The organism is Amycolatopsis thermalba (assembly GCF_023376025.1).
GTDB lineage: Bacteria > Actinomycetota > Actinomycetes > Mycobacteriales > Pseudonocardiaceae > Amycolatopsis_E > Amycolatopsis_E thermalba.
Genome location: NZ_CP091196.1, coordinates 674955 through 731341 on the forward strand (window position 1 = coordinate 674955; position 56387 = coordinate 731341).

Genomic DNA, 56387 nt, shown 5'->3' on the forward strand with positions numbered 1-56387 from the left:
CCTCGACACCGAGACGCTGGCCGGGCTGCTCCACGACCAGGCCGAACGCGATCCGGAGCTGCGGCGGTCCCTCGAACTGCGAGCCGGGACGCCGGAGCCCGCGGCGGAGAACACGAAGATCGGCCCGGTGCTGGACACCGTGCAGCGGCTGCTCGACTCCGGCACGCGCGCCGACGTCGCCCCGCTGGCCCGGCGCACCGTCGAGCGCATCAGCCGCGACGAGGGCGACGGCGCCGAGCTGCGCCGCGCACTGGGCCTCTACGCGCGGGCCTGCGCGGCCCGGCCGCCGGACCCGGTCGAGCTGGCCGACTGGCTGGCCGGGGTCGCCTTCGACGGGCGGGCCGAGATCGACCTGGCCGAGTTCGCCGGCCCGCTCGGCGAGACCGGGCTGGCCCAGCTGCGGTCCCACGTGGACCGGGCCCGCCCCGACCGGGCCAAGCGGCCGGTCGCCGAGCGCCTGCACGAGCAGCTCGTGGAGATCTCCGGCGACGTCGACGGGCTGGTCGCGATCCTGTCGACGCAGCTGCCGCGGATGGAGGCGAGCCTGCGCATCGTCCGTGTCCTGCGCGCCGCCGGCCGCACGAGCGAGGCGATCACCTACGCGGCGCGGGCGCTCAAGCAGGACCCGGCGGCCGCCGAGCTGGCCGACGACGTGCTGAGCCTGCGCCGCGCGGAGTTCGACCGCGAGCCGACGCCGGAGCACGCGGAGGCGTTGATCGAGGCACTGGTGGCGGCCGGGCGTCAGGAGGAGGCGGCCGGGCTGCTGGCGGTCCACCGCGAGCACGTCGAGTCGCTGATCGGCGGCCGGACCGTCGAGCACTACCGCGAGGCCGCCCGTGCCCTGCGCCGCCTGCGCGCGCTCTACCGCACCGTCGGCCGCCCGGCGGACTTCGCGCCCTACCTCGCCGAGCTGGTCGGACGGCACAAGCGCAAGGTCCGGTTGATCACCGAAATCCGGAACGCCCGGATCGCGCTGCCCACGGACTGAGACGCCGGTCCCGCGCGTGAGCCGGGGTGCCGCTGGTGCGACTATGTGCGCCATGACCGAGGTGCCGCAGCCGGAGACCGCCTTCGACGAGGTTCTGAACGCCTTCGCCGAACTGGGGAACGACGCCGATCCGACCCGCGTCGAGCTGGTCACCTCGGAGATCCTCGGCGAGTGGTGGGAGGCCGACGACGACCTCGCGGCCGGCCTGATCGACCTCGCCGCCGACGCCGCCGAGCCGGAGCGCCTGGTGGCGCCGCTGGCCGCGCTGCGCGTCCTGGCCACCGACGAGGACCAGCGGGAGGCCGCGGGCCTGGCGCTGGAGAAGTTCGGGCTGCCCGAGCCGGCCTGGGCGGCACGGCTGAACCAGGTCACGCCCGGCCAGTGCTGGCGCGCCACCGACGTCTACGGCGACGAGAGCTCGGTGCTGGTGTCGTTCGGCGACCACGGCCTGGTCGTCTCGATCAACTACGGCAGCTTCGGCGGCTGGGTCACCGACGCCGCGATCGTCGAGTCGCCGCAGGACGTGCTGGCCGAGCTGCGCACGGTGGGCGAGTCCGCGGAAATCGGCCCCGAGCAGGCCCACGAGGTGATCGCGGACGCGTTCGCCGGCACCGAGTGGCAGGCCGAGCCCGAGGTGGGCGAGGACTTCGTCCGGTTCCGCGCGCTCGCGCTGGCCCGCCTGCGGACGCTGCCGGAGCCGGCCGAGGCCGGGGAGCCGGAGCCGCTGACGGTGGAGGAGCAGGCCGAGGTCATCGACTCGTTCTTCGCCGCGGCCGGGGACGAGGTCGGCGACACCGAGGACGCCCGGGTGGTCGCGCTGCGCCTGATCGAGTTCGGCTTGGAGCACGACTCGCGGCGCCCGCTGCGCGTCGGCCCGGCCAAGCTGGAGTCCTTTGTGGACTTCGTGGACGACGGGCAGATCGAGCTGACCGACGAGCAGGACGCGGCGATGGCCGCGCTGCTGCCGGTGTGGGCGCGGGTGTTCGGCGAGCGCCAGGGCCTGCCCGAGGACGCGCTGACCGCCCTGGTCGAGGCGGTCGAGGACCGGCTGGACGACCGCGACCCGGAGGAGGAGTCCGCATTGGACGCCTACCTGACCGGTTCCGAGGACCTGACCCCGGAGGACGTGCAGGACCTGCTGGAACGCCGTCAGTTCGCGCTGCCGTCGCTGACCGTGGAGACCGAGGACGACGAGGTCGAGCTGGACCCGTCCGACCCCGAGCAGCGCCGGATGCTGGTGCTGAGCGAGTTCGCCGCCGAGTTCGACGACGAGGAGTCGGAGCTGCGGGCGGTCGCGCTGACCACGGTCGTCGACCAGCTGTGGGACGGCGAGCCCGCCGAGACGTGGATCGCCGCCCAGCGCCTGACCGAGTCCGGCCTGGAACGCGACGAAGTGCTGGCCGAGCTGACCGCGGTCCTGGAGGAGCACCTCACCGCGGACGAGGACGGCGAACTGGAGTTCGACCTGGACGACTACGTCGCGGCGCTCGACGAGCTGGACGCCGGCTCGGCGGACTAGGGGATGGCGGCTGGGCTGTCTGCCGTCACCGACGCGCGCTCGCGCTGGGCCTCGCCGCCGAGGACCTCCGGCTCGACCTGAACGACCGCACCCCCGGCAAGCGCCAGCAGGTCGCCGCCGGTGCCGTCCCGCCGGTCACGGTGATCGCCGACCTGCCCGAACTCGCCCTGGTGGCCCGGCCGGCGGGGACGATCGCGGAAACCACCTGGGAACTTTCGTGCTCCCCGAGAACCTGATCCCGCTCCTGCGCGCTTCGACGGCCGCGGATCACGCCCCCGCGTCGCGACACCGCACCACCGCGAAGCGCAGTTCGTGGCCGTCCCGGCTGGTGCGCCGCTCACGTCCGTTGCGCTCGTCGGATCCACACCGACCTGCCGACCGAGATCGGCCTGTCCGAGATGGGCTTCAGCTCCGGGGCCGCCGATGCTGGACAGCGATACTGCACTGGCGCCCACCGGCGCAGTGTCCGCCGCTCCTTGTGCGGTGCGGTGCAGATCGTCCCCGGGCAGTACAACTAGGGCACCGCGGTCGGGCCCTCCGCTGCCACCGGGTCCAGGCGGCGCTTGCGGCGGCGGTCGGCGAGAGCGTCTTCGAAATCGAGGACGAACGCACCGAAGGCCATCACCAGCAGCACCGCGATACCGAGCACGGCACCGATCCACGTGAAGATGATCGCGAACATCGGCGTGCCTCCTCCCTGGTCAGGGCGCATTTCCTGCCCTCCAGGGTGAGCTTTGCCGGGTGCCCGCGGTATCGGCCAACCGGTTACCGCTCGGCGAGCGGGGTCAGCCATTCGGCCGAGGGCGTGCCTACAGCTTGCGCAGGCGGACCCGGTTGATGCTGTGGTCCGGGTCCTTCCGCAGCACCAGCGTCGCGCGGGGGCGGGTCGGCAGGATGTTCTCCACCAGGTTCGGCTCGTTGATCGTGCGCCACAGGTGCCGCGCCTCGGCGCGGGCCTCCACGTCGTCCAGCGTCGCGAAGTGGTGGAAGTGCGAGGCCGGGTCCGCGAACGCCGTGCTGCGCAGCTTGAGGAACCGCTCGACGTACCAGCGCTCGATGTCCTCGATGTGCGCGTCGACGTAGATGGAGAAGTCGAACAGGTCCGACACCGTCAGCCGCGAGCCGGGCTGCAGCACGTTGAGGCCCTCGATGATGAGGATGTCCGGCCGGTTCACCACCTGCTCCTCGCCGGGCAGGATGTCGTAGGCCAGGTGCGAGTACACCGGCGCGCTGACCGACTCGGCGCCGGACTTGACGTCGGAGACGAACCGCAGCAGCGCGCGGCGGTCGTAGCTCTCCGGGAAGCCCTTGCGGTGCATGATGCCGCGGCGCACCAGCTCGGCCTTCGGGTACAGGAAGCCGTCCGTGGTCACCAGGTCCACGCGCGGGTGGTCCGGCCAGCGGGCGAGCAGGGTGCGCAGGATGCGCGCGGTGGTCGACTTGCCGACCGCGACGCTGCCGGCGATGCCGATCACGAACGGCACCTTGGTGCCCCGGCAGTCCTCGCCGAGGAAGGTCGTGGTGGCCTCGTACAGGCGTTGACGCGCCGCGACCTGCAGGTTGATCAGGCGGGACAGCGGCAGGTAGACCTCGGCGACCTCGGTGAGATCGATTTGTTCGCCGAGCCCCCGCAGGCCGTGCAGCTCCTCGGCAGTCAGCGGCAACGGTGTGCTGCGACGCAGCTCCCGCCACTGCTCCCGGTGGAGCTCGACGTACGGGCTGAGCTCACGTACCCGTGGCATTCCCACACTCCTTGCCCGTCGGTGGGCTGGGCTGGCGTCGACATCTCCGTAACGCAGCTTCAACGGTAGGTCTTACGGCGAGTAAATGCGCTGTGACCTTCTACACGCGCGCCCGGAACCGCCCGTGACCAGGGCCGGAGTGCTAGTTCCGCCGGAAGACCTCGTCCCAGGCCGCCGCCACCTGGCGGGCGCACGTCTCCGGGCTCACGCCCCCGACGCCGGTGCCCAGACCGGGCATCGCGATGGTCTCGACGACCGCGCGCACCGCCACGCCCTGTTCGAGCACCCCGTCGCGCCACTGCAGGAACACCGCCCGCGCCGCGAGGTACGGGTGGACCGTGTCGGCGGGCAGCCGCTCGCCGGGTTCCCGCATCGTCGGCGCGCTGATCAGCCACGCCGGCGCGGGTTCGCCGGTCGGCACCACGACCGCGCTGCCCACCGGCAGTTCACCGCCGTGGTAGGCGAGGATCGTGCTGCGGACGTTCTGCTCGACGTTCGGGAACGCGCGCGCGTAGACCGCGTCGATCCCGCCGCGCATCCAGCCGAACGAGTTCGCCGGGCTGACCACGGCGTCGGCGACCACGTCCAGCACCGAACCCCGGTGCACGCGCACCGAGCCGGTCATGGTGTCCACAACGGATCGCCACGCGCTGGCGAGTGGTTCGTCGACGGCACACAGCACCAGGGCGGGAGTTGCGGGTGCGACCTGGTCCTCCGTTCGCTTGCCGGTGGGTTGGGTGCCCGATTCGGCAGTCACCCCTACACCATGCCAAAAAACGCGACCCCACGTAACCAGGCGGCGCACTCGAACGCCTGAACAGACCAGCAGCGGGCGCGGTGCGTAGCCTGTCGGCGTGTCACGGATCGCATATTTCGGGCCGGTCGGGACGTTCACCGAGCAGGCCGCCCGCACGTTCACCACGGCGGAGGACGAACTCGTCCCCGCCGACACGATCCCGCACGCGCTCGACGCGGTGCGCCGGGGCGAGGCGGACGCGGCGTGCGTGCCGGTGGAAAACTCCGTCGAGGGCGCGGTTCCCGCGACGCTGGACAGCCTCGCCGTCGGCGAGCCGCTGATCGGTGTCGCGGAAGCCTTGCTACCAGTGCACTTCAGCGTCCTCACGCGCGACGACGTCGGCGAAATCCGTACCGTGGCGAGCCATCCGCACGCGCTCGCGCAGGTTCGCCAGTGGCTGGCCGACAACCTGCCCGGCGCCCGCGCGGTGGCGGCCGGATCGACCGCGGCGGCCGCGGTCGCCGTGCAGGCCGGGGAGTTCGACGCCGCCGTGACCGCGCCGGTCGCCGTCGAGCACTACCCGCTCAAGGTGCTGGCGACCGAGGTGGCCGACGTCCGGGACGCCCGCACGCGGTTCCTGCTGATGCGCCGGCCCCCGGTGGTGCTGCCGGAGCCGACGGGCGCCGACCGCACGTCGCTGGTCGCCGCGGCCGCCAACCGCACCGGCGCGCTCGCCGAGCTGCTCACCGAACTCGCGACCCGCGGCATCAACCTGACCCGCCTGGACGCCCGGCCGAACAAGCAGAACTTCGGCGAGTACCGGTTCTTCATCGACTTCGAGGGCCACGTGGCCGAGCCGCGCATCGCCGACGCGCTCGCCGCGCTGCGCCGCCGCTGCCGCGACGTCCGGTTCCTCGGCTCGTTCGCCCGCGCCGACGGCGTGCGGGCCACCGTCGAACCGGCCGCCCGCAACGAGGATTTCACCGACGCCGCCGGCTGGGTCGCCGCGGTGCAGAGAGGGGAGCAGGCATGAAGCTGTACCTGGTGCGGCACGGGCAGACCGCGGCCAACGTCGCCAAGAAGCTGGACACCGCGCTGCCCGGCCCGCCGCTCACCGAGCTGGGCCACGAGCAGGCGCGGCAGCTGGCCGAGAAGCTCGCGACCGAGCCGGTGGAGGGCGTCTACGCCTCGCACGCCACCCGTGCGCAGCAGACGGCCGTCCCGCTCGCGCAGGCGCTGGGCATGGCGGTGGAGCGGGTCGAGGGCGTGCACGAGATCGTGGTCGGCGACCTGGAGGGCCGCAGCGACCGGGCGGCCATCGAGCAGTACCTGACCGTGGTGAGCCACTGGACCCGCGGCGAGCTGCACGTCCCGATGCCCGGTGGGGAGACCGGGGAGCAGGCCCGGGACCGGTTCGCCGGTGCGATCGCCGGTCTCGCGCAGCGTCACGACTTCACCCGATCGGACGGTGTCGTGGTGCTGGTCTCGCACGGCGGGCTGATCCGGCTCGGCGCCGAGTGGCTGGCCCCGAATGTGCGGCCCGAGCTGGCCGATCAGGGCCTGATCCCGAACACCGGCATCATCGAGCTGGAGGCCGCCGCCGACGGTGGCTGGCAGTGCCTGAACTGGGTCGGTTTGCCCATGTAGGGGACGTTTCGACCGGTCGTCGAGGGCGCCTTGTTGTAGTTTCACCGCATGTTGCGGCGGATGGTCGGAAAATCGCGTGACGCGGCGCAACCAGGCGTGTGGACCACACGTCTCCCGGGTAGTGCTCCGATCGGCACAGGGAGGGGAAAGATCGTGGTTCGAATCAGTTCACCGCGCATCGGACTGGGTGTGGCGACGGCGGCGCTGGCGGCCGCGCTGGCCGGCTGCGGGACCGCGGGAACGGAGAACGCGCAGCCCGAGCCGGCCGCGCCGACGACGTCCGAGACCACCACCTCGAGCAGCCCGTCCACGTCCGCCACGACGGCCGAACCGGACGCGGCGACCAGCACCAAGACCGGCGAGACGCTGTGCAAGTCCAGCGACCTCAAGCTGACCCTCGGGCACGGCGACGCCGGCGCCGGCACCGTCTACCGGCCGCTGATCTTCACCAATGTGAGTGACCACCCGTGCGTGATCCAGGGCTTCCCGGGCGTCTCGTACGTCGCCGGGGAGGACGGGCACCAGGTGGGCCCCGCGGCGGTCCGGCAGGGCGAGAAGGGCGGCGCGTTCACGCTGAACAAGGGCGACACCGCCTACGCCGAGATCGGGTTCGTCAACGTGCAGAACTACGACACGGTGACCTGCCAGCCGCAGCCGGTGCGCGGCCTGCGGATCTACCCGCCGCAGGAGACGGCGTCGATGTTCGTCGAGCTGCCCACCACGGGCTGCGCGAGCGACAAGATCCCCGGCGACCAGCTCACCGTCCGGACCATCCAGAAGGGCAGTGGCGGCGAGTAGCTAGATCGTGTCGCAGATTTCGCGGGCCTGCGCCAGGTGCCGCCGGCCGTTCGGGTCGGCGAAGTTGAGGCTCAGCGCCATCCGCCGGACGCCGTCGATGTGGTCGGCGAGGTCGTCGTAGGTCGAGCTGACCTCCGCGGCCGCGGACGCGAGCGCGTCGGCCGCCATGATGTGCTGCAGCACGCCCGGTTCGAGCGTGCCCCGGCCCACGCGGCCCTCCGGCAGCGGCTGGGCCCTGGACAGCGCGGCGCACGCGGCCTTCGCGTCCGCGGTCGGGCCGCTCACCGCCGTGGTGGACGCCCACAGCAAGCCGATCATGCCCGCACCGACCACGAACCCGGCGACACCCGCCAGCACCAGGCGGCGCCGGGCCGCCAGCGGCTCTTCGGCATCGCTGATCCGCATAGGACATTCCAGCACCGAACGGGCACCGGGCACCAGATGCGGAGCGATCCCCATCCGGGGGTGGCACGCGCCGGGCGCGGCGACGACCATCGGGACCATGACACCGACGTCCCCTTACGACCGCCCGGACGCCTGCGTGGCGCGGCTGCTGTGTGACGACCACCCGGCCGGCGACGTGGCCTGCACGGTCATCGAACCCGACCTGACCAGCCGCGACGTCACGTTCGGCGAGCTGCGGGACGCCTCCGCGCGCTTCGCCGCGGCGCTGGCCGGGCTGGGTGTCGGCCGCGGCGACCGGGTGGCGACGCTGATGGCGAAGTCGGCCGAGTTCGTCGTCGCCGTGCTCGGGATCTGGCGGCTCGGCGCGGTGCAGGTGCCGCTGTTCACCGCGTTCGCGCCGCCCGCGATCGAAACCCGCGTCGGCGGCGTGAAGGCGGTCGTCGCCGACCCGTCGCAGCGCGCCAAGCTCGACCAGGTCCCCGGTGAGCGGCGGGTGATCGTCACCGGTGAGGCGAGCGGCGACGACCTGGCCTTCGCCGACCTGCTGCGCGCTGAACCGCAGCCGGAGCCGGTGGCCGTGGGCGGCGACGGGACGATCGTCGAGCTGTACACGTCCGGCACGACCGGTGCGCCGAAGGGCGTGCCGATCCCGGCGCGGGCGATCGCCGCGTTCCGCATGTACCAGGAGTACGGCCTGGACCACCGGCCCGAGGACGTGTTCTGGAACGCCGCCGACCCGGGCTGGGCCTACGGGCTCTACTACGCCGTCATCGGCCCGCTCGCGCTCGGGCAGCGCAGCCTGTTGCTGCACGCCGGGTTCTCCCCGGAGCTGACCTATTCGGTGCTGGAGCGGTTCGGCGTCACGAACTTCACCGCGGGCCCGACGGTCTACCGGGCGCTGCGCAACGCGGACGTGCCGGTGCCGGACCGGTTGCGGCTGCGGCACTGCTCGTCGGCGGGCGAGCCGCTCAACCCGGACGTCAACGAATGGGCCGAAAAGGTGTTCGGGGTGCCGATCCTGGACCACTACGGCCAGACCGAGCTGGGCATGGTGATCGCGAACGGATGGCACCCGGACATCCGGGGCGAGCTGCGGCCCGGGTCGATGGGCCGCGCGCTGCCCGGCTGGCGGGCCGAGGTGCTGCGCCCCGACGCCGACGAGGTCGCGCCGCCCGGCGAGCAGGGGCGGGTGGCCGTCGACCTGGCGGGCAGCCCGCTGATGTGGTTCACCGGCTACCGCGACGCGCCGGACCGCACGGCGGAGCGGTTCTCCGCCGACGGCCGCTGGTACCTGACCGGCGACGTCGCCACGAAGTCCCCGGACGGCTACTTCACCTTCGCCTCGCGGGACGACGACGTCATCCTCATGGCCGGGTACCGGATCGGGCCGTTCGAGGTGGAGAGCGTGCTGCTGCAGCACGACGCCGTCGCCGAAGCGGCGGTGGTCGGCCTGCCGGACGAGCTGCGCGGCGAGGTGCTGGCGGCGTTCGTCGTGCTCCGGCCGGGTGCCGAGCCGGGCGAGGCGCTGGTGGCGGAGCTGCAGCAGCTGGTGAAGACGAAGTTCGCCGCGCACGCCTACCCGCGTCAGGTGCACTTCGTGGACGAGCTGCCGAAGACCCCGAGCGGCAAGGTGCAGCGGTTCCTGCTCAGGAAGAGCTGACCGGCTCGTGGTCCATCGAAAACCGCCACAGCATCAGCGCGGCGAGGGCGGCCAGCACGATCTGGGCGCCGCCGGACACCGCGAAGGTGGCGCTCGCGCTGCCCAGCAGGTGCGTCAGCGCGCCGCCGGCCAACGCGCCTAGCGGGATCGCGCCCCACACGACCGTCCGCCACACGCCGAGGACCCGGCCGAGCAGCTCGCTGGGCACCAGGGTGTGGCGGGCGGTCGCCAGCACCACGTTCACCGCCACGACGGCCGCCGCGAACAGGCCGAACAGGGCCGCGGAGGCGACCGGCTGGGAGACCAGGCCCATCGCGCCGAACCCGACGCCGGCGGTGAAGATGCCGGCCACCAGCACCGGCCGCCGCCCGGCGCGCCGCACCAGCCGTGGCGCGACCGCGGCACCGATCAGCCCGCCGATGCCGCCGACGAACGTGAACAGCCCGAACGCGGCCTCGCTCAGCCCGAGATCCTCCAGCGCGTACAGGACGAGCTGGGCCTGGGCCAGCTCGCTGGTGAAGCTGATCAGGCCGGCGATGATCACCAGCCGGCACAGCAGCGGGTGGTGGATCAGCCACTTGAACCCGTCGACCAGGTCGGTGCGCAGCCGGGTCGGTTCCGCCGGCGCCTTCGGCCGGTAACTGCCGGCCAGGCCGATGAGCAGCGCCGCGGCGATCGCGAACCCGGCGGAGTTCAGCAGGAACGGGAACGCGGCGAACACCGCGAAGGTGAGGCTGCCGACGGGGCCGCCCAGGAAGGTCTGGCCGAGGATCTCGGCGGCCTGGAACTTGCTGTTCGCGCTCTCCAGCTGGTCCGGCCGGGCCAGCGCCGGGATCATCGCGTTGCCGGCGCTCTCCGCCACGGTCTCGGCCGCGCCCAGCAGCAACGCGGCGACGTAGACGAGCCAGATCGACAGCGACCCGGTGTGCACGAGCAGAGCGGTCAGCCCGACGACCACCGCACGCGCGACGTTGGCGAGCAGCACGGCGCGCTTGCGGTCCACGCGGTCGGCGAGGGTGCCCGCGAACACGCCGAAGAGCAGCCACGGCAGGAACTGGGTCGCGGACAACGCGCCGATCTGCACGGGGTCGCGCGTGAGGGTCGCGGCCAGCAGCGGAAAGGCGACCTTGCCGATCCCGTCGGCGAGGTTGCCCACCGCGTTGGCCGCCAGGAGCCAGCTCAGCCGTCGGTCCGGCATCTGTCCTTCATGATCACCCTCGGTGGCGCTTCGATTGCCCTGTGCTTCCGAATGCTGCCACGGAGGGTGGCGATCAGTCGAGCTGATCTGGGGGGTGCTTACCGGAGGGTGAAAGAAAAAGAGCCTCGCCGGCGGGCAAGCTCTGGGGAGGAGGGGCCGGGTCGCCGGGGGTGTCGGCTTGGTTTTGCCTGTTGCGCTGGGTGCGGGTGGGCCTGGGCTCGCGTTCTCCCCGTGGCCCGGCCGCAGGGAAGCACCGAAAACAGGCCCTGTCCAGGGTGAAGTGAACGCTGCGCGCCCTGGACAGGGCCTGTTTTCGGCGCTCGGTGGCAGCCATGCGACGGGGAGAACGCGAGCGAGGCCCACCCTGTTGGGTCACCTCTGCCGAGGGGGCGTTAGCCCCAGCCGAGTTCGTGCAGGCGGCTGTCGTCGATGCCGAAGTGGTGTGCGATTTCGTGCACCACCGTGATCAGCACCTCCTCCACCACCTGTTCCTCCGAGTCGCACATGGCCAGGATCGGCGTCCGGTAGATCGAGATCCGGTCGGGCAGCACGCCGCCGTAGTCGCTGGTCCGCTCGGTCAGCGCCACGCCGTGGTAGAGGCCGAGGATGTCCGGCGCCTCGTCGTTGTGGTCCTCCACCAGCACGACCACGTTGTCCATCGCGCCGGCCAGTTCCTCCGGCACCTCGTCCAGCGCGTCGGCGACCAGTTCCTCGAACCGGGCCTTCGACATCTCCACCGGCACGCGGCTACCTGCCCGGGCTCGACGGGGGCGCGGCGGGCGGGGCCGCCTTGCGGATGCTGCCCGTGACCGGCGCGAGGCCGCTGTTGTCCGCCAGCTTGGCGCCGACCTTGCAGTTCACCAGGGTCGACCCGGCGTCCCAGCTCTCCTGCTCCCGGATGTCCCAGGTGAGGATCAGCTTCTGCGCGGCGAGGTCGACCTGGCCCGCGTAGTCCTGGACCGCCTTGTTGCACTCGGTGTCCAGCCAGATCTTCTGGTCGTTCTGCGACGGGTAGCCGTTCGGGAACTTCGTCTTCAGGTCCAGCGTGGCGACGATCTCGTAGGAGTGCGGCTGCGCGCAGTCGATCGGGTTGCCGACCGTCTTGTCCACCAGCGCGAGGCACGTGCCCGGTTCCCACACCGCCGACTGCGACTGGCCGGCCGCGTTGCCGACGATCGGCTCCAGCTTGCCGCCGGGCGCGGCCCACTGCAGCACGCAGCGCATCTCGCGGTCACCGTCCGCCCATTCGTCGTTGCCCGGCCGCAGCGCGCTGACCGTGAACCGGCCGAACGGGTCCAGCTCCTCGTTCAGGTAGGTCTCCACACCCGCGGTGCAGCGCTCCAGCGCGATGTCCCGCCACTGGTCGACCGTCGGCGCCGGCGCGTTCGGCGGGTACTTGTCGCCGATGTTCACCACGCCGGTCACCTCGTACAGGTGCGGCTGGGTGCACGGCACGATGTGGATGTCCGACACGTCCGGCATCGTCCAGGTGACGCAGCTGCCGGGCGGCGCGGCGAACGCGGCCTTCGCCTCGGGGGACTCCTCGACCTCGCCGCCGCCGCTGACGGCGCCTCCCCACGAGAACGCGACGCTCAGCGACAACGCCAGGATGGCGCCCAGAAACACACCCGCCATCACCAAGCGGGTGCGCAGCGTGGTCTTTTCCACTCCATCTCCGAGCATCGCGTCCCATAATGCCTGCGTCCGCAGGACGAGACACCCCTCGGGTGGTTAGGGTGAGCGCGATGACAGAAGACGGTGCGGGCGGCCAGCGGCCCCCGGAAGAACAGCCACCGCGTGGCTCGATGCGGTTCCAGGACCCGTCGTCGGCCAAACGGCGCGAGCCGACGCTGGCCGAGCAACGCGCCCGGCGGCAGGCGCTGGAGGAACAGGCCCGCCAGGAGGCCGCCGCCGAACAGGCGCGCGCCCAGGCGGAGCAGAAGGCCGCCACCCGCCGCAAGGTGCTGATCGGCAGCGGCGTCACCGTCGGCCTGGTCGCCGTCGTCGCGACCTGGTACATCGCGGGCACCAGTGACGAGGTGAGCGCGGTCTGCACCGACGGCAACGGCACGGTCCAGCCCGACGAGTACTGCGACGACAACTACGCCACCAGCCACGGCGGGTACTACAACTCGGCCACCGGGTTCTGGTTCATCCCGCTGCCCGGCGGTGGGTACAGCCAGTACCGCTACAACTACGGCGGCTCCGGCACGGTCGGCCAGCCCGTGCGCGGCGGCACCTACACGGCGCCGTCCGGCAACACCACGGTCAAGACCCAGTCGGGCAAGACCGTGCAGCGCGGCGGCTTCGGCATCAGCAGCAAGAGCAGCGGCGGCGACGGCAAGAGCGGGGGATCCTAGGGTGCGGAGGGGGACCGCCGAGCCGCGGCGGGACTGGCAGCGCATCGTCGAAGAACAGGGGCTGGTGTTCGGCACCCCGGCCCGCTACGGCTCCGGGCAGGACCGGCCGTACTGGGACGAGTCGGTGCACTACGTCCTGGAGATGGACGAGGTGCTCAGCCTGGAAGCCGACGTCGAGCTGCTGCACTCGATGTGCCTGGAAGCCGTCGACAACGTCGTGCTGACCGAGCGCTACCGCGAGTTCGGCATCCCGGAGTGGGTGTGGCCGCACATCGCGGAGTCGTGGAAGCGCCGCGACCCGCACGTCTACGGCCGCTTCGACCTGCGCTACGACGGCCGCGGCCCGGCGAAGCTGCTGGAGTACAACGCCGACACGCCGACGTCCCTGCTGGAGGCGTCGGTGCTGCAGTGGCACTGGAAGACCGAGGTCTTCCCGGACGACGACCAGTGGAACTCGGTGCACGAGCGGCTCGTCGAGCGCTGGCAGGAGATCCGCGGCCAGCTGCCCAGCAACGAGCTGTACTTCACCTGGTCCAGCGCCGACCCCACCGGCGAGGACCACATCACCACCTCCTACCTGCAGGAGACCGCGGCCGAGGCCGGCCTGGACACCGTCGGGCTGGCGATCGAGGAGATCGGCTGGGACCCGGTGCTCAAGCGGTTCGTCGACCTCGAAGAGGCGCCGATGAACACCGTGGTCAAGCTGTACCCGTGGGAGTGGGTGGTGGACGAGGAGTTCGGCCGCTTCGCCGCCGAGTCGCTGCCGCGGACCCTGTGGATCGAACCGCTGTGGAAGATGCTGCTCTCCAACAAGACGCTGCTGGCGATCCTGTGGGAGAACTACCCGGGCCACCCGAACCTGCTGCCCGCGTTCGTCGACCAGCCCGGCATCCTCACCGAGTACGTGCGCAAGCCCAAGCTGGGCCGCGAGGGCGCGAACGTGCAGATCGTGGCGCCCGGCTACGAGACCGAGACCGGCGGCGTCTACGGCGCCGAGGGCTACGTCTACCAGGCGTTCGACCCGCTGCCCGAGTTCGACGGGTTCCGCCCGGCGCTGGGCGCGTGGGTGGTCGGCGACACCTCGGCCGGCCTGGGCATCCGGGAGACGGCCGGCCTGGTCACCGACGACGGTGCCGCGTTCGTCCCACACCGCATCCCGCAATCGTGATAAACCACCCGAGCATCCACACCATCTGACTGCCACACCATCTGACTGGGAGACCCCGTGACCCACACCCTCGCGCTGGCCGAGACGTTCGGTTCCGATCTCGTGCGCGGGATCGGTGCGATCCTGCTGTACGGCGTCATCGGGCTGCTGCTGATGCTGGTCGGGTTCTACGCGATCGACTGGACGACCCCCGGCAAGCTGTCCGACCTGGTGCGCCGCGGCCTGCCGAACGCGGTGATCGTCACGGCGTCCGGGATGCTGTCGATGGCGTTCATCGTGGTGATCGCGATCTTCAACTCGGCCAGCGACCTCACCGAGGGCCTGATCACCTCGCTGGTCTACGGCCTGCTCGGGATCGTGGTGCAGGTCCTGGCGGTGCGGCTGCTGGAGTGGTCGACCCGGATCGACGTGAAGGGGACCATCCAGAGCGAGGTGTTCGCGCCGGCCAGCATCGTGGTCGCGGCCGCGCACCTGGCGCTGGGTCTCGTCGTCGCGGTCTCGATCAGCTGACGCGAAGCCCCTAGGGTGGGTGGTGTGTGCCTGCTGAGGACTCCCGAAGACCGGTTCACCGACCTCCCCGACTTCGACTACCCACCGCTGTACTGCGACCTGGAGAACGAGCAGGACGGCATCGTCCGGATCTCCTACGTGGAGGCCGGCCCGTTCGACGGTCCCGTCGTGCTGCTCCTGCACGGCGAGCCGAGCTGGTCGTTCCTCTACCGCAAGGTGCTGCCGATCCTGGCCGAGGCCGGGATCAGGGCGATCGCGCCCGACCTGATCGGCTTCGGCCGCTCCGACAAACCGGTCGACGTCGCCGACCACACCTACGCGCGGCACGTCGAGTGGATCCGCTCGTTCGCGTTCGACGCCCTCGACCTGCGGAACGTCACGCTGGTCGGCCAGGACTGGGGCGGCCTGATCGGGCTGCGGGTCGTCGCCGAGAACCCGGACCGGTTCGCACGCGTGGTCGCGGCCAACACGCTCCTGCCGACCGGCGACCAGGCGATGCCGGACGAGTGGCTCGCCTTCCGCAACGCCGTGCAGAAGGCGCCGGTGCTCGACATCGGCCGGTTCGTGCAGTCCGGCTGCCGCACCAAGCTGAGCGACGCGGAACGCGCCGCCTACGACGCGCCCTTCCCCAACGAGATGTACAAGGCCGGCCCGCGCGCGATGCCCGGACTGGTCCCGACCACACCGGACGACCCGGCGAGCGAGGCGAACCGCCGCGCCTGGTCCGTGCTGTCCGAACTGGACACCCCGGTCCTGTGCGCGTTCGGGGACAGCGACCCCATCACCGGCCCGGCGGCCGCGGTCCTGCAACGCGAGCTGAAGGGCGCGGCCGGTCAGGACCACCGGACGCTGGAGAACGCGGGCCACTTCCTGCAGGAGGACCAGGGCGAGGAGCTGGGCCGCATCATCGCCCGGTTCGTGCGGGGCTGACCGGCACGGGGTTCAGCGCCGCGAGGTCAACCCCGGTGAACAGCTCCGGCTCGCGCGCGTTCCCGTAGCGGAAGCCCCGGTGCCGCGCACGGGATGCGCGGCACCGGGGAACCCAGCCCGGGTCAGCGGTTCTTGCGCCGCTTGGTGTCGTCCTCCATCTCGATGCGCTCCTTGCGCACCTGGCCGGACACGGTCTCCTCGTCACGCACGGTTTCCTTGGCCAGCCGCACCTTCTCCACCGGCACGGTCTCCTTCTCGACCTTCGGCCGCTCCTCGTGCAGGGTGATCTCCTGCTCCTCGTCGGCGATGCGCGCGCCGGTGCGGTCGCCGCCGGTGATCGGCTCGCGTTCCAGCCGGACCTCCTCGTGCGTCACCGGCACCTTGACCTGCTGCTCCTCGGTGACGGTGTACTTGCGCAGCCGGACCCGGCCGGTCTCGACGCGCTCGGTGCCGACGTTGAGCCGCTCCTCCGAGCGGGTCATCGACTCACCCGCCGTGCCGCGCTTGCCCGGCTGCGGCCGGGTGCGGCCGCCGCGGTTCTCCTGGCTGCCGCGCGGCGCCGGCATGTCGTAGAAGCGGTACAGCTCGGCGGATTCCTGTTCGGACAGGTGCCGGTCACCGTCGGTCTGCGGCGCCTCGGACACCTTTTCCTTGGTGACGCGCACGTGCAGGCCGTCCCGGTCCATCGTGGCGCCCTGGAGCGGCACGAAGCTCTCCTTGTGCCCGAACATCCCGGTGCGGACCGTGACCCACTCCGGTTCCTGCGTGTCGTCGGCGACGTAGACCGTGCCGACCTTCCCGATCTTGCGGCCGTGCGAGTCCACCACCGCGTTTTCCATGAGCTCTTCCGGTCGCATGGTGCCAGTCATGGCTTGCTCCTTCCCCGTTGTCGAGCCGTCATGGATGTAGACGGCTCGGTGGGGGTGCGAAACTGACACCATCGGGGATCACTCACGTGAGGGTCCCCCGCGCGTCGGTGGCCGCCACTTCGACGACCCGCAGTAGAGCGTCCAGTGTGGACAGGTCATCCGGATCGAGGCGACCGAGGATCCTGGACAGGATTTCGTTCCCGGCGGCGGTTCCGGCCGCGAGGGCCCGATGCCCCGCCGGGGTGACCGATCGCGCGGCCAGGCCGAGTTCTCCCGCGAGCACGGCCTGCCGGACCGGGCCGAGCCGGCCGAGCACCTGAGATATCCGACGGGAGAAACCAGGGACGAGCGGCCCATCGCGGTCATCACCGGAGCGACGCACGGCTTGGGCCGGCTGGTCGCCCTCGACCTGGCCCGCCGCCTCCGCGACGAGACGGCGAGGCTCCTCTAGGCCGTGCTGCCGTCCGGGTTGATGACCGCGAACCCGGTGTAGGGCACCAGCGCCTCGGGGATCCGGATCGAGCCGTCGGCCTGCTGGTTGTTCTCCAGCACCGCCACCAGCGTCCGCCCGATCGGCAGCCCGGACGCGTTCAGCGTCGCGATCTGCGCCCGCTTGCCGTCCTTGCCCTTGCCGCGGATGTTCGCCCGCCGGGCCTGGAACGTGCCGGTGTCCGACGCGCTCGAAATCTCCCGGTAGGTGCCCTGGCTGGGCAGCCACACCTCGACGTCGAAGGTGATCTGCGCGGAGAACCCGGTGTCCCCGGCCGCGAGCTTGATCACCCGGTACGGCAGGCCGAGCTTCCGCAGCGGCGCCTCGGCGTGCGACAGGATCTCGTCCAGCGCCTCGCGCGAACGCTCCTCCTCGACGAACTGCACCAGCTCGACCTTCGAGAACTCGTGCTGCCGGATCAGCCCGCGGGTGTCCTTGCCGTACGAGCCGGCCTCCGAGCGGAAGCACGGGGTGTGCGCGGTGTAGCGCAGCGGCAGGTCCTCCAGCTGCAGGATCTCGCCCGCGTGCAGGTTGACCAGCGGCACCTCGGCGGTCGGGATGAGGAACAGCTCCCGGTCGGCCACGCCGGTGCGGAACAGGTCCTCCTCGAACTTCGGCAGCTGACCGGTGCCGGTCATCGTCTGCCGGGTGACCAGCGCGGGCAGGCTGAACTCGGTGTAGCCGTGCTCGCCGGTGTGCACGTCGAGGAAGAACTGCGCCAGCGCGCGCTGCAGACGCGATCCGGCGCCCTTGAACACCGCGAACCGCGGGCCGGACAGCTTGGTCGCGCGGCCCAGGTCGAGGATGCCGGCGCGCTCGCCGAGGTCCACGTGGTCCAGCGGCGCGAAGTCGAACTCCGGTGGCGTGCCGACGCGGCGCACCTCTTCGGCGAACTCCTCGGTCGCGCCGTCCGGGATCTCGTCGAGCGGGATGTTCGGGATGCCGAGCAGGAACTCGTGCAGCTCCGCCTCGACCTCCCGCTGCTCCTCCTCGAGCCGGGCGATCCGGTTCTTCAGCTCGCGGGCGCGCTCGCGCAGCTCGGTGACGTCCTCACCGCGCTTGGCGGCGGCGCCGACCTCGGCCGCGGCCTTCTTCGACTCGGCCCGCGCCTGGTCGCCCTCGCTGATGACGGAGGACCGCCTGCTCACCAGCTTGCCCAGGTGGTCGGTGTCGAGCACATACCCGCGGCGGCGCAGCTTGGCGGCCGCGTCCACCTCGGGGTCGAGCAGCTGGCGGGGGTCGTGCATCAGTACTCCAGGTACGAGCCGGTACGGATGCGCTCCAGCGTAACGAGCCCGACCAGCGGGTTTCGCCCTACCCGGTCGGCAGCCGGGCCGGCGCGCCCAGGTCCCACCCGACGGGCACGCCGGCGGCACGCAGAGCCGACCACATGGTCACCTGGTTCGCGGTCAGCACGGGGATGCCCAGGCGCTGCCGCAGCGGCTCGATCACGTCGTAGGTGGGCACGTTCGTGCAGCTCACGAACAACGCGTCGGCGCCGGTGGTGTCCAGTTCGGCGACCCCGGCGAGCACGTGGGCGTAGGTCGTCTTCCAGATCTCGCCGAGCATGCCGAGCCCGACGCTCGCGGTGGTGGTGATCCCGTACTCGGCGAGGAACGACACCAGCCGGTCCGTCACCGCGTCCACGTAGGGCGTGACGACGGCGACCCGGCGCGCGCCCAGCGTCTCCAGCGCGGCGACCATCGCGCCGGAGGTGGTGATTGCGCGCGGCGCGCCGGCGTCGAGCATCGCCGCGACCAGCGCGGCCTCACCCGCGGCGCCGCCGACGAAGCTGCCGGACGTGCACGAGTAGGCGACGACCTCGGGTTCCGGGACGAGCAGGTCGGTGGTGGCGCGGCGGACGCCGTGCGGGTTGGCCAGCGCCTCGGCGAGCTGCACGGTCACCGGCTCGGGCAGGTAGGGCAGGCGCGTGGTGTGCAGGCACGCGTGGTCGGGCACCCAGCGCCACAGCTCGCGGTCGAGGGCGAAGTCGAACGGCGCGACCACACCGATCCCGGTCTGGACCGGCAGGGTGATCTCGAACGGATCGGCTGTCATCGCGGCGTTCCCCTCTCCCGGCAGCGGTGGCCAGGCTAGGTTCGGCGTGGGAAAACCGATGACGCCGCGAGTTACCGAGCGGTTAAACCTGCGCAGGGGAGGCTTTCAGTGAGGTGGCGGATCGCCGCGGTGGTGGCCGCGGCCGGCCTGGCCGGTGCGTGCACGACCACGGTCAGCGGGACACCGCAGCCGGCTCCCGGGCGGATCACGGTGGCGCCGGCCAGCTCGACCGACCCGTGCACGCTGCTGACCACCGACGAGGCCGCCGAGCTGGGGCTCGGTCCGGGCACCCCGATCCCCGCGCAGCCCAGGCAACGGGTGCCGCCGGGCTGCGACTGGCGGTCGCTGGACCCGGACGCGGGCCTCGACGACTCGCTGCAGGCCTACTACGGCACCGACCAGACGATGGAGGAGTACTTCGCCGCGCAGCCGGTCGGGGAGAAGCAGCTGGGCGGCATCACCTGGCAGCACTACTCCTCGATCATGGGCGACTGGCTGTGCAACCTGGCCGTGAAGCTCGGCGAGACGGAGTTCGTCGTGCTCACGGGCCAGAACCTGGGCGACGAGACCAAGTCCTGCGTGGTGGCCGAGCGCGCGGCGCCGGTGGTCGCCAAGCACCTGCCGCAGCGCTAGGGCGCGCAGGAGCCCGTCGCCAGGACCTCGGCGTCCGGGAACTGCTGCCGAACCGCCGGGGCCACCTGCTCGGCGGTGGTGTCCGCGCGCGTCATCAGGATCAGGGACGCGGGCAGCGCCTCCGGCCGGGCCTTGTCCAGCAGGTCCGGCCGGTCGGCGAAGGTCCGCTGGAACTCCGCCCACGTCTCCTGCTGGGTCCGGGTGCGGACGCTCGCGAACCGGGCGTCGCCGCGCAGCCGGTCCGCGGCCGCCGTCATCGCCGGGTCCGGGTTCCGCCCGGTGAAGTTCACGGTGATCTCGTGGACGCAGCGGTCGTGCGCCTCCTTGGCCATCCGGTCCGCGGGCGAGTCGCCCGCCCACAGGAGCGCGCCGATCCCGACGCCGGCGCCGGCGGCGAGCACGAGCGAGAGGACGAACACCCACCACGGGATGCCTCTGGTGCGCCGCGTGGCGCCAGGTCTGTCGGTCATCCGATCATCCTGGCAGGGGCTGCTCAACCGACCTGGTCGGCCACGTACTTCGCGATCTCCAGTGCGCTCGTCGCCGCCGGGGACGGGGCGTTCAGCACGTGCACCTGGTGCGGCGCGGTCTCGATGAGGAAGTCGTCCACCAGTGAGCCGTCCGGGCGCAGCGCCTGGGCCCGCACGCCGGAGCCGTGGCGGACGATGTCGTCCGGGCCGACCGCCGGGACCAGCCGCGCGAGGCTGGCCGCGAACCGGCGCTTCGACAGCGACCGCCGCACCTCCTCCAGCCCGGTCGGGTACGCCCACTTCCGCGCCAGCCGCCACGAGCCGGGGAAACGGGCCACGTCGGCGAGGTCCGACGGCGACACGTCGCGCCACCGGTAGCCCTCCCGCCGCAGCGCCAGCACCGCGTTCGGCCCGGCGTGGACGCTGCCGTCGAGCATCCGCGTCAGGTGCACGCCCAGGAACGGCAGCGCGGGGTCGGGCACCGGGTAGATCAGCCCGCGCACCAGGTGCCGCCGCTGCGGCGTCAGCTCGTAGTACTCGCCGCGGAACGGGACGATCCGCGCGCTCGGGCGCAGCCCGGCCAGCTCCGCGACCCGGTCGGACTGCAGGCCCGCGCAGTTGACCAGCGCGTCCGCGCGCAGCACCTCGTCCCCGGTGGCGACCTCCACGTTCGCCGCCGAACCCGGCCGGATGCCACGGGCCGCCGTGCCCAGCCGCAGGTCGGCGCCGTGCTCGGTGAGCAGCCGGACCAGCGCGGTGCACACCCGCGGGAAGTCGATGATCGCCGTCGACTCCACCCGCAGCGCCCGCACGCAGGAGACCTCGGGCTCGTACTCGCGCGCCTCCGCCGCGCTGATCAGCTTCGCCGGCACGCCGTTGGCCTCGGCCCGCTGCGCGAGCACGCCCAGCGCGGGCAGTTCGGCGTCGCTGGTCGCCACCACGAGCTTGCCGCACACTTCGACCGGCACCCCGTGCTCCCGGGCGAATTCCACAATGGACCGGTTGCCCGCCACGGACATCCGCGCCTTCGCCGAGCCCGGCCGGTAGTACAGCCCGGCGTGCACGACGTTGGAGTTGTGCCCGGTCTGGTGGGCGGCCCACCGGTCTTCCTTCTCCAGCACGGTCACCGCGGACCCGCGGCGGGTCAGCTCCCACGCGGTCGCGAGGCCGATGATTCCGCCGCCGACGACGACAACCCGGTTCACCACGCGCCCAGCGTATACGCCGTCAACCAGGGCGTTCGCCCGATCGAGTGACGGGCCTCGTGCTTAGACTGCGCGCTCGACGAGAAGGAGCCCGATGCCCGAACCCGTTCCGCTCGGCCGTCCCACGGTCGGCGAGGAGGAGCTCGCCGCGGTGGCCGAGGTGTTCGCGTCGGGCTGGCTCGCCGGCGCCGGCCCCGCCTGCCGCCGGTTCGAGGAGCGCCTCGCCGCCGCCACCGGCACCGCCCACGCCCTGGCGACCAGCAGCTGCGGCGCCGCCCTGTTCCTCGGGCTGCGCGTGCTCGGCGTCCGGCCCGGCGACGAGGTGATCGTCGGCGACTACACCTTCCCGGCCACCGGCCACGCCGTCGTGCAGGCGGGCGCGACCCCGGTGTTCGCCGACGTCCGGCCCGACTCGTTCGCGGCCGACCCCGCCGCCGTCGAAGCCCTCGTCACGCCCCGCACGGTCGGCATCATCCCGGTGGACGTGGCCGGCCAGCCCGGCGAGTACGACGAGTACCGGGCGATCGCCGACCGGCACGGGCTGTGGCTGTTCGCCGACGCCGCCTGCGCGGCAGGCGCCACCCACCGCGGCCGCCCGGCGGGCAGCCTGGCCGACCTGACCGCGTTCTCCTTCCACGGCCGCAAGGGCATCACCGCCGGTGAGGGCGGCGCGCTGGTCTCCGACCGCGCGGACCTGATCGAGCACGCCCGCAAGCTGCACACCTACGGCATCGCGCCCGCACTCTCCCGCGAAGGGGCGCTCGCGGTGCCGGAGTTCGACGAGCTCGGCTGGAACTTCCGGCTCTCCGACGTCCAGGCCGCGATCCTGCGCGTGCAGCTGGACCGGTTGCCGCGACTGCTGGCGGCGCGGCGCGCGGTCGCCAAGCGGTACTCGGACGCCTTCGCCGGCCTGCCCGGCGTCTCCACGCCGGCGGAACTGCCCGGCCGCGAGCACCCGTGGCAGGCGTACCTGCTGCGGCTCGACCGCGGCCGCGACGAAGCCATCGCGAAGCTGCGGGCCCGCGGCATCCAGTGCACGTTCGGCACCTACGCCTCGCACCTGCAGCCGGTGTACGGGCCGCAGGAGCCGTGCCCGGTGTCGGCGGAGTTGTTCCGCCGCCACCTGGCCCTCCCCATGCACGCCGATCTGACCGACGAGCAGGTCGCGCGGGTCATCGAATCCGTCCGAGAAGTCGTAGGAGAGCTGTAGTGCGAGTCCTGCTCACCGGGGTGCCGGGTTCATCGCCGCGCACACCGTCCCGCTGCTGCGCGAGCGCGGCTACGAGGTGCGGATCTTCGACAACATGACCCGCGGCGACCGCGACCGCGTGTCCGGGTTCGTGGCGGGTGGCGGCGTCGAACTGGTCGAGGCCGACGTCCGCTACGGCGGCGCGGTGCGCGAGGCGATGCGCGGGTGCACGCACGTCATCCACTTCGCCACGGTGTCGATCAACAAGTCCATCGCCGACCCGCACGAGTCGATCGACATCAACATGACCGGCAACCACAACGTGTTCGCCGCCGCCGCGGACGAGGGCGTGGACCGGGTCGTGTTCGCGTCGTCGGCCTCGGTCTACGGCGAGCCGGAGAAGCTGCCGATGCACGAGGACGACCGGCTCGACCCGCTCACGCCGTACTGCATCAGCAAGCGCGCGGGGGAGGACCTGCTGCGGTTCTACCAGCGGCAGAAGGGCTTGTCCTGGATCGCGTTGCGGTTCTTCAACGTCTACGGGCCGGGGCAGCGGATCGAGGCGTACTACACGTCGGTGATCAACCACTTCATCCAGCGGCTGCGGGCGGGCAAGCCGCCGGTGATCGACGGCCGGGGCGCGCAGTCGATGGACTTCGTGCACGTCAGCGACCTCGCGCGGGCCGTGGTGCTGGCGCTGGAGTCGGCGACGGCGAACCTGCCGGTCAACATCGGCACCGGCATCGACACCTCGATCGCGGCGCTGGCGAAGATCCTCATCGACGCCGTCGGGGTGGACGTCGAGCCCGAGTTCAACCCCCGCGACGTGCTGGTCTCGCGCCGGGCCGCGGACATCGCTCGCGCCCGCGAGGTGCTCGGCTGGACGCCGGAGATCTCCGTCGAGCAGGGCATGCGCGACCTCGTCGAGAGCTACCGGTGAGCGCGCCCGTCGCCGGGCCGGGCGCGCACCGGCCGCTGCGGATCGCCGTGGTCAACAACTTCTTCCCGCCCCGGGTCGGCGGCAGCGCGCACATGGCGGCGTCGCTGGCCCAGCGGTACGCGGCCGAGGGGCACGAGGTGCTGGCGATCACCGCGGCCTACGCCGACGCGCCGGAGACCGAGGAGCGTGACGGCTACCGCGTCGTGCGGCTGCCCGCGGTGCGGATGCCGCGGCTCGGGTGGTCGATCGACTTCGACCTCAGCTTCGTCACACCGCACCTGCGGACCCGGCGGCGGTTGCGGCGCCTGCTGGACGAGTTCCGTCCGGACGCGCTGCACCTGCACGGCCAGTTCTTCGACCTCACCTGGCTGGCCGGGCGGTACGCGCGGCGGCGGGGGCTGCCGTCGCTGCTGACCATCCACACGCTCCTGGTCAGCGAACGGCGCCGGTACGACCGGCTGTTCCGGCTGCTGGACGCCGCACTCGTGCGGCCGAACCTGAACCGGATCGCGCCGCGGTTCGTCATCCTGGACAAGCTGGGCCTGGACTACTGCGCGCGGCGGTACGGCGTGACCGATCCGGAGTTCTTCCCGATCCCCGTGGACACCGACCACCTGGATTCCGCGCCACGCAAGGACATCCGCGCCGAGCACGGCGTCGACGGGCCGCTGATCGTGTCGCTCGGGCACGTCATCCCGCTGCGGAACCGGCTGCCGCTGGTCGAGGCGATGCCGGCGATCCTGGCGCGGCACCCGGACGTCAGGGTGCTGGTGGTCGGCCGGGTCTACCACGACGCGTTCCTCAAGCGCGCCAGGGAACTCGGCGTCGCGGACGCGTTCGTGGTCACCGGCGCGGTGCCGAAGGACGACGTGCCGTCCTACCTGGCGGCGGCGGACCTCGTGGCGCACGACCTCAACGGCGGCTGCGGCACGGCGTCGCTGGAGGCGATGGCGGCCGGCACGGCGACGATCGCGTCCGTCGGCGAGGACAACTACCCGGGCGTCGAACTGCGCAACGGGTGGAACGTCCTGCTCGTCGAACCCGACGACGCCGAGGCGGTCGCGGCGAACGTGATCGAGCTGCTGGACAAGCCGGGCAAGCGCCGGGCACTGGCCGCCCGGCAGCAGGCGCTGGTGCGCAACAACTTCGCGCTCGACGTGGTCGCGGCCGAGCACCTGCGGGTGCTGGCGAAGATGGCGGGCCGGTGATGTTCTTCGACGACGAGCGCAGCAACCGGTTGCGGCCGCGGATCCTGACCGAGGTGGTCGGGCAGTACCTGAACGACTCCGAACGCGCCCGCCTGTTCGGCCTGCCGGACACCACGCGCATCCGGGAGCGCGCGAAGATCATCGACCCGGAGCGGCTGGAGATCGGCGAGCACTGCTGGATCGGCGAGGGCGCGGCGCTGGACGCCAGCGGTGGCCTGACGATCGGCGAGCACACCAGCATCGGGGTGGGCACGCTGGTGTTCACGCACTCCAGCTGGCTGGCGAACATGATGCTGGACAACCGGCCGGGCAGCGACCTGATCGAACGCAAGCCGGTGCGGATCGGCAAGGGCTGCTTCATCGGCAGCATGGTGGTGGTCATGCCGGGCGTCACGATCGGCGATTTCGTCACGGTGCAACCGATGTCGCTGGTCGCCAAGGACGTCCCGGACCGCTGCCTGGTGGCCGGCAACCCGGCGCGGATCTTCCAGCGCTACGACGAGGAGTTCATCGAGGCGGAAGCCGCCCGGGTGCGGGCCGCGCGGGAGGAGTATCGCCCGGTCGAGTGAGCCGCGGCTAGGGTGAGCGCATGGGGTCGGTCAAACAGTTCCAGGTCACCTTCGACTGCGCGGAGCCCGAGCGCGTCGCTCGCTTCTGGTGTGAGGTGCTGGGTTACGTCATCCCGCCGCCGCCGAAGGGGTTCGCCTCCTGGGAGGAGTTCGATCGCTCCATGCCGCCGGACCGCCAGGGTGCGGCGTTCGCCTGCGTCGATCCCACCGGGGTGGGGCCGCGGCTGTTCTTCCAGCGCGTTCCCGAAGGCAAGGTCGTCAAGAACCGGGTGCACCTCGACGTGCGGGTCGGCACCGGGCTGGTGGGCGAGGAGCGCCTCGCCGCGCTCCAGGCCGAGCGCGAGCGGCTGGAAGCGCTCGGCGCGACCTGCGTGCAGGTGCTGCTCGCCGACGAGTTCAACGAGTCGTGCATCCCGATGCTGGACGTCGAGGGCAACGAGTTCTGCATCGACTGAGGCGTCAGCGGCGGTGCGCCCCCGGCGTGTGGCCGTAGGCGCGGCGGAACACGTCGATGAACGCGCTCGCCGACGACCAGCCGCAACGGTGCGCGACCGTCGTCACCGGGACGTCCTCGGCCAGCAGGCGTAGTGCGTGGTAGAGCCGCAGCTGGGTGCGCCACCTGGTGAACGACATGCCCAGCTCGCCGGCGAACAGGCGGCTGAGGGTGCGTTCGCTCGTGCCGGTGGCGGCGCCGAGCTGCGCCAGCGTGCGCTGGTCCGCGCAGTCGGCGTGCAGCAGCTCGCACACCGCCACCAGCCGCGGGTCCGACGGCGTCGGCAGCTGGGCCGGCTCCCGCGGTGCCGCCCGCAGCTGGTCCAGCAGCACCGCCCGCAGCCGCCGGCCCTCCGCGGAATCGTCGCCGGGGGAGCGGGTGGCGGCCAGGATCAGCTCGCGCAGCAGCGGGTTCACGGTGAGGACCGCCGGCTCGTCCAGGCCGAGCGGGTTGGTGTCCGCGGGCAGGCCGAGCAGGTGCAGATCGGTGCGGCCGGTGGCGAGGTGGGCGTGGACGCGGCCGGCCGGCACCCAGATCGCCCGCGTGCCGGGCGCGAACCAGGTGCCCGCGTCCGTGGTGACCGCGAGGACGCCGGAGCGCGCGTAGACGATCTGGTGGTCGTCGTGGCGGTGCGCGTCGATGCGCTCGCCCGCCGCCAGGACCTGGGTCCGGGTGGGCGCGTGCGGTAGGTGGCGGGTTTGCGGCATCATCTGGCAGATTAACGGAAGTGCGCCAGCCCTCGCCGCCGCGACCATGGGCCGGTGCGAACGATCCCCCTGCTCGCGGTCGGGCACGCGTGCGTCGACGTCTACCAGGGCGCGGTGGCCGCGCTCGTGCCGTTCTTCGTCGCCGAGCGCGCCTACACCTACGCCGCCGTCTCCGGCATCGTGCTGGCCGCGTCCCTGCTGTCCTCGGTCGTGCAACCGCTGTTCGGCGCGCTCGCCGACCGCTGGTCCATGCCGTGGCTGCTTCCGGTCAGCGCCCTCACCAGCGGGCTCGGCCTCGCGTTCGCCGGGGTCGGCGGTTCCTACGCGCTCACCGTGGCGGCCGTGGCCGTCTCCGGGATCGGGGTCGCCGCCTACCACCCGGAAGCCGCCCGCGTGGCCCGGATCGCGAGCCGGGGCAGCCACACCGCGATGGGCTGGTTCTCCCTCGGCGGCAACGTCGGCTTCGCGACCGCGCCCCTGCTCGTCGCGGCCGTCGTGGCGACGGGTGGGCTGGCGTGGTCGCCGCTGCTGGCCCTGCCCGCGGCCGCGGGAGCCGTGTTGTGCGCGGCCGCCCTCCGCCGGATCTCCGGTACCACGGCGCAGGCGCGCGAGGGGACCGGCCGGAACGACTGGGCGTCCTTCGCGAAGCTGTCCGGCGCCATCGTGTGCCGCTCGATCGTCTTCATCGGACTGAGCACGTTCGTCTCGCTGTACGCGCAGCAACGCACCGGCGGCGGCAGCCTGGCCGGCATGGTCGCGTTGTTCGTGCTCTACGTCGGCGGCGCGATCGGCACGGTGGCCGGCGGGCGACTGGCCGCGCGCTTCGGCCGGATCCCCGTCGTGCGGTGGTCCTACGCGCTCACCACGTTGTCGGTGGCCGGGGTGGTGCTCGTGCCGGGGCCGCTGCTGTACCTGTTCGTCGCGGGCACGTCCGCCGGGCTGTACGTGCCGTTCTCGCTGCACGTCACGCTGGGCCAGGACTACCTGCCGAGCCGGATGGGCACCGCGAGCGGCATCACGCTCGGCCTCACGGTCAGCGTCGGCGGGCTCGCCAGCCCGGTCCTGGGCAGCCTGGCGGACGCCACGTCGCTGCGGACCGCGCTCCTGCCGCTGATCGCGCTGCCGGTGCTCGGCCTGCTACTGCTGTCCACTGTGGAGGAGCCGGCTGTCCGGGGCTGAAGCCTGCTCCAGCACCGTCGCGACCACGCGGTGCGCGGGCCGGATCGAGGCGCGTTCGGCGTCCACGTCCACCCGGCCGTCGAGCAGGGCCAGGAAGTGGTCCAGCTGCGCGGCCAGCGGTTCCGCGGCCGAGACCAGCTCGGGGATCTCGATCACGGCCTGCTGCCGGTAGCCGAGCCCGTCCGGGGTGACCGCGTCGTGCGACACGTGCCGGTACAGGGTGACGTCCCGGCGCAGCAGGTCGAGTTCGATGAGCCGGTCGAGTTCGGAAATCACCAGCGACCGCACCTTCCGTTGCCCGACGCGGGACGCGGACACCGTCGCCAACCCGGCCGGGAAGGACAACACCGCTTCCACCGCGTCCTCCGCGCCGTCGGCGGACTCGGGGTGGAAGTACCCGGTGCCGGACGTGATCCGCTCCGGTTCCGCGCCGAAGAACTGGATGGCGATGTCGACGTCGTGCACGAGCAGGTCCCACGCCACCCCGGTGCGGACGCGCGGCGCGTACGGCCCGTGCCTGCGGGCCATCAGGTGCACCGGCCGGGTCGCCAGCGCCCGCGCGGTCAGCACGGCGGGGTTGAACCGCTCGACGAACCCGCACATCAGCGGCACGCCCCTGGCGACCGACAGCGCGATGACCTCCTCGGTCGCGGCGAGGCTGTTCGCGACCGGCTTCTCCACCAGCAGCGGCTTGCCCTGGCCCAGGATCTCCAGCGCCAGCTCGTGGTGCGTCTCGGTGGCCGACGCCAGCACCACGGCGTCCACATCGGACAGCGAACCCAGCTCGGGGGTCCAGGCGGTGCCGTACCGCTCGGCGCACGCGCGCCCGGCCGCGGCGCGCGGCTCGACCACCCGGACCAGGTCGACGCGGTCGTGGCGGGACAGCACACGCGCGTGCAGCGACCCCATGTTGCCGGTGCCGACCAGCGCGACGCGGTATCTCACGCGCCGAGCGCCTCTCGCACCTCGCGCACGATGGTGTCCACGTCGGCCTCGGACAGCCCGGGGTGCACGGGCAGCGACAGGACTTCCTCGGTGACCTTCAGCGCCACCGGGAAGTCCTGCCGGGACACCGCCGGGATCTGCGGGTGCTCCCGGAAGCAGTCGTGGTCGAAGACCAGCTTCGGGTAGTACACGCCGGTCCCGATGCCGCGCGCGGCCAACTCGGCGACCAGCTCGTCGCGGGCGAGCATCGCGTGCGGGCCGATCAGCACGCTGTACTGGTGCCACACGTGCTCACGGCCGGGCAGCTCGGCGGGCACCGCCAGCCCGGGCGTCCCGGCGAGGCCGACGGACAGCTGCCGCGCGTTGCGCCGCCGGGCCGCGATCAGTTCGTCCAGTTTGTCCAGTTGCGGGATGCCGACGGCGGCGTGCAGCTCGGACATCCGGTAGTTGTGCCCGGGCACCTCGTAGGAGTAGCGCGTCCGCATGCCCTGGTTGCGCAGCACGCGCAGGCGGTCGGCCAGCTCGGCGTCGTCGGTGGTGATGACGCCGCCCTCGCCGGTGGTCACGTTCTTGGTGGCGTACAACGAGAAACAGCCCACGCCGAACGATCCGGCCGGCCGTCCGGCGAAGGTCGCCCCGACCGCCTGCGCGGCGTCCTCCACCAGGTACAGCTCGTGCTCCTCGGCGAGCGGGGCGAGCTTGCCCAGGTCGGCGGTCTGGCCGTAGAGGTGCACCGGGAGGATCGCCCGGGTGTCCGGGGTGATCTCGGCCGCGACCGCGTCCGGGTCGACGGCGAAGTCCTCGCGGGTGATGTCGGCGAACCGGACCGTCGCGCCCGTCGCCAGGATCGCGTTGAGCGTCGCGACGAAGGTGAACGGCGAGGTGATCACCTCGTCGCCGGGGCCCAGCCCGAGCGCCCGCAGCGTGGCGGTGAGCGCGGCGGATCCGCTGTTCACGGCGACCGCGTGCGCGGTGCCGGCGGCGCGGGCGAAGGCGTCCTCGAAGCGGGCGACCATCGGGCCCTGCGCGAGCGTCCCCGACCGCAGCACCTCCACCACGAGGGATTCGGCGTCGCGGACGTCGACCGCGGTGATGGGGATCATGGGCGCGGCGTTCCTTTACTGTGATCGGCTCAGGCGTCCGTAAGACTGTACGAATGGATCTCGCGTGGTAAACCGCATCCACCCGACTGCGGTACTCGGGCCCGGAGTCGAACTCGGCGACGGCAACGTCGTCGGACCCTACGCCGTGCTCGCCGGGCCGCTGGTGATCGGGGACGGCAACTGGATCGGTCCACACGTCACGATCGGCACTCCGGCCGAGGACCGCACCGGTCCGCATCCCGTGTCGTGGGAGGACGAACCGGTCGGCGCGGGGGTGCGGATCGGCAGCGGCAACCGGATCCGCGAGTACGTGAGCGTCCACCAGGGCACCCGGCGCAGCACACGTCTGGGTGACAACGGGTACTACCTGCGCGGCAGTCACGTCGCGCACGACTGCGAGATCGGCGACCACGTCACGCTCGCGTCGAACGTCGTGCTCGGCGGGCACACGGCGATCTGGTCGCGCGCCAACCTCGGCATGGGCGCGATCGTGCACCAGCACGTGCGGATCGGCCCGGGCGCCATGGTGGGCATGGGATCCGCGGTGCGCCGCGAGGTCGGCGCGTTCACCGTCGCCGTCGGCAACCCGGCGCGCGTGACCGGCCTGAACGTGGTCGGCCTGACCCGGCTCGGCCTCGACGAGCGGCAGATCGCCGCGCTGGAGCCGTGGCTCAAGGGGGCCGGGCCGATTCCACCCGATGGGCTGCTGGACCGGCTCCCCGGCGGCGTCTCTACTTTGGTGCAGGCGTGGAACGACCGGAAGGACTAGACGTGGACATCGAGACCCGGCTGCGCAAGGTTTTCACCGAAGCGCTCGACCTCGGCGGCGACGTCGACGTGGACGCCCTGACCTACCGCGGGATCGAGGCCTGGGACTCGGTCGGCCACATGAGCCTGGTCGCCGCCATCGAGGACGAGTTCGACATCGAGCTGGAGACCGACCAGGTGATCGACTTGAGCAGCTTCCAGGTCGCGCGGAAGCTGGTGGCGGAGCTGGCGGGTGCCTGACCTGCGCGGGCGGGTCGCGCTGGTCACCGGCGGCACCCGCGGCATCGGACTGGCGACCGTGCGCGCGCTCGCCGCGGCCGGCGCGGCGGTGGTGCTCACCGGACGCGACGAGGCACGCGCGAAGGAGGTCGCGGCGTCGGTCCCCGGGCAGGTCACCGGGGTCGCCCTCGACGTCACCGACGCGAAGGCCGTGTCGTCCGTCGTCCGCGCCGCCGCCAAGGAGCGCGGCCGGCTCGACGTGGTGGTCGCCAACGCCGGGATCTACGCCGAGGGCGTGCTGGGCATGGTCGGCGACGTCGAGGCGGTCCTGTCGACGAACGTGGCGGGCACGATCCACACGGTGCAGGCGGCGGCGCGGGCGATGACCCGCGCCCGCTCGGGCGCCATCGTGGTGCTGGCCTCGGTCGTCGGCGAGCGCGGCGCCGCCGGTCAGACGGTCTACGCGGCGTCGAAGGCGGCGGTCGCGAACATCGCGAAGAGCGCGGCGAAGGAGCTGGGCCGGTTCGGCATCCGGGTCAACGCCGTGGCGCCGGGCGTGATCGACACCGAGATGACCGCCGGGCTCGCCGATCCGGACACCGCGCTGGGGCGCCGCGGCCGCGCCGAGGAGGTCGCGAACGCGATCGCGTTCCTCGCCGGCGACGAGGCGTCCTACGTGACCGGTCAGGTGCTCGGCGTCGACGGAGGGATGGTGCTGTGACCCTGCTGGCTCCCGGCGCGCGGCTCGTCGACGCGGAAACCGGCGCGGAACTGGGCGGCGCGGCGCTGACCGGCGAGGTCGAGCGGCGGGCCGAGGAACTCGCGGCGCTGCCGGACGGCGTGTTGTTCGCCCGCACCGGCGTCGACCTGGACAGCGTGCTCACCTACGTCGCGGCGGTGCGGGCCGGGCGGGCGGTGGCGCTGATCGACCCGGCGCTGGACGTCCCGGTGCTGGCCGGCCTGATCGAGCGGTTCTGCCCGGCGGCCGTGCTCGGCGCGCCCGCGGCGGAACCGCCGTCCGGGTACCGGACCGCGGACGGGCACTGGCTGCGCCTCGACCCCGGTGGTATCCGCCCGCACCCCGACCTCGCCGTGCTGCTGCCGACCAGCGGTTCGACCGGCAACCCGAAGCTGGTCCGGTTGTCCCGCACCGCGATCCTGACCAACGCGCACGCGATCGCCGACGTGCTCGGCATCGACGAGCGCGAGGTCGCCCCCACCACGTTGCCGCTGCACTACAGCTACGGCCTGTCCGTGCTCAACTCGCACCTGGTCCGCGGCGCGACCGTCGTCGTCGAGCGGGAGGGCATCCTCGGCCGCGGGTTCTGGGACGCCGTGGCCGCGCACGAGTGCACGTCGGTCGCCGGGGTGCCCTACCACTACGAGATGCTGCGGCGGCTGAAGTTCGACCCGTCCGCCAATCCCGGCGTGCACACGCTGACCCAGGCCGGCGGGCGGATGCGGCCCGAGCTGATCGCCGAGTTCGACACGCTCATGCGCTCGGCCGGCGGGCGGATGTTCGTGATGTACGGCCAGACCGAGGCCGCGCCGCGGATGGCGATCATGCCGTCCGAGCGGCTCGCCGAGAAGATCGGCTCGGTCGGGCCCGCGCTGCCCGGCGGGCAGTTCGCCATCCGCCGCCCGGACGGCGGCGACACCACGCACCCCAAGATCAGCGGCGAGATCGTCTACCGCGGGCCGAACGTGATGATGGGCTACGCCTCGACCGCCGAGCAGCTCGCGCTGGGCGACGAGTGCGGCGGTGTGCTGCCCACCGGTGACCTCGGTTACCTCGACGAGGAGGGGTTCCTGTTCGTCACCGGACGGCTCAAGCGGATCGGCAAGGTGTTCGGCAACCGGATCAGCCTCGACGACCTGGAGGCGGCCACCCGCGCGACCGGGCTGGGCATCGACATCGTGGCCGCGGTGCCCGCCGACGACAAGGTCGTGTTGTTCGCCGAGGGCGTTCCGGCGGAGACGTGCAAGGCCGCGTCCCGCGCGCTGTCCGACCGGCTGCACCTGCACGCGTCCGGGTTCGACGTCCGCTCGATCGACACGATCCCGCTGCTGGCCAGCGGGAAGATCGACTACCAGGCGCTGGCGGAGCGGGTATGAGCCTGCTCGCCGAGCTGACCGCGCTCACCGCGCACCACCGGGCGCGCTGCCCGGAGTACGACCGGATCCTGTCCGCGCTCGGTGCCGGGTCGTCGTTCGACAGCGTGGCCGACCTGCCGTGGCTGCCGGTCCGGTTGTTCAAGACGCACGCGCTCAAGAGCATCCCGGACGAGGCGGTGTTCAAGGTGCTCACGTCGTCGGGGACCACCGGCGAGCCGTCGCGGATCTTCCTGGACCGCGAAGCCGCGGCCGCGCAGACGAAGCACCTGGCGGAGACGCTGCGGACGGTCCTGGGCCCGCAGCGGCTGCCGATGCTGGTGGTCGACACGATCGGCGTGATCAAGGACCGCCGCACGTTCTCCGCGCGCGGCGCCGGGGTGCTGGGCATGGCGAACTTCGGGCGCAAGCACGTCTACGTCCTCGACGAGCACGACGTGCCGGACGTCGAGGCGGTGCGCGGGTTCCTGGCGCGCCACGGCGGCGAGCCGTTCCTGGTCTTCGGGTTCACCTTCATGGTGTGGCGGTACCTGTACCGGATGGCGCGCGAGCACGGGTTCGACCTGTCCAACGGGATCCTGCTGCACTCCGGCGGCTGGAAGAAGCTCGCCGACCAGGCGGTGGACAACGCGACGTTCCGCCGCGCCTTCGCCGAGGACACCGGGCTGCGGCGGATCCACAACTACTACGGGATGGTCGAGCAGATCGGCACGGTGTTCGTCGAGGGCGCGGCCGGGGACGGCCTGTACTGCCCGGAGTTCGCCGACGTGATCATCCGCGATCCGGTGACCTTCGCCGAGCAGCCGGTGGGGGTGCCGGGCGTGATCGAGGTGGTGAGCACGCTGCCGCGGTCCTACCCGGGGCACGTGCTGCTGACCGAGGACCTCGGCGTGTGCCACGGGATCGACGACGGCGAGCGGCCGGGCAAGCGGTTCTCGGTGCTCGGCCGGCTGCCGAAGGCGGAGGCGCGGGGCTGCTCGGACACGTTCCAGGCGCGGGCCGCATGAGGCAGCTCTTCCCGGCCGCGGGGCCGGTCGAGGTGGACCGCCTGCTGGACGAGGTGCGCTCGGCGCCCGCGCTGGAGGTGGGGGACGAGCGGGTCGTGGACTTCCTGGTCCGGTTCGCCCGCGCGCTGCTCGCCCCGGCGGTGGCTCGCGCGTACCCGGAGCTGGCCTCACTGGGGTTCTTCCTGCGGCGGGGCGAGATCCGGCGCGCGCTGGCCCGGCTGGACGGGGACGAGCTGCGGTTGCCGCGTGGCCTGGTGTTCCACGTGCCACCGGCCAATGTGGACACCATCTTCGTGTACTCGTGGGCGCTGTCCGCGCTGGCGGGCAACCGGAACGTCGTGCGCCTGTCGCCCCGGTCCGCGGGCGCCTCGGCCGCGGTGCTGGACGCGTTGTCCGATGTGGACCCCGTGGTGGCCGCGTCGCAGCGGATCGTCACCTACGACCGCGACGACGCGGTGACGGCGGCGTTGTCGGCGGCGGCGGACCTGCGGGTGCTCTGGGGCGGCGACGCGACGGTGCGCGCGTTGCGGAGGTTCGAGCTGGCGCCGCACGCGCGGGACCTGACGTTCCCGGATCGCTCGTCGTTCGCGGTGATCTCGGCGGCCGGCTGGGCGCGCGCGTCGGCGGACGAGCGCCGGGCGGCGGTCGAGGGGTTCCGCAACGACGTGTTCTGGTTCGACCAGGCCGCGTGCGCGTCCCCGCGCGGCGTGTACTGGGTCGGCGGCCCGCCCGCGGCGGAGTTCCGGTCGTTGCTGGCCTCGATCGCGCCGGCGCCGGAGCCCGCGATGGCGGTGCAGAACCGGGTCGGCGCCTACGGTGTGGCGGCCGACGGCGTGGCGACCCGGATCGCCTTCGACGGTCCGGCCCTGACCACCCTCGAAACACCCGACGTGGTCCGCGATTGGCTCGGCGCGGGGGTTGTCACCCAATCGAGGGTGTCCAGTTTGGACGAACTGGTACCGAAAGTCGTCCGGCGCGACCAGACCATCACTCATTTCGGTTTTTCCCGCGCGGAGCTGACCGATTTCGCGCGGAAACTGCCCGGCGTGGACCGGTTGGTGCCCTTCGGTTCGGCGTTGCAGTTCGCGCCGGTGTGGGACGGCTACGACCTACTCGCGGAATTCACCAGGATCGTCACTGTTACCGTCTGACCTCGTGAAACGACTCCTGGACGTCGCCCGCTGGGTGGCGCTCGCGGTCGTCGCGGCGTTCGTGGTGCGGGTGCTGGCCGGCGACTGGACGGAGTTCTGGCGGGCCCTGCGGTCGATCGCCTGGCCGTGGGCCGTGCTCAGCCTGGCCGCGCTGGTCGCGAGCATCACGGTGTCGACCTACGGCTGGCAGACGGTGGTCGACGGCCTCGGCGACCGGGTCGGCTACCGGCGCGGCGCGCGAATCTGCCTGGTCGGGCAGCTGGGGAAGTACGTGCCCGGTTCGGTGTGGGCGTACCTGCTGCAGATGGAGCTGGGCCGCAAGGCGGGCGTGTCCCGGGCGCGGATCTTCACCGGTTCCCTGGTGCAGTTCGGCATCGGCCTGGTCGCGGCGCTGCTGTTGTCCGCGCTGGCGCTGCCGGTCGCCGGGCCCGCGGTGTGGTTGCTGGTGCTGCTGCCTGCCGGGCTGGTGGCGTTGCACCCGCGGGTCCTGGCGTGGGGCACCGGCCTGGCGCTGCGCCTGCTGCGCCGCGATCCGCTGCCCCGCCCGCTGGGGTTCGCGTCGATCGCGCGGGCGTTCGCGGCCTCGGTGCTGGCCTGGACGCTGCAGGGGCTGCACCTGTGGCTGCTGGCGCCCTCGCTGAACCTCTGGACGTGCGTCGGCGCGATGGCGATCGCGATGACCGCGGGCACGTTCGCGTTCCTGCTGCCCAGCGGCGCCGGTGTGCGCGAGGCCGTGCTGGTGGCGCTGCTCGGCACGGCCGGTTTCTCGGCCGGGCAGGCGCTGGCGTTCGCTCTGGTGTCCCGGGTGATGTTCACGGTGGCCGACCTGCTGACCGCACTGGCCGCCACCCTCCCCACCCGCGAGTCCCACGCTCAGCCGCGCGAGTCCCACGCTTGAGACCGCGAGTTCCACGTTCCGGGCCCTGAGTTCCGCGTTCAGCGCACCAGCTGGTACACCACCGCGTCCGCGTTCCGGTAGGCCACGCGCAGGAACGGCAGCCCGTCCAGGTCCCGCAGGCCCGCCGGGCGCACCGCGGTGCGCGGGTAGCCGCCGTGGCCGAGGATCACCCACCGGATGTTCAACCGCGCCACCGCGTCCCGCACCGCGGCGTTCGTCGCGTATTCCCGGAAGTGTCCCGCGAGCAGCACGTAGTCCGCGGGCGGCAGGGCCGGGTCGAAGTGGCCCGCCGTGGTGCGCACGCCGCTCAGCGCGTAGGTCCAGGCCGTCCCGTCGGAGCGGTCGTTCACCGCCCAGTCGCCGGGGGAGGCGAGCCGCGCCAGCTCCAGCATCGCCTGCGCCTCGCCGGTGTTGAGCGGGATGTCGCCGGTCGACGGGTAGCCCGGCCGCACGATCACCGCGTTCGACGTCGTGTACAGGCCGTTCGTCGTCACCGCGAAGCCCGCCAGCGTCACCACTCCGGCCACCCACGCCCAGCGCGGCGCGAAGTTCCGCAGCCACCGCTGGACCTCCGCCAGCCCGTGCGCGGCCAGCAGGCAGCAGGGGACCGCCGCCATCACCAGGAACCGGTACGGGTCGTTCCACCACGGCCGCGACACGGCCTTGACCAGCGGATGCCCCGACGACAGCACCGCCACCGCGAACACCCCGAACAGCAACGCCGTCGCCGCCACCCACCGCAGCGGACCCAGCCGTTGCCACAGCACGATCCCCACCAGCAGTGCCGCCGACAACCACAGCTGCGGATGCGGCGCCACGTGCTCGAAGGTCAGCAGCATCCCGACCGCCGTGTTCGTCGACGCCGCCGTCGGCCAGCCGTTGTACGGCAGCGGCCCGGCGGCCAGCCCGATCGCCCCGAACAGCTGCAGCCACCCCAGCAGCAACCCGGCCACCGCGACCGGCCACAGCCGCCACAGCGTCCGTCGGTGCGCCACCAGCAGCGGCAACGCGAACAACAGGCCGCCGAACAGGGTCGACGAGTGGATGGTCAGCAGCCCGACCGCCACCGCGACCAGCAGGAACCCGGTGTCGAACGCCGGCCGCCGCAGGTAGCCGTCGAGCACGACCGCGACCAGCGGGGTCAGCGCGATCCCCAGCAGGAACGGCAGCAGCGGGCCGAAGTTCAGCGCCTCGTACAGCAGCGTCACCGGCGCCACGCACACCAGCGCCACCGCCCCGGCCGTCACCGCCCGGCCCCGGAACCACCGCACCAGCACCACCAGCGACAACGCCAGCAACCCCGGCAGCAGCACGGTGTTCGCGTTCAGCACCGCCGGGATCTCCGCGCCGGTCAGCCGGTACACGAGCGAGCCGACCAGGTGGTAGGCGTTCGGGTAGAACGACCCGTTGGGGTACCAGTTGACCGTGCCGGTGCCCACCAGGCTGCCGTCGCCGGTCTCGGCGAGGTAGCGGATGCCGTTGCCGTGGTACACCGCGTCGTAGCCCTGCGGCACGGCGTTGAGCCGCCCCATCCCGCTGAGCACGGTCCGCGCCCCGACCGCCCCACCGGCCAGCAGGCACAACCCGACCGCGACATGCCCACGCCGGTCCCACACACCCTCGACCGCGACCCGCCGCCACCCCGCCACCCACGCGATCCCGGCCAGCACAGCCACCGCCGCCAGGAAACTCGGCAGGTTGAACGGGATCCCGGCCTGCGCGAACCACGGCCCGGCCAGCCCGGCCGCGAAGTAGGTCAGCACCGGCGCCAGCCCGGCGAGCAGCCATCCGCGGGCACCGGCGAGCGCGCCGATCAGCAGGCCGGGCGCGAACAGCACCAGCAGGTACACCGCGATCACCGCGGCGGCGCCGGAGGCGCTCAGGGGAGTCGGCAACGGGTCCGCCAAAAGTCTCGGAGACGAAACAATTCGTGCGCGAGAACGATACTTACGGCAAGGGTGGAGCGGCGTCACGGAGGGTGAGAAGTGCCTGGTGCCCTGGTCGCCGCGTGGCTGGCGCTGGCGGGGGTGGTCACCGCGGTGTGGCCGCGGGTGGCGACCCAGCGCGCCCGGCGGGGCTGGATCCTGCTGCTCGCGCTGGTGTTCGCCCTGGTCCTGCAGCTCGTCGTGGCCACCGTGCCGGACGACGCGTTCGTCACCTTCCGCTACGCCCGCAACATGGCCGAGGGCTACGGCGCGGTCTACACGATCGGCGAGCGGACCCAGGGCGTGCCGAACTTCCTGTGGCTGGTGCTGGTCACGTTGCCGCGGGCGCTGTTCGGCGCGGACATCGTCGGCGGCGCGGTCGGGCTCGGCATCGCGTGCGCGCTGGGTTGCGTGGTGCTGGCGTACCTGCTGGCGAAGCGGTTCGCCGGTGGGGCGGGGGTGGTCGCCGCGCTGCTCACCGCGGGCGCGAGCATCCTGGCCGCCCGCGGTCTGGCCGGCACCGAGACGGCGTTGTTCGTCCTGCTCGTGCTGGCCGTGTGCCTGGCGCTGGTCACCGGCCACCCGCTGGTCGCCGGGGTGCTCGCCGCGCTGGCCGTGATGACCCGCTCCGACGGTGCGGTGCTCGCGTTGCTCGGCGAGGCCTGGCTGGTGACCGCCGCGGTGCGGCGCCGGACGAGCTGGTGGGGCCCGGCCGGGTACCTGCTGGGCGCGCTGGTGTTCCTCGTGCCGTGGTGGGCGTGGGAGGCCACCTACTACGGGCACGCCAGGGCGGGGTGGCCCGCGTCGGCCCACCTGCCGTACGGGTTCCTGCTGGGCGCGCTGGCCGCGGTCGGCGCGGCCGCGGTGTGCGCCCGGCTGGGCGTGCGCCACGACCGCCCGTCGCCCCGGCCGCGCCGCAGCCTGGCCGAGCGGCGCGTCGTGCCGGTGGTCGCGCTCGCGCTGTGCGCGGTCAGCGTGCCGGTGGCGGTCGCGGCGCAGCAGGTGGTGCACCTCGACCGCGAGCGGCTCGCGCAGACCACGGAGATCGGCCGCTGGCTGGGTGACCGCCTGCCGGCCGGCTCGACCATCGACACGTTCGGCAGCGCCGCGCTGGCCTACCGCGCCGGCTCCCGGATGATGATCACCGGCATCACCGCATCCGAGCCGGCCGACGCCTACGCTCCGGTCGCGATCTTCGGCCTGCCGGTGCTCGCCGCGCCGCTGGCCTGGTACTCACCGGAGCAGGACTGCGGGATAGCGGAGAAGTACGCGCAGCGCTACGAGGTGGCCACCTTCCAGCGCACCGGCCTGGGCTGGCTGACGCTGTACCTCCGCACCGACAGCGAGTCGCGCCTGCTGACCCAGCTGATGTCCGACCAGCGGCTGACCTACGTGCCCTGCCCCTAGAACCAGCGCTCCAGCACCTGCGCGACGCCGTCCTCGCTGTTCGGGCTCGTCACCTCGTCCGCCACGGCCAGGACCTCCGGGTGCGCGTTCGCCATCGCCACGCCGTGGCCGGCCCACTTCAGCATCTCCACGTCGTTGGGCATGTCCCCGAACGCGATGATCCGCTCGACCGGCACGTCGAACCGATCGGCCACCTCGGCCAGCCCGGTCGCCTTCGTGATGCCGTGCGCGGCGATCTCGATCAGCCCGCCGCTGGCGGAGAACGTGATGTCCACGGACTCGTCGAGCAGCGCCCCGGCCGCGCGCGCCATCTCGTCCGAGGTCATGTCCGGGTGGCTGACCAGCAGTTTCACCGCCGGCCGCCCGACGATCTCGGCGCGCGACACCGGCACGCCCTCACCGTCGCCCCACGGGTTGCGGTAGCCGTGCTCGATCACCAGGTGCTGCACGTCCGGGTCGAGCGCGCGCCGCCCGACCCGTTCGGCGGCGAACCCGGCGCCGGGCAGCGCCTTGGTCAGCTCGTCGACGGCGTCGTGGAGCATCATCGGCTCCAGCGCGCCGTGCACGCTGACCACCTCGTCGTTGCCGATGTCGTACAGCACGGCGCCGTTCGCGCACACCGCGTAGCCGGTCAGGCCGCCGGCCTGCGCCACCGCCGGGATCCAGCGCGGCGGGCGGCCGGTGGCGAGCACGATCGGAACCCCCGCCTCGGCGGCGCGGCGCAACACGGCGGCGGTGCGGGGGGACATCCGTTCCATCGGGTCGAGCAGGGTGCCGTCCACATCCGACGCGATCAGCAGGGGTTTCTCCACACCCCCATTGTCCCTTGGGGTGCGGGGCGACGGATTGTCGGTGCTGACCGATAGCGTGGGCCGGTGCGCGTTGGCATCGTGATTCTTCCCGAGGACCGGTGGTGGGCGGCCGAGCCGAAGTGGCGGGCCGCCGAGGAGTACGGCTTCGACCACGCCTGGACCTACGACCACCTCGGCTGGCGAACGCTGGTCGACGGCCCGTGGTTCTCCGCGGTGCCCACGCTGACCGCCGCGGCCATGGTCACCTCCAGCATCCGCCTCGGCACGTTCGTCGCCTCGCCCAACTTCCGCCACCCGGTGCCGTTCGCCCGCGAGCTGATCACCCTCGACGACGTCTCCGACGGCCGTCTCGTCCTGGGCATCGGCGCGGGCGGCCTGGGCTACGACACCGGCGTGCTGGGCGACGCGGAACTCACCCCGCGGCAGCGCTCCGACCGGTTCGCCGAGTTCGTCGAGGCCCTGGACGGCCTGCTCATCACCGACGGGTTCGACTACACCGGCACGTACTACGCCGCCCGCGGCGCGCGGAACCTGCCCGGTTGCGTCCAGCGGCCGCGCATTCCGTTCCTGATCGCGGCCAACGGCCCGCGCGCGATGAAGGTTGCCGCAACTTACGGTGGCGGCTGGGTGACGACCGGCCCCCGGGCCGAGACGCTCGACGAGTGGTGGCGCGGCGTGACCGAGCTGTCGCGGCGCTTCGACCAGGTGCTGGCCGACTCCGGCCGGGCCGGCGAGGACGTGCACCGCTACCTCAGCCTGGACGCCGCGCCGGTGTTCTCCCTGGTCAGCGCCCAGGCGTTCACCGACGCGGCCGGCCGCGCCGCCGAGCTGGGTTTCACCGACGTCGTCGTGCACTGGCCGCGTTCGTCCGGCCCGTACGCCGGGCGCGAGTCGGTGCTCGAGGAAGTGGTCGCCGACGTGCTGCCGGGCCTGCGCGAGGCGCAATAGTGAATGTGGGTGCGGTCGCCCTCAGTAGCGTCGGTACCCTCGCTTCCCGTGAGCGAGCACACGAGCAACACTGACGTCACCGACGCCGATTTCGCCGGGTACGACCTGGTCGTCGTCGGCTCCGGCTTCTTCGGGCTGACGGTCGCCGAGCGGGCGGCGAGCCAGCTGGGCAAGCGCGTGCTCGTGCTGGAACGGCGCTCCCACCTGGGGGGCAACGCCTACTCCGAGGCCGAGCCGGAGACCGGGATCGAGGTGCACCGCTACGGCGCGCACCTGTTCCACACCTCGAACAAGCGGGTCTGGGACTACGTCAACCAGTTCACCGAGTTCACCAACTACCAGCACCGGGTGTTCGGCAAGTACCAGGGCCAGGTCTACCCGCTGCCGATGAACCTCGCGTTGATCAACCAGTTCTTCGGCAAGTCGCACACGCCGGACGAGGCTCGTGAGCTGATCGCCAAGCAGGCCAGCGAGATCGACACCGCCAACGCGCAGAACTTCGAAGAGAAGGCCATCTCGCTCATCGGCCGCCCCCTGTACGAGGCGTTCTTCCGCGGTTACACGGCGAAGCAGTGGCAGACCGACCCGAAGGAGCTGCCCGCGGCCAACATCACCCGGCTGCCGGTGCGCTACACCTTCGACAACCGGTACTTCAACGACACCTACGAGGGCCTGCCGGTCGACGGCTACACCGCGTGGCTGGAGCGGATGGCCGACCACGAGCTGATCGAGGTCCGCCTGAACACCGACTACTTCGACGTCCGCGAGCACATCCCGGCGGGCACGCCGACCGTCTACACCGGCCCGCTCGACCACTACTTCGGCTACTCCGAGGGCCGCCTGGGCTGGCGCACGCTGGACTTCGAGCAGGAGGTCGTCCCCACCGGGGACTACCAGGGCACCTCGGTCATGAACTACAACGACGAGGACGTCCCGTTCACGCGGATCCACGAGTTCCGCCACTTCCACCCGGAGCGGGACTACCCGAAGGACAAGACGGTCATCGTCCGCGAGTACTCGCGTTTCGCCAACGAGGACGACGAGCCGTACTACCCGATCAACACCCCGGACGACCGCGCGAAGCTCGAGCGTTACCGCGAGCTGGCGAAGGCCGAGGCGCGCGAGCGCAACGTGCTGTTCGGCGGCCGCCTGGGCACCTACAAGTACCTGGACATGCACATGGCCATCGGTTCGGCGCTGTCGGTGTTCGACAACAAGATCGCCCCGCACCTGACCGACGGCGCCCCCCTGGACGGGAGCATCGATGCTTGAGAAGAAGCCGGAGCGCGCCGCCGAGATCCAGGTGCTCGCCAAGGTCCAGGGCGTGCTCAAGCGCCCGGCGACCGTGAAGGCCGCGCGTGGCCTGTCCCACTTCGGTGAGCACGCGATCGGGTGGTTCGCCGCCGGTCTCGTGGGCGCGGCGGTGGACCGCGAGCGCCGCAAGGACTGGCTGGTCGCGGCCGCCGGTGTGGTCGGCGCACACGGCGCGTCGATCGCGGTGAAGCGCGTGGTCCGGCGGCCCCGCCCGCAGGACCCGAGCGTCGAGGTCCTGGTGGGCACGCCGAGCCGGCTGAGCTTCCCGTCCTCGCACGCCACGTCCACTACGGCGGCGGCGGTGCTCTACTCGGGATTGACCGGGCGTAACCTGGTTCCCGCGCTCGTCCCGCCGATGTTGGCGTCCCGGCTCGTGTTGGGGGTCCACTACCCGACCGATGTGCTCGCCGGCGCCGCGCTCGGTGGTGTGGTCGGAGGTCTGCTGCGCAGGAAAATCCGCAAAAAGGGGTAGGGAACCACCCGTGACCAAATCAGTGAACAACGCCGCGGAAGCCGAGATCGTGGACGAAACCAGCGAAACGGCCGAAGCGAAGACGGTGGAGACGGCGGAGCCGGCTCCGGCGGTCAAGCGCGGCCCGGTGCACATGGTCGTCGGCGTCGCCAAGACCGCGCGGCCGAAGCAGTGGGCGAAGAACGTCCTGGTCTTCGTCGCGCCGTTCACCGCGGCCCAGATCACCAACGGCTCGGTGCTGCTCGACGCGGTCATCGCGTTCGTGGCGTTCAGCCTGGTCGCGTCGTCGGTGTACCTGATCAACGACGCGGTCGACGTGGAGGCCGACAAGGCGCACCCGACGAAGCGGAACCGGCCGATCGCGGCCGGGATCGTGCCGGTGCCGGTCGCGTACGCGGCCGCGGTGCTGTTCTTCGGCGTGGGCCTGGCGCTGTCGTTCCTGGCGAGCCCGGAACTGGCCATCGTGCTGGGGGTGTACGAGGCGGTCCAGCTGGGCTACTGCTTCGGTCTCAAGCACCAGCCGGTGATCGACCTGGCGATCGTCGGATCGGGCTTCCTGATGCGCTCGATCGCCGGTGGTGTGGCCGCGGGTATCGCGCTGTCGCAGTGGTTCCTGCTGGTCACCGCGTTCGGTTCGCTGTTCATGGTGGCGGGCAAGCGCTACGCCGAGATCATGCTCTTCGAGCGCACCGGGGCGAAGATCCGCTCGTCGCTGAAGAAGTACTCGGCCAGCTACCTGCGTTTCGTGTGGGCGACCGCCGCGGCGATCCTGATCATGTCGTACTCGCTGTGGGCGTTCGAGCTGCGTGAGGGCGCCGACCAGTCGGTGTGGCCGGTCATCTCGATGGTGCCGTTCGTGATCGCCGTGCTGCGGTACGCGGTCGACGTGGACGGCGGCACCGCGGGCGCGCCCGACGAGATCGTGCTCAAGGACCGCATCCTGCAGGTTCTGGGCGTGCTGTGGGTCGCCACCCTCGGGATGACGTTCTACCTGTGACGACCACGTTGGCCCGGCCCGGCGGCGGCACGTCGATCGAACCCGCACCGCACCGCCCGTTGACCCGTCTCGGACTCGGCCGCACCCTGGCCGAGCTCGTGCTGGGCACGGTCGCGGCGGTCGTGCTCAGCCTGGTGCTCCAGTTCGGCTCGAACAAGCTGGGTGTCGACCCGGGCACGTACGTGCCGGACGCGCTGGTCAACCTGGCCGTCGCGGTGATCGTCGTCGTGTTGTTCGGGTCGCTGGCCTACAGCGGCGCGGCCCGCTGGCCGTTGTGGGTGCGCCTGGGCGGCAGCTGGGCGGCGCTGACCGCGCTGTCCACCCTGCTGCTGGCGATCCCGCTGCAGGGCACCCGGTTCTTCCTCGGCGGCTCCAGCGTGGACAACACGTTCCGCCTGCAGTACATGGAGCGCCTGACCGAGACGGCCGGGCTGGCCGACGTGAACTACCACGGCCTGGCCGCCTACTACCCGGGCGGCTGGTTCTGGCTGGGCGGGCGCTTCGCGAACCTGCTCGGCCTGGAGGGCTGGGCCGCCTACAAGCCGTACTCCATCACCTGGGCCGCGGTGTCCGGGGTGGTCGCGTTCGTGCTGTGGAGCCTGGTCGTGCGGCGCCGGATGGCGCTGCTGGCGTCGGTCGCCACGGTGCTGGCCGGGTTCGTCGCGCTCGGCCCCGAGGAGCCCTACGCCTGGCCGACCACCGCCTGGCTGCCGCCGATCATGCTGCTGGCCTGGCACGCGCTGCGCTCCCGTGAGCGGGTACCGGCCTGGACGCTCGTGCTGATCGGCGTCTACCTGGGCTTCTCCGCGGTCACCTACACGCTGCACGTCGCGTTCGGCGTGGTGGCCGTGGTGGTGCTGGCGCTGGCCGTGCTCGCGCTGGACGTCCGCGCGGGCCAGCCGGTCGGGCCGGTGCTCAAGCGACTGCTGCTGCGCCTGGTCGTCGTCGGCGTGATCACCGCGGTGCTGGCCCTGATCACCTGGGGTCCGTTCATCCTGGCCGGCGGGCTGGGCAAGCCGAACGTCGCCGCGCACTTCCTGCCGGAGATCAGCGCCTACTTCCCGATGCCGTTCACCTCGGCGAGCGCGTTCGGCCTGCTGTGCCTGGCCGGGCTGGTCTGGCTGGTGCTGCGCGCGCGCCGCGATCCGGTGGCGTTCGTGATGCTCGTGCTGACCGCGCTGGTCTACGCCTGGTTCGCGTTGTCGAACCTCGCGCTGCTGGTCCGCACCACGCTGCTGTCGTTCCGGTTCATCGTGACCATCGACGTGGTCCTCGCGGTCGCCGGGGTGTTCGCGCTGGCCGAACTGGTGCGGGTGCTGCCGAAGCTGATCGGCCGGGTCCGCCCGGTGCGGACGGTGGCGTTCGTGCTGGCCGTGCTCGGCGCGGTTTCGGTGTCCCAGACGGTCGTCGGCACGTCCATGAAGGACGCGGTGGACACCGCCGAGTCCGACTACTACCCGGACGGCTGGACCGCCAGCTTCGGGCACGACCCGAAGCACGACGGGTACTGGACGCCCGAGCTGATCAGCACCATCGCCGAGCTGACCGGACGCCCGGCGAGCGGCAACATCGTCTTCTCGGCGCACGACCGGCTGCTGTCGTTCCAGCCCTACTGGGGCTTCCAGCAGACCACGCCGCACTACGCGAACCCGCTGGCCGGCTACACGCAGCGCAACGAGGAGATCCGGTCCTGGGCGACCGCCCGGGACTCGGCCGACCTGCTCGCGCGGCTGCGGGCGAACCCGCACGAGGCGCCCAACGTCTTCGTGCTGCGCCGCGCCGACGACGGGAAACTGCTCGCGCCGGTCGTGTCCGACACGTTCCCGCGCGCCGTGCCGATCCGCGTGGACGAGGTCGAATTCGCGCCGGAACTGTTCACCGCGTCCGAGTTCGCCCGCCGCGATGTCGGACCGTTCGCGGTGATCGTGGACTCATCTGCGCCACCGATTAGCTGAATGTGTGAGTTTCTCGTAAACTGCTCCGCACACACCAGTTGGCCGAAAACGCAGAGGGGGCACCGGCGTGACCTACCCCCTGTACCGCACCGGCACGATCGCCGTCGTGGACGGCGTGTCCTACCCGGTTTCGTATGCGGCGGGCGAAAACTACGTGCACTTCCCGCAGGTGAGCGACGCGAGACCGGCGCCGTTCCCGCGCCAGGAACTCGCCGGCGCGGTTCCGGTGGAGATGTGTGAACGCGTTTTCTCGGTGCAGGTCTACGCCAGCTACCGGGACCACCGCGTGATGGTCGACGCGGCATTCGACAACGGCACCGCGCGCGTGCTGGATGCCGAATGGGATAACGAATGGGCCACGATCAACGGTTTCGTGCAGGAGAACTCCTACGAGTACTACAAGACCGTCGACATGCGTGATCTCCGCGACTACGCGGAACGGCAGAACGACCTGTTGTTCACGCGGTGGCGCGCGGCGCGGTTCGCGCGGCCGGTCGAGGGGATCCCGCTGCACGGCGGCTGGCCCAACGGCCAGGCGGCGGTCGTCGCGGGCCGCCCGCGGTCCGGGGTGCTGGAGACCGAGGGCGGCCGGGTCGCCGAGGTGAGCACGCGCGCGGAGTACCTCGGCTACTCCTGCGAGGTGGCCGGGATCACTATGGACGGTTCGGTCGGCGTCCACTACCTGGGCAGCGATTTCGAGCGCGCCGACGCGGACGGGTTCCGCCCCGGCCCGGACGGCCGCTGGTCCAAGACGGTGCACATCTTCGACCTGGCGCGTTACCACGAGCTGCACCGGGACCTGCTGTTCGACCAGTGGCGCGAGTCGCGGGATAGCCTGGCCCGATGAGGCAACCACGGAACCCGGGCCGGGCGTGTGCGTGAAGTGACACGAGTTCTGGACCGTTCGGACGAGGTCGACCGCACCACTCACCGGCCCCGCCGCGTACCGCCCGGTGATCGTGCCTTCTGGCTCACCGGAGCGCTGGCCGCGCTGGTCGGCGTCGTGTTCGTCGCGAGTGGCCTGGCCTGGAACCAGGGCAAGCTGATCGCGCCGCTCGACGACGTCTACATCCACCTGCAGTACGGGCGTCAGCTGGGCCTGGGGCACTTCTTCCAGTTCAACACCGGCGACGAGATCAGCGCCGGGGCCAGCAGCCTGCTGTACGCGCTGGTGCTCGGCGCCGCGTACGCGGTGGGGGTCCACGGCACGTACTTCCTGGCGTTCGCGGTCGGCTTCGGCATCCTGTGCTTCGCGGTGGCGGCCGGGCTGGTGACCGTGCTGGGCACGAAGCTGGTGGCGCGTTCGGTCGGTGTGTGGTCGGGTGTCCTGGTCGCGCTGAGCGGCCCGCTGGCGTGGGGTTCGGCCAGCGGCATGGAGGTCGGCCTGGTCATGCTGCTGGTGGTCGCGACGCTGCTGGCGTTCGTGACCGAGCAGCCGTGGGCGCGGTTCCGGTGGACGCCGGTGCTGGGCGGCCTGCTGGCGCTCGTGCGCACCGAGGGCCTGATCCTGGCCGTGGCGCTCGCGTTCGCGGCACTGTGGACGGTGTGGGCGCACCGGCACATGACGCGTCCGCGCCGGACGGTGCTGCGGGCGCTGTGGACACTGCTGCCGATCGCGGTCGGCGCGGCCCAGCTGCTGTTCTACAAGATCGCGACCGGCACCGCGTCGGCGAACGGCATCCAGTCGAAGTCGTTCCTGCACGACCGGCCGGTGTTCTGGCTCGGCGAGTTCACCGACCGCACGATGGCGAACGTGCGCGGGTTCCTGAGCATCTTCCTGGGGTTCGACGGGCAGGACTTCGCGTTCCCGGGCGCGCTACTGGTGTTCGCGGCGGGGATGGTCTACGTGTTCCTGACCCGGCCGGCGTGGCGGCCGATGCTGTACGCGCTGGCGGCCGGCCTGGTGCTGATCCTGGTTTCGGTGTCCACTTTGAACACCGCGCTGGTGCACGAGCTGCGGTACGTGCAGCCGTTCATGCCGGTGTTCGTCCTGTTCGTGGTGATCGGCGTGTACGGGCTGAGCCGGATCGCCGCACGCGAGCGGGCCCGGCGCATCTCGCTGCACGGCGCGCTGGTGGTGGTGCTGGTGCTGTCGCTGGCGACGCTGCCGAGCTGGTCGGTCCGCTTCGGGCGGGCGACGGCGGCGATCCGCGACACCGACGTGTCGGTGGCGCAGTGGGTGCGCGGTAACCTGCCGCCGGAGGCGATCGTCGCGGTGAAGGACGTCGGCGCGGTCGCGTACTTCAGTGAGCACCGGGTGCTGGACCTGATCGGGTTGGGCACCAACGGGTTCGCGGCACCGTCGAACAACGGCACGGGCTCGCTGTACGAGGCGCTGAAGCACCTGCCCGCGGCGGAGCGGCCGGCCTACTTCGCGGTGTACGACCCGGCCCCGGGGCCGTCGATGGAGCTGCTGAAGAACGTCGGGGTGCTGCGGACGCCGGTGGAGATGAGCTTCGAGGTGCAGGCGCAGCCGGACCTCGGCGGGCGCTTGATCGTGCCGTTCCGGTGGCTGAACGTCTACGAGGCGGACTGGTCGCTGGCCGGCAGCGGTGACGAGCAGGCGGTGCCCGGTGAGCTGCGGGACTACGTGAACGTGGGCGACCTGCGCAGCGAGGGCGAGCACGGGTACGAGCCGGTGCTGGCCCAGGTGGGCACGCAGCCGTGGACGACGCTGGCCCGGGTCGGCGACGTGATCGACAGCGCCCGCCCCATCGTGGGCGGCGAGGCGTTCACGGCGCACAACCTGGTCCCCGGCCGCCCCCTGACGATCACCTCCCGCACCGCGATGCACGGCACGGTGTTCGACATGCGGGTGCTGGTCAACGGCGTGGAGGCGGGCGTGTGGACCCGCGACGAGCGGGACGGCGTGTGGTCGACGTACAGCTTCACGATCCCCGCGGAGCTGATCACGGACCCGTCGGCGCACATCGAGATCCAGCAGCCGCGCCCGCTGCTGAACCCGTACCCGGACTACACGTCGTACGGGTACTGGCTGAGCCAATAGAACCCCGGCCAGCGCGAGCGCACGCATCACCGGCCTGGGCGCCGGGTGCCCGCCCAGGCCGACCCTGAACGCGGCAACGCCCCGGGGGCCATCGCGGCGCCCGGGGCGTTGCCGTGGGAAACGATCAGATCGGCAGCTTGCGGAAGATCGGCCGCGGCACGTGCCGCAGGATCGACATCACCGCGCGGAACTGCGCGGGCGCCCACACCAGGTCCTTGCCCTTGCGCGCCGCGTCCACGGCGATTTCGGCGACCTGCTCGGCGGTCTGCTCCAGCGGCGCCTTGCCCAGGCCCTCGGTCATCTTCGTCTTGACCTGGCCCGGCCGCACGACCGTCACCTTGACCCCGAACGGCGCCAGCGCCTCGCCCAGGCCCAGGTAGAACCCGTCGAACCCGGCCTTGGTCGAGCCGTACACGAAGTTCGACCGCCGCACGCGCTCACCGGCCACAGAGGACAGTGCGATCACCGAGCCGTGGCCCTGCTTCTTCAGCTTGTCCGCCAGCGCCACGCCGACCGACACCGCCGCCGTGTAGTTCACCGTCGCCAGCTCGACCGCGGTGGCGTGGTTCTGCCACGCCTCCTCGTTGTCGCCGAGCAGGCCGAACGCCACCACGGCCACGTCGATGTCCCCGGCCGAGAACGCCTGGTCCAGCACCGCCGGGTGGGACGCGGTGTCCTTCGCGTCGAAGTCCACTTCGGACACCGTGGCGCCGGCCGCGCGCAGCTTCTCCGCGGCCAGCTTGCGCCGCTCGGACGCCCGCGCCGCGAGCACGACACGCAGTTCGGGCGCGTCCGCGAGGTACTTCTGCGCGATGGCCAGCGCGATGTCCGAGGTGCCGCCGAGCAGCAGCAGGGACTGGGGGTTGCCAACAGCGTCGATCACAGTTCAAGCCTCCGGCTCATGTCGGACGCGAACACGCCCTCGGGGTCGACCGACTGGCGGATCTTGCGCCACTCCTCCAGCCGGGGGTACATCTTCGCGAAGGTCTCCGGCGTGGTGCGCGAGTCCTTCGCCGTGTACAGCCGGCCACCGGCCGCCAGGACGTCTTCGTCGAGTTCGGTGCAGAAGCGGCCCAGGCCGTCCTTGATCGGGAAGTCCACGGACAGCATCCAGCCCGGCGACGGCCAGGACAGCGGCGCCCGGTTGCCCTCGCCCATCCGCTTGAACACGTTCAGGAACGAGTAGTGCCCGGACCCGGCGATCTTGCGGCACAGCTCCTTCAGCTCGTTCTCCCGGCCGAACGGCACGGAGAACTGGTACTGCAGGAAACCCTTGGAGCCGTAGGCGCGGTTCCACTCGCTGAGCATGTCCAGCGGGTGGTAGAACTGCGTCAGGTTCTGGATCTTGCCGCGCGCGCCCTTCTTCGGCACCGTGCGCTGCCAGATGTTGTTCAGCATCCCGAAGGTGAGCTTGTTGCCCAGGCCGTTGGGGAAGACGTCGGGCAGCGTCATCAGCTGCGGCGCGTCGAACTTCAGCGGATCGGCCCGCAGCTTCGGCGGCAGCTGGTCCAGCTTGGCCAGCGAGCCGCGGGAGAACGTGGCCCGGCCGAGACGGCTGTCGGAGTTGATGAGGTCCGGCACCGACATCGAGTAGTCGTAGTTGAGGTCGGAGCCGTTGCTGAACAGCTCCAGCGTCTCGTCCAGGCTCGACGTGCGGTCGGCGTCGACGATGAAGTAGGCGCTCTCGGTCTTCTTCATCCGGATCTTCGCGCGCACGATGATGCCGGTCAGGCCGATGCCCGCGACCGTCGCCCAGAACAGCTCCGACTCGGGGCCCTCCGGGGTCAGCGTGCGGATCCGGCCGTCCGCGGTGACCAGGTCCATCGACAGCACGTGGTTGCCGAAGCTGCCCGCGCTGTGGTGGTTCTTGCCGTGGATGTCGTTGGCGATCGCGCCACCGATGGTCACCTGGCGCGTTCCGGGCAGCACCGGGACCCACAGGCCGTGCGGCAGCGCGGCCTTCATCAGCTGGTCGAGGCTCACCCCGGCGTCCAGGTCGACCTCGCCGGTGTCCGGGTCGATCGAGTGGATCGTGTTCAGGGCGGTCATGTCGATGACGAGTCCACCGGCGTTCTGCGCCGGGTCCCCGTAGGAGCGGCCGAGCCCGCGGGCGATCACGCCGCGCTCGCCGGCCTGCGCCACCGCGCGGGCGATCGTCTCCACGTCCGGTGTGGTCAGCACGTCTGCGACGGTCGGGGCGGTGCGACCCCACCCGGTGAGTGTCCGCCGCTCGGTATGCGGTGTCGTGTTCACCCGGACCAGGGTAACCATCCCCGAGGGGCGGCTTTGACCGAGGCGCTTCTACACTTTTCCGGTCCTGGAAATCGCACGCTGGTGAGGTAGTGCAGTGGTGTCTACGGAACCGCAGGAGCAGGCAGTGACCGCGAAGGCGACGCCGGGCCTGCTCGGCCAGTTGGTGCGATTCGCGCTGATCGGCGGATTTTGCGCGGTGCTCGATCTCGGTACCTACACCGGGTTGCGAGCGCTGGGTCTCGATTACGCTCCGTGGGACACGGTCGCCCGCGCGATCAGTTTCATCATCGGTACGACGACCGCATTTTTCCTTAACCGGAAGTTCACGTTCTCCGGCGGCCGCAAGGGCGGCAAGGGGCAGATCGGCAGCTTCGTCCTGCTGTACGGCGTCACATTCTTCGTCGCGGTCGGCGTGAACGCGCTGATGCTGCACGTGCTCGGCGAGTTCGCGTTCAAGCCGACCGTCGCGTGGGTGATCTCGCAGGGCACCGCGACCGCCATCAACTTCGTGATGCTCAAGTGGGTTGTGTTCCGGGAACCGGGTGTGACCGATGTTTCGCCGGAGTCCGGCTCGTGATTCGTTCACAGGTGACCCGTGTAACTTGGCGGTCGCGAGTCGGATTCCCCTGGAGGACTGAGAACTGATGGCCGGCAAGACTGCCGCGGGACAGCCTGCCCCCGCTGAGGCGAAGACCAACGGAGCCCAGGCGGCGCAGGACCAGACCACGTTCGCCGAACACGTTCCGCAGGGCCGCCTGACCGCGCAGCGCGGGCTCTACGCCGGGCCGTCGCCCATCGTGTCCAAGGACCTCTACTCCGAGGTGCTCGAGGGCGTGGTGAACCGCGGCCGCGACGGCGTGACGCTGGAGCCGTCGGCGCGCGTGTCCGGCAACACCTACTTCGGCCGGTTCCCGGCCAGCTACTGGCAGCGCTGGACGAAGGTGCGCCAGGTCCGCGTCGAGGCCGTCGTGAGCGGCGCCGGCCAGCTCGCGGTGCGCGCGTCCGACATCGAGGGCGAGCCGCGCACGATCGAGGCGCGCGAGGTCGAGGGTGCCGACCAGGCGTCGGTCGAGTTCGACGTGAAGATCGACAAGTTCTACGACGGCGGCGCGCTGTGGCTGGACCTGGAGACCCAGGCGGGGCAGCGGCTGACCGTCGAGCGGGTGCGGTGGACCGTCGAGCCGCCGGAGAAGATCCGGCCGACCGCGGTGACCATCTGCACGATGAACCGCGCCGACGACTGCCTGAAGAACCTGCGGGCGCTGGCCGGTGACCTGCAGTCGCTGGACACGCTGGACGCGATCTACGTCGCCGACCAGGGCACCGACCGGGTGGACTCGCGGGACGGGTTCGCGCAGGTCGCGGCCGATCTGGGCGACAAGCTGCACTACATCACCCAGCCGAACCTGGGCGGCGCGGGCGGCTTCACCCGCGGTCTGTACGAGGTGGCCGGGCACACCGAGACCGAGCACGCGAACGTCCTGTTCATGGACGACGACGTGCTGCTAGAGCCGGACCTGGTGGTCCGGATGACGGCGTTTTCGAACCTGGCCGCGAACCCGGTCATCGTCGGCGGGCAGATGCTGAACCTGCTGCACCCGCACCAGCTGCACGTGGGGGCGGAGTACGCGCGGCTGAACACGCTGGAGCCGGGTGTGCCGGTGGAGCACAGCCTGCACACGGCGGACCTGCTGGGCGTGGACGAGGAGACCGGCAAGCCGAACCGCCAGGACCGGCGCCTGGACGCGGGGTACAACGGCTGGTGGTCGTGCCTGATCCCGTACGAGGTGGTCAAGGCCGTCGGGTACCCGATGCCGTTCTTCTTCCAGTGGGACGACGCGGAGTACAGCTACCGCGCGCGGGCGCACGGCTTCCCGACGGTCACGCTGCCCGGTGCCGGCGTCTGGCACGCCGACTTCCACTGGAAGGACTGGGACGAGTGGCACCGGTACTTCAACCTGCGCAACTCGATCATCACCGCGGCGCTGCACAGTGATTTCAACCTGAACGTGGTGTGCCGGACGCTGATGGCGCAGGTGGTGCGGTACCTGCTGGGGATGCAGTACGGGCTGACGCACACGCTGATCAAGGCGGTCGAGGACTTCCTGGAGGGCCCGTCGATCCTGGAGGACGGCGGAGTCGCCGCGATGCAGGAGATCCGGGCGATCCGGGCCCAGTACCCGGAGACGAAGCGCCACGACGCGACGGAGGTCCCCGGCATCGCGTCGAACGACATCGGAATCATCAACACCGCGCCGAGGCCCGCGCTGCAGCGGCTGATCCTGGTGAAGCGAATTGTCGACCGGCTGCGCGGCCGCTCCCGTTTCGCGCTGGGAGCCGTGCCCAACGACGAGGCCCACTGGTGGCACGTGGCGCTCTTCGACACGGCGGTCGTGACGGACGCGTCCCAGGAGGGCGTCCGGGTGCGCAAGTACGACCGGGAACGGATGTTCGAGCTGGGCAAGCGCGCGGTGAAGACCCTGAACCGGCTGCGCAAGGAGGGCCACGCGGTGCAGGCGCAGTACAAGCGCGCCCTGCCGCAGCTGACCAGCCGCGAGAACTGGAAGCGCCTGTACCGGCTCTGAGGCTTCGTGGTTTCGAGCCGGCCCTGCTGCTTCGGCGGCAGGGCCGGTTTTTCGTCGAGTTGGCGACCGGCCTGGGTGGCGTTCGCCAACCGTCCTGGGCGTGGCCGCTGTCCCAACGATGGCTGGCGGTGCCGAGCAGCCTCGTCACGAGGGTGATCCGCCAGGCATGAGCCACGCAGGCGGCCATCCCCGGGGAACCGCCGCTCCGCGTGGGGGCCGCCGCCCGGCCTGGGCCGTTGCCCGAGGCGACCCCCCGGGCGAACCCTCGCGCGAGCCGGGCCGCCGCCCGCGCGGGATCGTTGCCCGGCCGGCCGCCCGGGGCGAATCGCCGCTCGAACCGGGACCGCCGCTCAAGGCCGGACTGCCGGTCGGGCGCCGCCCGTCGCCTCAGTGCAACCCGAACACCTTGTTCTTCCGCTGCAGGTCGTCGATGTAGGCCACGGCCACGTGCGCGAAGTTCACGGTGACCCGGGAGCCTTCCTTCGTCCGCACGGTCTGCACCGAGCCGTGTTCCAGGTGCAGGTGCAGGTCCTTTTCCAGCTCGTCGACGTCCTCGGGCGGCAGGGCGAACAGCAGCGGCTCGCCACCGGTCGCGAGGTGCAGGACGAGCGCGGGTTTCTCATCGGCCATGCACCCAGCACACCAGCCACCGATCTTGCCGGCAACGAAGTTCGCCGACAGCGCAAGCGCTCAGTAGCGGAAGAACCGCTCCCGCTGTCCCTGCCGCACCAGCTTCAGCCACTGCACGAACCCGGCGGGATCCCGCTTCACGCCCACGAAGTACAACCCGAACCGCAGGATCTCCAGTGCCCCGATCTTCCGCATGCCGGGCTGGGACAGCAGGTACCCGCGGTTGCGGTAGGTGTAGTAGCGCTTGACCTCGTTCTCCGGGTCCTGCGCGTGGAACCGCCCGCCGAGCATCGGCTTGAACTCGTCCGAGCCGTCCGGGTGCAGGTAGGACACGCGCAGCGACGTGCCGAACGGCAGACCGGAGCGGACCAGCCGCCGGTGCACCTCGACCTCGTCACCGCGCACGAACAGCCGCAGGTCCGGCACGCCGACCACATCCAAAGTGGACGCCCGGAACAACGCACCGTTGAACAGCGACGCGATTCCGGGCAGGAAGTCGGTGCCCAGCTCGGCCGAGGAGCGCTTCCACGTCAGCCCGCGCCGCAGCGGGAACGCCAGCTTCTCCGGCGCGTTGATGTTCGTGACCATCGGCGAAACCTCGGCCAGCCCGCGCTTCTCGGCCTCCTCCAGGAGCACCGCCAGCACCGTCTCGTCCGCCGGGCGGCCGTCGTCGTCGGCCAGCCACACCCAGTCGGCGCCCAGCGCGAGCGCGTGCAGCATCCCGAGCGCGAACCCGCCCGCGCCACCGAGGTTGTGGTGCGACGGCAGGTACGTGTACTGCCCCGGGAACGTCTCCACGACGTCGCGCGCCGACTGGTCGGGACCGTTGTCCACGACCACCAGGTGGTCCACCGGCCGGGTCTGCGCGGCGATGATCTTCAACGAGTCCGCGAGCAGCTCACGGCGGTGCCGCGTGACGACCACCGCCGCCACGCCGCCCGGTCGCATCGGAGCCTGCTCCGGACCGCTCATGTCACTCCCCGCCCTGTACCGCCGGCGCGGCGTCGATCCGCTGCGCGGCTTCCGCGCTGATGTTCTCGAACGGGTCCCGGCCCTTGTACGCGGTGAGCACTTCGCGCAGGCCGCCCCGCATCTTCATCCGGCCCTCGTCCATCCAGATGGCCGTCGTGCACAGCTCCAAGAGTAGGTCGTCGGCGTGCGAGGCGAAGACCAACATGCCGGAGCGGTTCACCAGATCCACCAGCCGGTCCCGCGCCTTGTTGAGGAACGCCGCGTCGACCGCGCCGATGCCCTCGTCCAGGATCAGGATCTCCGGGTCGATCGTGGTCACCACGCCCAGCGCGAGCCGCACCCGCATACCGGTCGAGTAGGTGCGCAGCGGCATCTGCAGGTAGTCGCCCAGCTCGGTGAACTCGGCGATGTCGTCGACCCGCTTCTCCATCTGCTTGCGCGTCATGCCGAGGAACAGCCCGCGGATCATGATGTTCTCGTAGCCGGAGATCTCCGGGTCCATGCCGACACCCAGGTCGAACACCGGCGCGACCTTGCCCTCGACCCGCGCGAGACCGCGGGTGGGCTCGTAGATGCCCGACAGCAGCCGCAGCAGGGTCGACTTGCCGGCGCCGTTGTGGCCGACCAGCCCGACGCGGTCGCCCTCGCGCAGCGACAGGGTGATGTCCTGCAGCGCCTCGATGATCGGCACCTTCGATTCGGTGCCGATCTTGCCCCCGACCTTGCCGAGGACCTTCTTCTTCAGCGAGCGCGTCTTGGCGTCGAAGATCGGGAAGTCGACGTACGCGTTCTGCACATCAATGCTGACCATTGGTCGTTCTCACACCCAGTAGGAGACGCGGGACCGGTAGTTGCGCATGGCGACGAGCGCGAGCAGCCAGCCCACGATCGTCATGCCACCCACGGCGACCCAGCTCCACGGGCTGACGGCCTGCCCGATCAGCGGCGCCCGCAGGATCTGGACGAAGTGGTAGATGGGGTTCAGCTTGATGATCGGCTCCGCCCAGCTGACGCTGTCCCGCGCTCCGCCCGCGGTGAGCTGGTCGATCGGCCACACGATCGGGGTCAGGTAGAACAGCAGCTGGACCAGGGAGTTGATCACCTGCGGGATGTCCCGGTACCGCGTCGAGATGATGCCCGCGAGCAGTGTCACCCAGACCCCGTTGAAGGCCAGCAGGAAGAACGCCGGGATCGCGGTCAGGGTGTACCAGCCCAGGCCGGGGTGGCAGATCCCCT

At 71.6% G+C, this 56387-nt stretch carries 58 protein-coding genes (2 of these 58 cut by a window edge); 35 read left to right on the plus strand and 23 right to left on the minus strand.

The window, feature by feature from the left end; translation table 11 throughout:
• Together L1857_RS03375 and L1857_RS03380 are read left to right on the plus strand one after the other, a co-directional pair.
• Positions 1 to 988: the 3' portion of a hypothetical protein gene (locus L1857_RS03375; protein ID WP_094003515.1), read on the plus strand. Its footprint begins 38 nt before the window's first position; the window shows 988 of its 1026 coding nt (coding positions 39-1026); its start codon lies beyond the left edge, outside the window; it ends in the stop codon at positions 986 to 988.
• A gap of 52 nt (positions 989 to 1040) precedes the next feature.
• Entirely contained in the window at positions 1041 to 2507 is a 1467-nt protein-coding gene (locus tag L1857_RS03380; protein WP_249464432.1) for a hypothetical protein, read from the plus strand.
• Between the two features lie 514 nt (positions 2508 to 3021).
• Here L1857_RS03380 and L1857_RS03385 read toward each other — a convergent pair.
• From L1857_RS03385 to L1857_RS03395, 3 genes are all read right to left on the minus strand, one after another.
• Complete coding sequence (locus tag L1857_RS03385; RefSeq protein ID WP_167481435.1) at positions 3022 to 3189, minus strand: hypothetical protein; 168 nt, start codon at positions 3187 to 3189, stop codon at positions 3022 to 3024.
• Between the two features lie 127 nt (positions 3190 to 3316).
• The gene (gene coaA, locus L1857_RS03390) at positions 3317 to 4249 is read right to left on the minus strand and encodes a type I pantothenate kinase (RefSeq protein ID WP_094003517.1); all 933 of its coding nucleotides are present in this window, start codon (positions 4247 to 4249) and stop codon (positions 3317 to 3319) included.
• A 142-nt stretch (positions 4250 to 4391) separates the two neighbouring features.
• Positions 4392 to 5006, minus strand: a complete 615-nt coding sequence (locus L1857_RS03395) for a macro domain-containing protein (protein WP_094003518.1) — start codon at positions 5004 to 5006, stop codon at positions 4392 to 4394.
• Between the two features lie 97 nt (positions 5007 to 5103).
• On the opposite strand from L1857_RS03395, the gene pheA reads away from it, so the two are divergent.
• The 3 genes from pheA (at position 5104) to L1857_RS03410 (ending at position 7430) form a co-directional block, all read left to right on the plus strand.
• Complete coding sequence (gene pheA, locus L1857_RS03400) at positions 5104 to 6018, plus strand: prephenate dehydratase (protein ID WP_094003519.1); 915 nt, start codon at positions 5104 to 5106, stop codon at positions 6016 to 6018.
• Positions 6015 to 6632, plus strand: coding sequence for a histidine phosphatase family protein (locus tag L1857_RS03405; protein ID WP_116109796.1), 618 nt, complete (start codon positions 6015 to 6017; stop codon positions 6630 to 6632). Before pheA ends, L1857_RS03405 begins: the two co-directional genes overlap by 4 nt.
• A 153-nt stretch (positions 6633 to 6785) precedes the next feature.
• Positions 6786 to 7430 (plus strand): DUF4232 domain-containing protein, encoded by a 645-nt coding sequence (locus L1857_RS03410; RefSeq protein WP_233157046.1) that lies wholly within the window; start codon positions 6786 to 6788, stop codon positions 7428 to 7430.
• Here L1857_RS03410 and L1857_RS03415 read toward each other — a convergent pair whose 3' ends face one another.
• The gene (locus L1857_RS03415; RefSeq protein WP_249464434.1) at positions 7431 to 7934 is read right to left on the minus strand and encodes a hypothetical protein; all 504 of its coding nucleotides are present in this window, start codon (positions 7932 to 7934) and stop codon (positions 7431 to 7433) included.
• On the opposite strand from L1857_RS03415, the gene L1857_RS03420 reads away from it, so the two are divergent.
• Positions 7933 to 9495: an AMP-binding protein gene (locus tag L1857_RS03420; protein ID WP_249464438.1), complete on the plus strand. Its 1563-nt coding sequence runs from the start codon at positions 7933 to 7935 to the stop codon at positions 9493 to 9495. The two genes, L1857_RS03415 and L1857_RS03420, sit on opposite strands and share 2 nt — an antisense overlap.
• Here L1857_RS03420 and L1857_RS03425 read toward each other — a convergent pair.
• The 3 genes from L1857_RS03425 to L1857_RS03435 all read right to left on the minus strand — a co-directional run bounded on the left by L1857_RS03425 (position 9482) and on the right by L1857_RS03435 (position 12376).
• The gene (locus L1857_RS03425; RefSeq protein ID WP_094003524.1) at positions 9482 to 10693 is read right to left on the minus strand and encodes an MFS transporter; all 1212 of its coding nucleotides are present in this window, start codon (positions 10691 to 10693) and stop codon (positions 9482 to 9484) included. The genes L1857_RS03420 and L1857_RS03425 overlap by 14 nt on opposite strands.
• A 392-nt stretch (positions 10694 to 11085) precedes the next feature.
• Positions 11086 to 11436, minus strand: coding sequence for a metallopeptidase family protein (locus tag L1857_RS03430; protein ID WP_020416417.1), 351 nt, complete (start codon positions 11434 to 11436; stop codon positions 11086 to 11088).
• 4 nt (positions 11437 to 11440) lie between these two features.
• A complete protein-coding gene (locus tag L1857_RS03435) occupies positions 11441 to 12376 on the minus strand; it encodes a septum formation family protein (protein WP_233157050.1) in 936 nt (311 codons plus the stop codon).
• Positions 12377 to 12438: 62 nt separating this feature from the next.
• Here L1857_RS03435 and L1857_RS03440 point away from each other — a divergent pair, with 62 nt between their 5' ends.
• From L1857_RS03440 to L1857_RS03455, 4 genes are read left to right on the plus strand one after another with little or no spacing between them, the layout of a single operon-like run.
• Positions 12439 to 13053, plus strand: a complete 615-nt coding sequence (locus L1857_RS03440; protein WP_240323089.1) for a hypothetical protein — start codon at positions 12439 to 12441, stop codon at positions 13051 to 13053.
• Between the two features lies 1 nt (position 13054).
• On the plus strand, positions 13055 to 14221 hold the full coding sequence (locus tag L1857_RS03445) for a glutathionylspermidine synthase family protein (protein WP_116109801.1): 1167 nt from the start codon (positions 13055 to 13057) through the stop codon (positions 14219 to 14221).
• 57 nt (positions 14222 to 14278) lie between these two features.
• Positions 14279 to 14731, plus strand: a complete 453-nt coding sequence (locus tag L1857_RS03450; protein WP_094003528.1) for a DUF350 domain-containing protein — start codon at positions 14279 to 14281, stop codon at positions 14729 to 14731.
• Positions 14732 to 14755: 24 nt separating this feature from the next.
• Positions 14756 to 15661, plus strand: coding sequence for a haloalkane dehalogenase (locus L1857_RS03455; RefSeq protein ID WP_116109802.1), 906 nt, complete (start codon positions 14756 to 14758; stop codon positions 15659 to 15661).
• A 122-nt stretch (positions 15662 to 15783) separates the two neighbouring features.
• Here L1857_RS03455 and L1857_RS03460 read toward each other — a convergent pair whose 3' ends face one another.
• Positions 15784 to 16530 (minus strand): DUF2382 domain-containing protein, encoded by a 747-nt coding sequence (locus L1857_RS03460; protein WP_116109803.1) that lies wholly within the window; start codon positions 16528 to 16530, stop codon positions 15784 to 15786.
• Positions 16531 to 16759: 229 nt separating this feature from the next.
• Here L1857_RS03460 and L1857_RS03465 point away from each other — a divergent pair, with 229 nt between their 5' ends.
• Positions 16760 to 16981, plus strand: coding sequence for a hypothetical protein (locus tag L1857_RS03465; RefSeq protein WP_249464442.1), 222 nt, complete (start codon positions 16760 to 16762; stop codon positions 16979 to 16981).
• Here the strand turns inward: L1857_RS03465 and serS are convergent.
• Positions 16978 to 18267, minus strand: coding sequence for a serine--tRNA ligase (serS, locus tag L1857_RS03470; protein ID WP_116109805.1), 1290 nt, complete (start codon positions 18265 to 18267; stop codon positions 16978 to 16980). The two genes, L1857_RS03465 and serS, sit on opposite strands and share 4 nt — an antisense overlap.
• 67 nt (positions 18268 to 18334) lie before the next feature.
• Entirely contained in the window at positions 18335 to 19078 is a 744-nt protein-coding gene (locus L1857_RS03475) for a maleate cis-trans isomerase family protein (protein ID WP_116109806.1), read from the minus strand.
• A gap of 108 nt (positions 19079 to 19186) precedes the next feature.
• Here L1857_RS03475 and L1857_RS03480 point away from each other — a divergent pair, with 108 nt between their 5' ends.
• On the plus strand, positions 19187 to 19711 hold the full coding sequence (locus L1857_RS03480) for a DUF3558 family protein (protein WP_116109807.1): 525 nt from the start codon (positions 19187 to 19189) through the stop codon (positions 19709 to 19711).
• Here the strand turns inward: L1857_RS03480 and L1857_RS03485 are convergent.
• Together L1857_RS03485 and lhgO are read right to left on the minus strand one after the other, a co-directional pair.
• Complete coding sequence (locus tag L1857_RS03485) at positions 19708 to 20181, minus strand: permease-like cell division protein FtsX (protein WP_094003534.1); 474 nt, start codon at positions 20179 to 20181, stop codon at positions 19708 to 19710. The genes L1857_RS03480 and L1857_RS03485 overlap by 4 nt on opposite strands.
• Before the next feature lie 23 nt (positions 20182 to 20204).
• Positions 20205 to 21416, minus strand: a complete 1212-nt coding sequence (gene lhgO / locus L1857_RS03490; RefSeq protein ID WP_338024591.1) for an L-2-hydroxyglutarate oxidase — start codon at positions 21414 to 21416, stop codon at positions 20205 to 20207.
• A gap of 64 nt (positions 21417 to 21480) precedes the next feature.
• On the opposite strand from lhgO, the gene L1857_RS03495 reads away from it, so the two are divergent.
• The 5 genes from L1857_RS03495 to L1857_RS03515 are packed head-to-tail and all read left to right on the plus strand — an operon-like array spanning position 21481 to position 25747.
• Positions 21481 to 22596, plus strand: coding sequence for a DegT/DnrJ/EryC1/StrS family aminotransferase (locus tag L1857_RS03495; RefSeq protein ID WP_116109808.1), 1116 nt, complete (start codon positions 21481 to 21483; stop codon positions 22594 to 22596).
• Between the two features lie 31 nt (positions 22597 to 22627).
• Positions 22628 to 23515: an NAD-dependent epimerase/dehydratase family protein gene (locus L1857_RS03500; RefSeq protein ID WP_249467373.1), complete on the plus strand. Its 888-nt coding sequence runs from the start codon at positions 22628 to 22630 to the stop codon at positions 23513 to 23515.
• Positions 23512 to 24723: a glycosyltransferase family 4 protein gene (locus L1857_RS03505; RefSeq protein WP_429727727.1), complete on the plus strand. Its 1212-nt coding sequence runs from the start codon at positions 23512 to 23514 to the stop codon at positions 24721 to 24723. Before L1857_RS03500 ends, L1857_RS03505 begins: the two co-directional genes overlap by 4 nt.
• Positions 24723 to 25292, plus strand: coding sequence for an acyltransferase (locus L1857_RS03510; RefSeq protein ID WP_116109845.1), 570 nt, complete (start codon positions 24723 to 24725; stop codon positions 25290 to 25292). The genes L1857_RS03505 and L1857_RS03510 overlap by 1 nt, the downstream gene beginning before the upstream one ends.
• A gap of 20 nt (positions 25293 to 25312) precedes the next feature.
• Positions 25313 to 25747, plus strand: a complete 435-nt coding sequence (locus tag L1857_RS03515) for a VOC family protein (protein WP_249464447.1) — start codon at positions 25313 to 25315, stop codon at positions 25745 to 25747.
• A 4-nt stretch (positions 25748 to 25751) separates the two neighbouring features.
• On the opposite strand, the gene L1857_RS03520 is transcribed toward L1857_RS03515, so the two are convergent.
• Positions 25752 to 26492: an AraC family transcriptional regulator gene (locus tag L1857_RS03520; protein WP_249464449.1), complete on the minus strand. Its 741-nt coding sequence runs from the start codon at positions 26490 to 26492 to the stop codon at positions 25752 to 25754.
• A 54-nt stretch (positions 26493 to 26546) separates the two neighbouring features.
• Between L1857_RS03520 and L1857_RS03525 the strand changes: the two genes are divergently transcribed.
• Positions 26547 to 27671, plus strand: coding sequence for an MFS transporter (locus L1857_RS03525; RefSeq protein WP_116109811.1), 1125 nt, complete (start codon positions 26547 to 26549; stop codon positions 27669 to 27671).
• Here the strand turns inward: L1857_RS03525 and L1857_RS03530 are convergent.
• Positions 27630 to 28616 carry a Gfo/Idh/MocA family protein gene (locus tag L1857_RS03530; protein WP_094003538.1) on the minus strand — a complete coding sequence of 329 codons (987 nt, stop codon included), beginning with the start codon at positions 28614 to 28616 and terminating at the stop codon, positions 27630 to 27632. The genes L1857_RS03525 and L1857_RS03530 overlap by 42 nt on opposite strands.
• Positions 28613 to 29719, minus strand: a complete 1107-nt coding sequence (locus tag L1857_RS03535) for a DegT/DnrJ/EryC1/StrS family aminotransferase (RefSeq protein ID WP_249464452.1) — start codon at positions 29717 to 29719, stop codon at positions 28613 to 28615. Before L1857_RS03535 ends, L1857_RS03530 begins: the two co-directional genes overlap by 4 nt.
• A 64-nt stretch (positions 29720 to 29783) precedes the next feature.
• Here L1857_RS03535 and L1857_RS03540 point away from each other — a divergent pair, with 64 nt between their 5' ends.
• Genes L1857_RS03540 through L1857_RS03570 form a run of 7 tightly spaced genes read left to right on the plus strand, consistent with a single transcriptional unit; the run spans position 29784 to position 35874 of the window.
• A complete protein-coding gene (locus L1857_RS03540) occupies positions 29784 to 30488 on the plus strand; it encodes an acyl-ACP--UDP-N-acetylglucosamine O-acyltransferase family protein (protein ID WP_094003540.1) in 705 nt (234 codons plus the stop codon).
• A gap of 2 nt (positions 30489 to 30490) precedes the next feature.
• Positions 30491 to 30727 (plus strand): acyl carrier protein, encoded by a 237-nt coding sequence (locus tag L1857_RS03545; RefSeq protein WP_094003541.1) that lies wholly within the window; start codon positions 30491 to 30493, stop codon positions 30725 to 30727.
• A gap of 1 nt (position 30728) precedes the next feature.
• Positions 30729 to 31427: an SDR family NAD(P)-dependent oxidoreductase gene (locus tag L1857_RS03550; protein ID WP_369806748.1), complete on the plus strand. Its 699-nt coding sequence runs from the start codon at positions 30729 to 30731 to the stop codon at positions 31425 to 31427.
• Positions 31424 to 32821 (plus strand): AMP-binding protein, encoded by a 1398-nt coding sequence (locus L1857_RS03555; RefSeq protein WP_094003543.1) that lies wholly within the window; start codon positions 31424 to 31426, stop codon positions 32819 to 32821. Before L1857_RS03550 ends, L1857_RS03555 begins: the two co-directional genes overlap by 4 nt.
• Positions 32818 to 33825, plus strand: coding sequence for a LuxE/PaaK family acyltransferase (locus L1857_RS03560; RefSeq protein ID WP_094003544.1), 1008 nt, complete (start codon positions 32818 to 32820; stop codon positions 33823 to 33825). Before L1857_RS03555 ends, L1857_RS03560 begins: the two co-directional genes overlap by 4 nt.
• Positions 33822 to 34976: an acyl-CoA reductase gene (locus tag L1857_RS03565; RefSeq protein WP_094003545.1), complete on the plus strand. Its 1155-nt coding sequence runs from the start codon at positions 33822 to 33824 to the stop codon at positions 34974 to 34976. Before L1857_RS03560 ends, L1857_RS03565 begins: the two co-directional genes overlap by 4 nt.
• Positions 34977 to 34980: 4 nt before the next feature.
• Positions 34981 to 35874: a lysylphosphatidylglycerol synthase transmembrane domain-containing protein gene (locus tag L1857_RS03570; protein ID WP_233157053.1), complete on the plus strand. Its 894-nt coding sequence runs from the start codon at positions 34981 to 34983 to the stop codon at positions 35872 to 35874.
• Positions 35875 to 35912: 38 nt separating this feature from the next.
• On the opposite strand, the gene L1857_RS03575 is transcribed toward L1857_RS03570, so the two are convergent.
• Positions 35913 to 37769, minus strand: a complete 1857-nt coding sequence (locus tag L1857_RS03575) for a DUF6541 family protein (protein ID WP_249464455.1) — start codon at positions 37767 to 37769, stop codon at positions 35913 to 35915.
• Between the two features lie 90 nt (positions 37770 to 37859).
• Between L1857_RS03575 and L1857_RS03580 the strand changes: the two genes are divergently transcribed.
• Positions 37860 to 39206 (plus strand): glycosyltransferase family 39 protein, encoded by a 1347-nt coding sequence (locus tag L1857_RS03580; RefSeq protein ID WP_249464458.1) that lies wholly within the window; start codon positions 37860 to 37862, stop codon positions 39204 to 39206.
• On the opposite strand, the gene L1857_RS03585 is transcribed toward L1857_RS03580, so the two are convergent.
• Positions 39203 to 40018, minus strand: a complete 816-nt coding sequence (locus L1857_RS03585) for an HAD family hydrolase (RefSeq protein WP_116109815.1) — start codon at positions 40016 to 40018, stop codon at positions 39203 to 39205. The two genes, L1857_RS03580 and L1857_RS03585, sit on opposite strands and share 4 nt — an antisense overlap.
• A gap of 63 nt (positions 40019 to 40081) precedes the next feature.
• Here L1857_RS03585 and L1857_RS03590 point away from each other — a divergent pair, with 63 nt between their 5' ends.
• From L1857_RS03590 to L1857_RS03620, 7 genes are all read left to right on the plus strand, one after another.
• A complete protein-coding gene (locus tag L1857_RS03590; protein ID WP_116109816.1) occupies positions 40082 to 40966 on the plus strand; it encodes an LLM class flavin-dependent oxidoreductase in 885 nt (294 codons plus the stop codon).
• Positions 40967 to 40969: 3 nt separating this feature from the next.
• A complete protein-coding gene (gene glf / locus L1857_RS03595; RefSeq protein WP_094003550.1) occupies positions 40970 to 42238 on the plus strand; it encodes a UDP-galactopyranose mutase in 1269 nt (422 codons plus the stop codon).
• Positions 42231 to 42752: a phosphatase PAP2 family protein gene (locus tag L1857_RS03600; protein ID WP_094003551.1), complete on the plus strand. Its 522-nt coding sequence runs from the start codon at positions 42231 to 42233 to the stop codon at positions 42750 to 42752. The genes glf and L1857_RS03600 overlap by 8 nt, the downstream gene beginning before the upstream one ends.
• A 10-nt stretch (positions 42753 to 42762) precedes the next feature.
• Positions 42763 to 43749, plus strand: a complete 987-nt coding sequence (locus tag L1857_RS03605; protein ID WP_429727730.1) for a decaprenyl-phosphate phosphoribosyltransferase — start codon at positions 42763 to 42765, stop codon at positions 43747 to 43749.
• Positions 43746 to 45704, plus strand: coding sequence for an arabinofuranosyltransferase (locus tag L1857_RS03610; RefSeq protein ID WP_116109817.1), 1959 nt, complete (start codon positions 43746 to 43748; stop codon positions 45702 to 45704). The genes L1857_RS03605 and L1857_RS03610 overlap by 4 nt, the downstream gene beginning before the upstream one ends.
• Positions 45705 to 45771: 67 nt before the next feature.
• The gene (locus tag L1857_RS03615) at positions 45772 to 46551 is read left to right on the plus strand and encodes a hypothetical protein (RefSeq protein WP_094003553.1); all 780 of its coding nucleotides are present in this window, start codon (positions 45772 to 45774) and stop codon (positions 46549 to 46551) included.
• A 36-nt stretch (positions 46552 to 46587) separates the two neighbouring features.
• Entirely contained in the window at positions 46588 to 48711 is a 2124-nt protein-coding gene (locus L1857_RS03620) for a hypothetical protein (protein ID WP_094003554.1), read from the plus strand.
• 124 nt (positions 48712 to 48835) lie between these two features.
• On the opposite strand, the gene dprE2 is transcribed toward L1857_RS03620, so the two are convergent.
• Positions 48836 to 49594, minus strand: coding sequence for a decaprenylphospho-beta-D-erythro-pentofuranosid-2-ulose 2-reductase (gene dprE2 / locus L1857_RS03625; protein WP_094003555.1), 759 nt, complete (start codon positions 49592 to 49594; stop codon positions 48836 to 48838).
• On the minus strand, positions 49591 to 50982 hold the full coding sequence (gene dprE1, locus L1857_RS03630) for a decaprenylphosphoryl-beta-D-ribose oxidase (protein WP_094003556.1): 1392 nt from the start codon (positions 50980 to 50982) through the stop codon (positions 49591 to 49593). The genes dprE2 and dprE1 overlap by 4 nt, the downstream gene beginning before the upstream one ends.
• 76 nt (positions 50983 to 51058) lie before the next feature.
• Between dprE1 and L1857_RS03635 the strand changes: the two genes are divergently transcribed.
• Positions 51059 to 51541, plus strand: a complete 483-nt coding sequence (locus L1857_RS03635; RefSeq protein ID WP_167481436.1) for a GtrA family protein — start codon at positions 51059 to 51061, stop codon at positions 51539 to 51541.
• A gap of 67 nt (positions 51542 to 51608) precedes the next feature.
• A complete protein-coding gene (locus L1857_RS03640; RefSeq protein WP_116109819.1) occupies positions 51609 to 53549 on the plus strand; it encodes a glycosyltransferase in 1941 nt (646 codons plus the stop codon).
• Between the two features lie 387 nt (positions 53550 to 53936).
• Here L1857_RS03640 and L1857_RS03645 read toward each other — a convergent pair whose 3' ends face one another.
• The 4 genes in view from L1857_RS03645 to wzm are tightly spaced (at most 60 nt apart) and all read right to left on the minus strand, a layout consistent with a single transcriptional unit that may run on beyond the window.
• Positions 53937 to 54179 (minus strand): hypothetical protein, encoded by a 243-nt coding sequence (locus L1857_RS03645; protein WP_094003559.1) that lies wholly within the window; start codon positions 54177 to 54179, stop codon positions 53937 to 53939.
• Positions 54180 to 54239: 60 nt separating this feature from the next.
• The gene (glfT1, locus tag L1857_RS03650; RefSeq protein ID WP_283258004.1) at positions 54240 to 55151 is read right to left on the minus strand and encodes a galactofuranosyltransferase GlfT1; all 912 of its coding nucleotides are present in this window, start codon (positions 55149 to 55151) and stop codon (positions 54240 to 54242) included.
• 1 nt (position 55152) lies between these two features.
• Entirely contained in the window at positions 55153 to 55962 is an 810-nt protein-coding gene (wzt, locus tag L1857_RS03655; RefSeq protein ID WP_094003561.1) for a galactan export ABC transporter ATP-binding subunit Wzt/RfbE, read from the minus strand.
• A gap of 9 nt (positions 55963 to 55971) precedes the next feature.
• Positions 55972 to 56387, minus strand: the final stretch of a protein-coding gene (gene wzm, locus L1857_RS03660; RefSeq protein WP_116109849.1) for a galactan export ABC transporter permease subunit Wzm/RfbD. The gene runs 538 nt beyond the window's last position; the window shows 416 of its 954 coding nt (coding positions 539-954); its start codon lies beyond the right edge, outside the window; the stop codon is at positions 55972 to 55974.

Excerpts from the sequence above, each read along its gene's own strand:
- L1857_RS03380 (WP_249464432.1), top strand. The coding sequence starts at position 1,041 with ATGACCGAGGTGCCGCAGCCGGAGACCGCCTTCGACGAGGTTCTGAAC.
- L1857_RS03385 (WP_167481435.1), bottom strand. The coding sequence starts at position 3,189 with ATGTTCGCGATCATCTTCACGTGGATCGGTGCCGTGCTCGGTATCGCG.
- coaA (WP_094003517.1), bottom strand. The coding sequence starts at position 4,249 with ATGCCACGGGTACGTGAGCTCAGCCCGTACGTCGAGCTCCACCGGGAG.
- L1857_RS03405 (WP_116109796.1), top strand. The coding sequence starts at position 6,015 with ATGAAGCTGTACCTGGTGCGGCACGGGCAGACCGCGGCCAACGTCGCC.
- L1857_RS03420 (WP_249464438.1), top strand. The coding sequence starts at position 7,933 with ATGACACCGACGTCCCCTTACGACCGCCCGGACGCCTGCGTGGCGCGG.
- L1857_RS03415 (WP_249464434.1), bottom strand. The coding sequence starts at position 7,934 with ATGGTCCCGATGGTCGTCGCCGCGCCCGGCGCGTGCCACCCCCGGATG.
- L1857_RS03425 (WP_094003524.1), bottom strand. The coding sequence starts at position 10,693 with ATGCCGGACCGACGGCTGAGCTGGCTCCTGGCGGCCAACGCGGTGGGC.
- L1857_RS03435 (WP_233157050.1), bottom strand. The coding sequence starts at position 12,376 with ATGCTCGGAGATGGAGTGGAAAAGACCACGCTGCGCACCCGCTTGGTG.
- L1857_RS03440 (WP_240323089.1), top strand. The coding sequence starts at position 12,439 with ATGACAGAAGACGGTGCGGGCGGCCAGCGGCCCCCGGAAGAACAGCCA.
- L1857_RS03460 (WP_116109803.1), bottom strand. The coding sequence starts at position 16,530 with ATGACTGGCACCATGCGACCGGAAGAGCTCATGGAAAACGCGGTGGTG.
- L1857_RS03465 (WP_249464442.1), top strand. The coding sequence starts at position 16,760 with ATGCCCCGCCGGGGTGACCGATCGCGCGGCCAGGCCGAGTTCTCCCGC.
- serS (WP_116109805.1), bottom strand. The coding sequence starts at position 18,267 with ATGCACGACCCCCGCCAGCTGCTCGACCCCGAGGTGGACGCGGCCGCC.
- L1857_RS03475 (WP_116109806.1), bottom strand. The coding sequence starts at position 19,078 with ATGACAGCCGATCCGTTCGAGATCACCCTGCCGGTCCAGACCGGGATC.
- L1857_RS03485 (WP_094003534.1), bottom strand. The coding sequence starts at position 20,181 with ATGACCGACAGACCTGGCGCCACGCGGCGCACCAGAGGCATCCCGTGG.
- L1857_RS03495 (WP_116109808.1), top strand. The coding sequence starts at position 21,481 with ATGCCCGAACCCGTTCCGCTCGGCCGTCCCACGGTCGGCGAGGAGGAG.
- L1857_RS03510 (WP_116109845.1), top strand. The coding sequence starts at position 24,723 with ATGTTCTTCGACGACGAGCGCAGCAACCGGTTGCGGCCGCGGATCCTG.
- L1857_RS03515 (WP_249464447.1), top strand. The coding sequence starts at position 25,313 with ATGGGGTCGGTCAAACAGTTCCAGGTCACCTTCGACTGCGCGGAGCCC.
- L1857_RS03520 (WP_249464449.1), bottom strand. The coding sequence starts at position 26,492 with ATGCCGCAAACCCGCCACCTACCGCACGCGCCCACCCGGACCCAGGTC.
- L1857_RS03535 (WP_249464452.1), bottom strand. The coding sequence starts at position 29,719 with ATGATCCCCATCACCGCGGTCGACGTCCGCGACGCCGAATCCCTCGTG.
- L1857_RS03560 (WP_094003544.1), top strand. The coding sequence starts at position 32,818 with ATGAGCCTGCTCGCCGAGCTGACCGCGCTCACCGCGCACCACCGGGCG.
- L1857_RS03565 (WP_094003545.1), top strand. The coding sequence starts at position 33,822 with ATGAGGCAGCTCTTCCCGGCCGCGGGGCCGGTCGAGGTGGACCGCCTG.
- glf (WP_094003550.1), top strand. The coding sequence starts at position 40,970 with ATGTGGGTGCGGTCGCCCTCAGTAGCGTCGGTACCCTCGCTTCCCGTG.
- L1857_RS03600 (WP_094003551.1), top strand. The coding sequence starts at position 42,231 with ATGCTTGAGAAGAAGCCGGAGCGCGCCGCCGAGATCCAGGTGCTCGCC.
- dprE1 (WP_094003556.1), bottom strand. The coding sequence starts at position 50,982 with ATGGTTACCCTGGTCCGGGTGAACACGACACCGCATACCGAGCGGCGG.
- L1857_RS03640 (WP_116109819.1), top strand. The coding sequence starts at position 51,609 with ATGGCCGGCAAGACTGCCGCGGGACAGCCTGCCCCCGCTGAGGCGAAG.
- L1857_RS03645 (WP_094003559.1), bottom strand. The coding sequence starts at position 54,179 with ATGGCCGATGAGAAACCCGCGCTCGTCCTGCACCTCGCGACCGGTGGC.
- glfT1 (WP_283258004.1), bottom strand. The coding sequence starts at position 55,151 with ATGAGCGGTCCGGAGCAGGCTCCGATGCGACCGGGCGGCGTGGCGGCG.
- wzt (WP_094003561.1), bottom strand. The coding sequence starts at position 55,962 with ATGGTCAGCATTGATGTGCAGAACGCGTACGTCGACTTCCCGATCTTC.